The organism is Coleofasciculus sp. FACHB-1120 (genome assembly GCF_014698845.1).
GTDB lineage: Bacteria > Cyanobacteriota > Cyanobacteriia > Cyanobacteriales > FACHB-T130 > FACHB-T130.
Map to the genome: position 1 here is coordinate 57,672 of NZ_JACJTV010000013.1, position 57,338 is coordinate 115,009.

The following is a 57,338-nucleotide window of genomic DNA, read 5'->3' on the forward strand; positions in this document are numbered from 1 at the left end:
GAAGCAGATAAAGCCGCCGAAGCCATCATTCTTTCAGTCATCAATCGCCATTTTCCTCACCATCAAGTCCTGGCAGAAGAATCCGGGCAACTGGGAGATACTAACAGCGAATACCTCTGGGCAATCGATCCCCTAGATGGCACCACAAATTATGCTCATCAGTATCCCTTTTTCTCCGCCTCAATCGGGTTACTGATTGACGGAGTGCCCCAAGTCGGTGTCGTTTACGATCCATTTCATCAAGAGTTGTTTCGGGCTGCCAAAGGCCTAGGAGCCACTTGCAACCGGCGGAGCATTCGAGTTTCCAAAACAGCCGAGTTGAGCAAAAGCTTGCTCGTCACCGGCTTTGCTTACGATCGACGCGAAACAGCGGACAATAACTACGCAGAATTTTGTCACCTTACCCATCTCACCCAGGGCGTCAGGCGCAGCGGTTCCGCATCTATCGATCTAGTTTATGTTGCCTGCGGACGCCTGGATGGTTACTGGGAAAGGGGTTTACAACCTTGGGATTTGGCAGCCGGAGTGGTCATCGTGGAGGAAGCCGGGGGCAAAGTCAGCGCTTATGATGGGAGTCCTTTAGTGATTCATTCCGGACGGATTTTGGCGACCAATGGTTATCTACACCCACAGATCAGTCAAGAACTTTTGCAAATTACACCTCTAAGTAGATGGCAATAAGTAGATGGCAAAGTGCTAAAAATCAGGCTTCTCTGTAAGCAAGGTCACACATAGGTTTCGCAAGGGAAGTATATTAGAAAGAATATTCGGCTCTGACGGTGGGACAGCGGGCTATGTCATTTCGGATCGACCGTGGACTGTTCAAGTTTGATTTCACAGACCACCACGCAATTTTAGGGGTGCCAGTAGATGCAGGCGTCAATGACATCCGCAAACGGTATCTCAAAATCGCCCGGAGATTGCATCCGGATAGTTGCAAGGCTGAAAACGAAGCAGAAAAACAGCGTGCCAGCCAGATGTTGTCAAAATTGGTAAATCCTGCCTACGAGCAACTCTCGCAGGATCGCACGCGGGCAGAATACGTCGTTATGGTTGGGCGCATGGGTAAGCGCTTGGCTGGGGAAGCGGCGAACGTTCAACCCCAAGGTGAAACCGCGAAACAGTTAGCTCAGTCGGGGGGCGATTTAGACCATTCCTATAAAACGGCACTGCAAAAGCTAGCACAAACGCAATATGAATCTTTGAGCCAAGTCCTGGAAGTGACGGCTCAAATCAGCGAACTGAATATGGTTTATCTGAGGCGGAAGGGGGGTTCTGGGGTAGCAACCCCGATGATGTCCGATAAACGTCCTATCGAGGATCGTACACCACCACCACCGAAGGATGGTCCACCGCCGCCACCACCACCATCATCAGTCGCGGAACCATATTTCCGTCGCGCTGATGAGTTGATCGCGAAGAACCAGTTTGCGAAAGCGGAGATAGAGTTGCGGGAAGCCCTGAAAATGGAGCCAAACAATAGCCGTTGCCATAGCTTATTGGGAATGGTTTATTTGAAGCAAACTCCGCCTAAGGTGACAATGGCGAAGGTCCATATCACCCAAGCTTTGAAATTAAACCCTCAAGATCCAATTGGGCTAGAGGGCAAACAGACACTAGACAAGCTGACACAAAAAGTTGCGGGTGGCAAGACAACGACGCCGCCTAAGCCTGGGCAGGGCAAGCCAGCGCAGGGCAAGCCGGAGGATAAATCTGGAGGCGGTTTATTTGGTATGTTTGGTAAGAAGAAATAAGAAAGCGATGTCTTCGATTAGCGACTCGACCATTAGATGTTTGGAAGTTGTCGGTGAGAACTAGGTCAATCCGTCAACTCGCTAATCGCGAATACTTCGCTTGAAAATCGCTTGTCAACTAACAAAAAACAACGACTGAATGGTTTATCAACCCCCGGCAGGCGCGAGGGATTTACTGCCTCTCGATGTCGCTCAAAAAAGCTGGATTGAAGATCGGTTGCAGCAGGTGTATCACCGCTGGGGCTATCACCGGATTATCACCTCCACTCTAGAGCGGTTGGATACTTTGATGGCAGGCGGAGCAATCCAGCGCTCCACAGTGATTCAAATACAGGATGCTGAGGAAGGGACGCTGGGACTGCGCCCAGAACTGACAGCTTCGATCGCCCGTGCATCTGTGACGCGGATGGCTGGTGTTAGTTATCCGCAGCGCCTCTACTACAACGCTAATGTATTCCGCCGTTCGCAGGGAAGCAATTACGGGCGTCAGCAGGAATTTTACCAGGCAGGGGTAGAGCTGTTGGGTGCCGGGGGGGTCTTGGCAGATGCAGAGGTGCTGTTGTTGCTGGGAGACTGCCTGAAGTGTCTGGGGTTAAGCCAGTGGCAGGTAATTTTGGGAGAAGCGGGGTTAACGCGATCGCTTTTTTCCCCCTTTCCAGTTCATCTGCAAGAAAAAGTGCGACGGGCGATTGCGCATCTCGATCGGATTACTTTGGAAACTCTGCCCCTTTCTCCGGAATTGCGAGAACGGGCTTTATTTCTATTTGAGCTGCGGGGACACCCGGCTGATGTGCTGCAACGAGTTTCCACGCTAGATTTAGCAGAATCTGAACGCCAAACAGTCAACAATCTAAAATCCCTGATCGATCTTCTAAATGAAGGCTATTCCCATCAGCAAAGCTTCCCCGTGACGCTGGATCTCAGCTTGATCCAAACCTTTAACTATTACACCGGCATTGTGTTTGAAGTCGTTAGCGATACAGACACCCAAGCACGGGTTTTAGCCCAGGGAGGACGCTACGATCAGCTGCTGGGACTCTATCATCCCCAAGGGCAAACTTACCCCAGTATTGGGTTTGCGCTGAACATTGAAGACTTATACCAAGTCTTGCTCTCAAAGGCTGGGATGCCCCGCGAAACCCCTGCGAGTGATTGGTTAGTCGTTCCTGCATCCCCCCAAGCCTATATGGCAGCGTTTGCCCACGCCCAAACTCTGAGAGATTCGATTCATCTGGTGCGGGTGGAGATGGATTTAGGAGGGCGATCGCCTGAAGATGTGCGAGAATATGCCCGTAGCCGCCACATCCGTCGCATTGCCTGGGTGGAAGCTGAGGGTGCTACTAAAATTGAGACGCTGAGTTAGATTTTTTCAACGCAAAGGTACGCAAAGGAAAGCGCCGAGACACGCAAAGAGAGGGGCTTTTCCTGGTAAGATTTCACCTTAACTTTGCGTACCTTTGCATTTAAAAAGCCTCGTTTCAGCTATCAGTCGGAAGACTTTGGTAGGCTATAGAAGCAGCCGTCTGCCAATCCCAAGAGAGAGAACACTGTGCCGCATACGATTGTTACTAATACCTGCGAAGGCGTCGCTGATTGTGTCGATGCCTGTCCTGTTGCCTGTATTCACGAAGGACCCGGTAAAAACACGAAGGGGACTGACTGGTACTGGATTGATTTTGCAACTTGCATTGACTGCGGCATCTGCCTACAAGTCTGCCCCGTGGAAGGAGCAATTGTCCCCGAAGAACGCCCCGATTTGCAAAAGACACCTTAATTGTTGATGATTCAGAGTTCATGGTTGATGCAAAAATTGCAATCAATCATGAACCATAAATAATAAATATTAAATAATAAATAAGAACGAATGACGAATGAACCTTTATTAGAAGTTGAAGATGTTTGGGCGGGATATGTCAAAGATTTGGATATCTTGCAAGGGGTTAATTTCAAGATATATCCTGGTGAATTAGTTGCCGTTATTGGCCCCAATGGTGCCGGGAAATCAACATTAGCAAAGACTATCTTTGGGCTTTTAAACCCTCATAAAGGCAAAATTACTTTCAAAGGCGAGAATATTGCTGGCTTAAAGTCGGATCAAATTGTTCGGCGGGGAATGTGCTACGTGCCGCAAATCTCGAATGTGTTCCCATCGCTGACGGTGGAAGAGAATCTGGAGATGGGCGCGTTTATTCGCAATGTCCCTTTGCAACCGCTCAAGGATCATATCTTTGCCACGTTTCCGGTTCTGGCTCAACGGCGGCATCAGCGGGCTGGAACTCTGTCAGGGGGAGAACGACAGATGCTGGCAATGGGAAAAGCTTTGATGTTGGAACCCACTCTGTTGCTGCTGGATGAACCTTCGGCGGCGCTGTCTCCCTTATTGGTTAATAACGTTTTCGAGCAGATTCAAGCGATTAATCAAACGGGTAAAGCAATTGTGCTGGTGGAACAAAATGCCCGGAAAGCTTTAGGGATGGCACACCGGGGTTATGTTCTGGATACAGGACGCGATCGCTTCACAGGTCCCGGCTCCGAACTCTTGAATGACCCGAAGGTAGGAGAACTCTATCTGGGCGCAGGTAAAGCCCACTGAGACATTAACCTTAAAATTTAACCTTGAAATCAAGCTTACTTAGGGATTGCGAGTAGTGTCAGGGCGCTGCATGGTCTTTCCACTCCTTCCCGCGAAGCACCTGAGTTTTCTATAAATCGCATGGCATACATCTGTAGGGGCACACGGCTGTACGCCCCTACAATAATTGCAAGCAGTTAGCGGAAAAACCAAAAAGGAGAAATATTCATGCGATCGCGCTTGAGATGGCTGTTGCCAGTTATTAGCTTCATCGGTGGTTGCGCCTACAGCATCAGCGGCGCGATCCCTTCGGTACAAGCCGCTCAAACCGTCGTGGTTCGGAAAGGCTCCTCTACTGAATCCATTGCTATCGCGGATCTCCGCCAGCTTGCGGAAACGGGAACTGTCCCATCATCTCTGAGAAGTTTTGCCAGAAATCTGTCTTCTCAACAACGAAGCCAAATTTCATCAGCGCTGAGGGCAAAATTTGAGATTGATGTTCTGCAAATGAGTCGCTTACTCGATACTCAGATTGGCAGAGCGATCGCATCTTCTTTGGCTAGCACAACATCGCGTCAGGATAACGTTGGGGTGCTAGATGTACGATCGGGTTTGGTATTGGGGGCTAGGGCACCAGAAGGACTTTCTTTGCTTAGCTTTATCGAAGCTTATCCCCGTCAAACACTTTATATAGACTTAAGTCAGGCGTTTAAAGTCGCCGAAAATTTTAACAGCGCTTTTTGGCAAACTCAGTGGTTTATGGCGGAGATTTCCCCCCAACTGACTGTCAAGCGCCCCCAACTTACTTTACCTTTTGATCCCACGCTACCGGGAACTGCAACCGTGCAGTTGCTGAACTTAAAACTCAATGATACCCAGCGCCGTCGTGAAATTCCCGTTGATGTTTACTGGTCGGAAGCGGCTTCTCCCGCCAAGCCGATCGTTGTTCTATCGCATGGGTTAGGTTCGGTTCGTACTGATATGCGTTACCTGGCAGAGCATTTGGCATCCTATGGCTATGTAGTGGCAGCCTTAGAACATCCTGGGAGTAACGAAAGTCATGTAAAGCAGGTAGTCAGAGGCAAAGCTCCTTTATTGGATGCTCAGGAGTTTTTGGATCGTCCCAAGGATATCAGTTTTGCGATCGACGAACTAGAAAAGCTGAACCAAGCAGGGGAACTTCAGGGTAAACTGGCACCCGATCGTGTTATGGTAATCGGGTATTCTCTGGGGGGTAGTACGGCTTTATCTGTTGCGGGTGCCGAGTTGCAATTAGCGTCTTTAAAAGAGCGCTGTAAAGGGAACGTGATTTCCTTTAATCTTGGCGAAGCTTCCCAGTGTTTTGCTAGCGGGCTTCCAGAAGACCGCTATCAATTGCGAGATCCCAGAGTCAAAGCAGCGATCGCTTTCAACCCCACCACGTCTTTGATCTTTGGCGAAACGGGTTTGAGCGCCGTGCAAATCCCCACTTTAATTGAATCCGCTTCCGCCGATAAGACGACTCCAGCTTTAACCGAACAAATTATCGGCTTTTCTAAAATACCCGCCCCAAAATGGCTGGTTGGTGTGGTGGGCAGTACCCATTTGAGTGTCAAAGATCCCAGCACTACCCAAGATCAAGCTAGACAACCGAATACACTTTATACGGGCGGTGAAATTGTCGGCGAACAAGCGATTGCTATCCGCAGCTACATGAAAGCGATCGCGCTGGCAATGGCAGCACAACTTACCGATGATGCTGCCAAGTACGCGATTTTCCTTACCCCAGAATATGCTCAGTTGGCTTCAACAGATGCTTTCCCCATTCGCCTCGTGACTGAGATTCCGCCGGAAGCGCAAGCAGTGGTTGACAAGTTTCTTGAGAATCAAGCGAAAAGGTAATAAGTCCTCGATCGTTAGCTCGACTTTATCCATATTAAAGATGCGACAAGGTAGCAAGATCGCAAAAGTGTTGTTTGATTTCTCCTGATGAACTGACTACCGAAAAAATTTCTGCCCCGTCTCTATCGTTTGCACCCCGATCCGGGGGCTGAAACGATACCTCAGCCTGCTATAGGGAGAGCGTTGGTATAAAAGTAACATTCCACACTAATTGATTAGGGATTTACCGCTTAATATTGATGTCGCAGAGATTTCTACAACAAATGCTGTAAGAGTGCTAGGTACGCGATCGCGCGTCGCCGCCTTGCACTCTGCTTTCTTTTTCTGGACTCCTTGGCACGCTTTACAGGTTTTTAATAGTTAATCTACAGCCCCAGATGCTTTGAGCGATCGCGCGATTTCCCGGTTTCGATTCATTTGGGCGATCGCCAAAGCCGTGTAGCCACCCCGGTTTTTCAAATGCACATCCGCACCAGCTTTCAGCAATACCTGCACGGCATTCGCATGACCCCGCTGAACAGCCCACATTAAAGCAGTTGCACCCGCATCATCTTGAAGATTGATATCCGCTCCCAACGAGAGTAGCCCTTGCATCACCCCCGCGTGCCCCTGCTCAGCTGCCTTGATGAGGGCGCATTTCCCGTCGTTGACTCGTGTATTGGGCTTAGATCCACCCTCCAGCAGCACTTTCACTGTGTCAGTGTGTCCTTGCAATGCTGCTAGCGTTAACGCCGTCTCGCCCAGGTTTCCTGCGTTAGAATTCGCGCCCTTTCTTAAGAGAGCTTCCACAATCGCCCTCTGACCATGTAATGCTGCCACCATCAAAGCCGTATCGCCCAACTTATTTCGCGCCTGGACATCCGCCCCTCGGTTGAGGAGAATTTCTACAACATCAGCATGACCTTCCACAACGGCAAAGTTTAAAGCCGTCTCATCATCTTTATCTTTGGCATTGATATCCGCGCCACGATCGAGTAGCGCCGTCACCATATCAGTATTCGCGATCGCTGCCGCCGCCATCAGCGCCGTTGAGCCATCCAAATTTTGAGCATTCACATCGGCACCGCCCTCCAGCAATGCTCTCACCACATCCGGATAAACTCGATCGATTGCTAGAGTTAAAGCGGTTTCACCTTCTTTGTCTTTCGCATTCACATCAGCGCCTTTCGCTAACAAGCGCTGAATCACTTCTAAACGACCAAACTCAACAGCTTCTCTCAGGGGGCTTCTGCCGTCCTTGGTTTTGGCATTCGCATCTGCCCCTCGCTCTAACAAAACCTGCACCGTCTCAGCGTGTCCGAGTCCAGCGGCTAGAAATAAGGGAGAGACACCATCATTCTCTCTACTCCCATTCACCTCAGCACCAGCATCTAACAAGGCTTGCACCACCCTCGTTTTGCCCTCCTGGGCTGCCAACATCAAAGCCGTATCCTCAACGTTATCTTTGACATTGACTTGGGCACCCGCATCCAGCAAGATTTGCACCACATCAGCATGACCTTTCAGCGCCGCCACCATCAGCGCTGTACTGCCATCCTCGTTGGCGGCATTCACATCAGCACCTTGGGCAGCTAACATTTTAACTACGTCAATCTGATTCGCTGCCGCCGCTATCATCAAAGCCGTCAGACGATATCTTTGTCTCAGTTGGTTGACGTTTGCACCAGCCTCTAGTAGAAGTCTGACAATCTCGGTGTAGCCGTTCTGGGCGGCAAACATCAAAGCAGTGGTACCCTCCCGATCTGTCGCATTGACATCAGCGCCAGCAGTGATTAGCGCTTGTACCCGTTGAATTTCTCCCCGCTTCGCCGCCCGAATTAAGTCTTGATTTGCACTCACCGCTGTTGCCTCATCCCATCCGCAGCATTGCCAACTTAACCTCAAATTATACTTTTGAGAGGGTGGTGTCGCTTAACCCCCAAGCTTGGAAAGGACAAAGGCAACGAGGAAGCCTATCACGGTGATGAGTCCAGCAAAATCATGGGTTTGCTCGAAAGCTTCTGGAATCATGGTGTCTGATATCATTGCCAGAATTGCGCCTGCTGCCACGGTGGTAGTTGCGGCGATAATTTTTTCGGAGGCGTGACTGAAAATGGTATTCCCCAGAAATGCCGCAATACCAGAAACAATCGCGATCGCTCCCCACACGCCGAAGATATAGCCAGCTGAACGACCTGCTTTCTTCATGCCAGCAGCGCTGGAGAGTCCTTCGGGAATATTTGAGAGGAAAACGGCAGCTACCGTCACCCCGCTGACAGCACCTCCGTGGATCGTGCTGACGCCGATTACAATTGATTCCGGAATGCCATCCAGCAAGGCACCCACTGCGATCGCTAAACCGCTTCCATTCGCCTCCTCTTCTGATTGTTGTTGGTTGCCAAAGCGCTTGCGATGCTTGGCACCCTGATAATTCAGATACTAGTTTGCCCCTGTGTAAGCGATAGCACCGCTTAAGAAACCAATCGCTGTTGAATCGAAGCCACCCTGCCGATAAGCCTCATCCATTAGCTCGAACGATAGCGCCGAGATCAGCACCCCAGCACCGAAAGCCATCACGGATGCGATCGCACGCGGAGGAATTTGCACAAAATATCCCAACCCGGCTCCGAATAGTAACGCCGACCCCCCCCACCAATCCCCAGAAACCTGCCTGTAACCAGACTGGTAACATCAGATGCCCTCCTTCAGAAATTCCAGCCCTGCAATGTTTAGCAGATTTTTGACTACTCAATCATTTGAGGTTATGGCGCGGTAATGACGACTACCCAAAGGTAGACAGCCATTATGATAAGTTTTATAAAGTTCCTTAATGAGCCGAATCTTATGAGCTTGGAAATCCCCGTATCGATTAAACCCTGGCTTAATTTTATTCATCCCGCCTTGATGTGGGTGCTACTGGGCACGTCCCTCTATGCCCTATATCTGGGCATTTTAGTTCGACGCACTCGCAGTGCTGAAGGGGAAGCTAAAAAAGAGCTAATCAAAGGCAGGTTTAACGTCCGGCACTACCAAGTGGGTTCATTGCTGTTGGCGTTGATGGTGATCGGCACCCTAATTGGTATGGGCGTTACCTATATCAATAATGGAAAACTCTTTGTCGGGCCTCACCTACTGGCAGGTTTAGGCATGACGGGGATGATAGCAGTTTCTGCTGCACTCTCTCCCTATATGCAAAAGGGACACGATTGGGCGCGTTATAGCCACATTTTTTTAAATGTTGTTCTTCTAGGACTGTTTGGCTGGCAAGCTGTAAGCGGCGTGGAAATTTTGCAAAGGATCATCAGCAAGATGTAGCCTTTGGGAAGATGCTAATCGCTAATTGCTAATTGTTCAACAATCATTAGCAATTAGCGATTAGGGATTTAGCCATTAGCCCTTTTCTTCGCTTTTTTAGGCACGGGCAAACCCAGACTGGCGTGAAAGTCTTCCTGCACTTTGGGAGTGAGAGACTTAGAAACTTGTCGCACAATTTGAGCTAAGAGGCGATCGCCCGTATTTTGAATTACCGACTTAGGCAACTTGTGAATAAACTTGGGAAACTGAATGTAAACAGACAAGTCCAGATGCCACTCAACATGGGTGATTGCAGATACCTGATGTGGGGCGAATCTATCTGCCGGTACTTCCACTAATGTCATCGCCGACTCATAGTCAACTTCATAGCCTGGAGTCACATAATTCGGAACGGGTACTGTCCGAACTCGATAAACACCTTGATCCCGTGGCATCAGTTCTAAGCCAATTTTTGGCTCTACCTCATAACCAAAAGCGCCAAAACGCCCGATCACCAACGCATAACCATTCTCTCCTAGGGGTTCTACTTGCATTGGGTGAGCGCAGCGGCAGAACCAACCGTGGTGAGTATCTAGATACTTAGCAACTGTTTCAGCATCGGCATACATTTCCATACAGCTTTCAAAGTGAGTATGAAATCGAGTCGTTTCAATCGTACTCGCGGCTTCTATGGCTGCATTATCAGCGTCGATGAGATTGGACCCTGGATTCAACATTCCTGAGTGAACCTCAAACGGTACCTCAAAGGGTTGACGATCGTAGAATTGCGACTGCATCACCTGCTCTCCTGCGCTGGTTGCCGTTTTCTTGTATACAGGATTCCCACAATGGGGTGAATTGTTTCCATAAATTCTAATTCTTCAACAAAAGACGACAACGCCTTTGAGTTTCTACAATTAAAAAGTTACAGTTTACTACCAACCAAAAAAAATTCTCTGTCCACTCAGCATAGCTTGCGATTCTAAAGACTGGACATGGGTAATTTACGGAGAAATTAATGAAAGCATTTGTAGCAGGGGCAACGGGCGAGACAGGTCGTCGGATTGTACAAGAGCTGGTGCAGCGGAATATACCTGTTCGAGCGTTAGTTCGAGACATCGAGAAAGCTAGACAGATTCTACCAAATGCCGCTGAATTGGTAGTTGGCGATGTTTCACAGCCAGAGAGCCTCTCTTCTGCCCTAGGTGATAGTACGGTTTTACTATGCGCCACAGGTGCTAGCCCCGGTCTTGATCCGACTGGACCCTACAAGGTGGACTACGAAGGCACTAAAAATCTAGTGGATGCCGCCAAGGCAAAGGGAATCGAGCATTTTGTGCTGGTTTCTTCAATTGGTGCTTCTCAATTTTTGCATCCGCTGAATCTGTTCTGGCTGATTCTGGTGTGGAAGAAGCAAGCAGAGGAATATATTCACAAAAGTGGCTTAACATACACAATTGTGCGACCTGGCGGTCTCAAAAATGAAGAGAACTCAGAGCCAATCGCTATGTACAAGGCTGACACTCTGTCTTTAAGTGGCAGTATTCCCCGTACTAAGGTCGCACAGGTGTGTGTCGAAGCGCTATTTCAACCATCGGCTCGCAATAAAATTGTTGAAGTCATTACCAAGGCAGAGGCTCCGGAAAAAAGCTGGGAGCAGATGTTTGCCAGTGTGGCCTGATTATGTTCTCAGCCACCGGACGTTTTCTCGCCAAGATGTTCTCTGCGATCGCGGGTTTTCTCTTCGGGATGCTCAGCATGGCGGCGGTGCTGTGTTTGCTGTTTTATTTTAAGGATTGGGAGGGGCTGCGCGATCGCAACTTCCCTTACGGAAACTCGCCGGTGGCTCCACTAAGCGGAAATGGTACCGCTCCCTTGGTAATGCAGGGGGGCGATCCCTATATTCGTGCCTTGATGCGGACAATTTCTGCTAGTGAAGCAAATGTCGCCCAACCTTACTGGGTAATCTATGGCGGTCAGTATGCCCAAGACCTCAGCCAGCATCCCCAAATGTGCATCCCGATTGGTGTTGGCCCTAATACAGGAAAATGCTCTACTGCTGCTGGTCGCTATCAGATGCTCAATACAACGTGGCTTGAGAAGGCTCAGCGCTATCACCCGCAGCCTTCAGAGTTTCTGTTTTGGCACTCTTATAGCTTTGAGCCACAATTTCAGGACGCTGTAGTTTATGCGTGGCTGAGCGACCGGAGAGCCTGGAAAGTAGACATTTCCAAGTTGCTGCGCCAAGGGCAATTAAAAAAGGTGTTGCGGCTGCTATCTGGCACTTGGACAAGTCTGGGCTATGGGATAGAAACCAACTCCATGAGTGGGAAGCTGCCAGAGATTTATGAGCAAATGCTAAAAGAAGAGCTACAAAAACCTGGGTAAAAAACTTACGCGAGTGCGGATTTTTAAATCTAATCCGGTTCGGTTCGCTGAATCTTGTATCCAACACACTCTTCGGCTTACCCTAAAATCTCTTTCCGCTCATCGTTTGTAACGTAGCACTTCCTAAAAACTCATACGAATCAACAATGTTTTGCGGTTAGAAGATGCAACACCACCTTCTGTAGTTGACGTGTTGAAAAAAATCGGCATAGCCATCACCACCAGCCCAATTAGAAAAATATGAGCGATTAAGTCAAAGGTTGTGAAACCTTTGCTTGTACTTTTTTTAAGACCAGGTAGTAAGCACAAAGCTGGGCGGTGGAGGTGCATGACGGACTCCAAAGGAGGTGAGGTCGAACAATCTATTACTATAGATAGTTGAATCTCTATAGAGTTCCCACCGTTTTTTTAAGGAACTTTTGAGGAAGGCGATCGCTTTTCTCCGTAGAAACCCTTGCTTTTGCTCCTTTTTTTTTCGAACGTTGTTAAGTTTTTTTCTTAATAAACTTAACAACATTTGCCAAAGCTGTGATAACTTTTCTTAACCTTCAAAGCTCCTTGAAAGCCTGATGCCAGAAAAAAACCAAGTATTGATTAGCCAACATAAGTTTAAGCGTCTGCAAAGCTAATTCTCATAAATTTCTAAAGGTAATCCATCTGGATCGCTAAAGAATGTAAACCGTTTGCCGGTAATCTCATCGATTCTGATATTTTCTACCTGGACGCCTTGGTCTTTTAAATAGCAAACAGCTTCATCTATGTTTTTGACAGCAAACGCTAAATGCCTCAATCCGCAAGCTTCAGGGTGACTTAATCTTTGAGGAGGATTAGGGAATGAAAAAAGCTCAATTTGAGCGCCGATACCAACTCTTAAATCTAACTTGTACGAATTTCTTTCTTCTCTAAAAGTTTCTTGGATAATTGAGAATCCTAAAACCTCTACATAGAATTTTTTGGATTTTTCATAATTAGAGCAGATAATCGCGGTATGATGAATTCCTATTGTTTCCATAGAACGAAATTCCACACAACTGAAGCACAGAAAATACATTCCTAATATTACTTTAGTTTAGAGAATGTAAATTAGTAATTCCAATTAATTTAAAATGGAATTTATCCTGTTTTTTATAATAATATCAAATCGGTTTGAATAGCCATTGTTTAAAACCTTGCACCAGCCTTCCAACGAAAAGAGCAGACGGGGTGTTTACCATTTTATTTTTTTGTTAGTGGCAACCTATAGACTTCTTAGGCCCATTTTTTAAGCCCGATTGGGGGGAGTGGTAGGACCTTAGAACCCAAATGCTCTTGGCGTAAGTATTTCCATGCGCGATCGCGCCACTATCAGTTGCATTAAAAAATATTATCAGCCTGGTACCGGCTTAGCTAAAAACTGCCTGACTTTGTCAAAAAACACTCTTGGATTTTCCATATGAATATTATGCCCACAATTACTAATAAGATTAACCTTGGCTGCTGCACACAATCTTGCCATTTCTAAGTTAATGATTCTAAACTTATTATCATATTCACCCACTAGCAAAAGTAGAGGAGTTTGGTTCTGTGCGATCGCTTCCCATAAAGAAGGTTGACATCCAGTACTAAAATTGCGTAGAGACTTCGCTAATTCACAAGGATTATTTCGTAACCGAGACTCTATCATCTGCTCAAATTTTGGATTTTTCTTAAGAGAAACAAAAAGCGGTTGATTATACCAATTCGTTAAAAATTCTGAAAAATTAATCTTTACTAATTCCTGCGATAACTCTAGATCGCGTTGGATTCGTTTCCATCGTTCCTCTTCAGTTTCCAAACCAGGCGAAGCCGATTCTAAGACAACTTTAGGGAAACGTTCAGGGAAATGAAGGGTCAAATATAAAGCTAATCGTCCACCCATTGAATAGCCAACCAAGAAACATTTTTCAATGCTTAACTGTTCTAGCAGGTTGAGCAAAGCGTGGGCAGTGTTTGCCATTTTATAGCACTCATCCCCACCCATAACCTTAGTTTGTCCATGACCCGGAAGGTCAATGGCAAGACAACAAAATTGGTTAGACAAAAACGAGATAACTTGATTAAATTCGTTGCAGTCGCCCATAAAGCCATGTAAAAACAGAATTATAGGCTTATCTGTGCTACCGCTCAAAGAATAGTGAAATTGATAGTTATCAAACGTCATCCTCTACAACTGTTTGCTCAAAGCTGATTTGCTTAATCGTAAAGCATTTCATGATTGCGATCGCATCCTCTGTCACCAACACGACCAAAGTAGCGATCGCAATCCTGACTGGATCTGCAAGCAATGCAGCAGAATTTACACAGTTCTCTTCGTTGGCGCTCCTGACTCCGGAATTAGGCAGCTTTTGTCATCCCTCCGTGAAGGAGCGATTTAACGAGGTTAATCCGCGATCGCTTCCTCCAGCTTCCTCAACATAACTGCCACAATTTAAACATTAATATATCTTATCAATTTAATTAATTTATTAAATTATTTTATAAAAATTCGGACAAATTCTACCGTGTTTTTAAAATAAATATTATGCTAACAAAAGGGAATATTAAGATTAAAATTCCTCCATGTTCCTATTTCATTAGATTCACAGAGTTAAGACATTTTAGAAAAATAACTTTGTTTTTTATTTTATATACTAATCATTGAAATTCATAAAGCCGCATATTTTTGCTAAATTTATCTCCTAAAAATCATGTAATTCAAAATTTGTTTTTCAAAATAGCTAACATTCTTATGGCTGTCGAAAAAATATTTGTTATCAAACTAATCTAAAATTTAAATTAGTTTGACAATAGAACTAATCGTTAATGACACCCAGTTAAAAGAATGCGGAAAAGATAGTTACCTTACACTAGTATCGCTAATTTAGAATTCTATTTAATTCATTTTGGCTTGATCCCCCTAGACTTGGCAACTTAGAGAGGCTGATTTAAGCCCAATCATAGAAAATATTGTGGTAAGTGAAGGTATATGTCTGAAGCAAACTGCCAATCTATCTTATAGCCAACTATTTTTCATTTTTAAGCAACTTAGCAAGTCAATCGAAATATAGAAAACGTTTAGAGTTCTGTAGGCTTCATTCCAAAATAAATTTTAACCCTATTTTTTCAGATTAGTAGAAGGGACAGTAAAGATATCTTAATTAAAGAGAATATTATATTTTAAATATATTTATACATTTAACTTCTACTTCATAACAATAAAAACTTATTATTTTTATCATCACCAAAAATTAATCTCGAAATATTGAATTTTTAAAGCTTAAAAAGTTAGCCTTGCTACGCATTTTAGAAAAAAAAGTTGATGTAAATAGGACTCCTTTCATTGAAGGATGGGGCTACGGCTAGCTTCTTACTTGTGGTACTCTCCAAGTAGTTGAGTTGAAAGATGCGAACTTCTTAAATTCTTTGTCTTGATGACTTCGCGCCTCTTGAGCAAAGATATCAAATGGGGTCTTCCTTCCAAGTGCGTCGTAGATGTTCGCTTCTCCATTTCAGCTACAACCGCCACCCCGTCAGAATTGTCGCTGTGGTTTCAGATATCGATTTCATAAACTGCCGAGGGAATAATCATGCCAAAAATAGAATTAACAATTAGGCAGGTAATTGACTTAGTTAAACAACTGCCACAGGAGGATAAGTCCATGCTCTTGGACACCCTCGCCTCCGAAAGAAAGATGAATGGCACAGATAGGTTAACAGAGAAAGAGCAGCAGATGCGCGTCTTGAGTGCTGAACGGGGGCTGGATTGGGACAGCTTGTGTGAAGACGATCAAGACATGCTGGTTGATAGCTTGCTGCACAAGCACAAGTAAATTTCGAGATTGTTGTCTTCGATACCAATGTTTGATTCTGGCTTCCACGCAAAGGAAGCCAGTTTTGTAATCTAACTAAACTAAGGCAAAAATCGATCCAAAGCTTCTTTTAGCTTTTCAATTTCAACTTCAATATTGCCTTCTTCAGCTGCGCGGGCAATACACTCAGTTAAATGTTCATCCAAAATTATCCGTGCTACCCGATCTAGGGCACCCCGCACAGCAGCAATCTGCACGAGAACTTTGGGGCAGGATTCGCTTTCCTGCACCATGTTTTTTATGCCTCGGACGTGTCCTTCAATCCGAGACAAGCGATTAACAACCCGCCGCAGTGATTCTTCACTGTGGACATGATGATGGGGAGACTCTTCATCCCCATGCTCGTGGGTATGAGAACGACCGTGGACGGGCAAGGTTTCGTCAGTTAGCGGATTCGATCCAATCATGGAGAGTCAATAAGGCAGCATTTGTATTCCACATCGTAGCCTATTTAAGTATCTGCTCTTCTAGAGATGAATAATTGTACTACACTACACTTCGTGACACTACGCTAACGTGTCGCCTCGAAGAATGCGTCTTTATGTTTATAGAAATTTGAGATGTAGGGAAAACCGCATCAGTGCTTGAGCCTGAGTTCAGTCGCTTCACCTGTAAAAATAACTATAGGGATATTTTTTGTTACCAGATAGATCATCACAAAGCTAAAAATTTGATGCTATGCAATTTCCAAAGTTTTTTCGGTTTCTGCGTCAAGTCAGTATTTATGCAATTGCCACCTTTCTAGGAAGCGTTGTGGCGTTTGGCGCTTACCGTGTATCGCCATCTCAGGCTGCTCCTGTCCCCAAGGAAGTTGCTCTTACTCCCGGGGCATCAGAGCTAGTAGCGCAAAGCAGTATTTCTAGAATTCCCAATACGGCTGCAACTGGCAGTTTTGTCACCGCAGCGGTGAATCGGGTAGGAGCGGCAGTAGTCAGGATTGATACCGAGCGCACAGTCAACCGTAACATCGATCCGTTGTTTGACGACCCCTTCTTCCGGCGTTTTTTTGGTGAAGAGTTGCCTAGAGGGCCGATGCAAGAGCGCCTACGCGGTCAAGGCTCTGGTTTTATTATTGACAAGAGTGGGATTATTTTGACAAATTCCCATGTGGTCAATCAGGCGGATAAGGTGACTGTCACCCTCAAGGATGGACGCACCTTAGAAGGGAAGGTACAAGGTGCCGATTCGGTAACGGATTTGGCAGTGGTCAAGATCGATGGAGGCAGCGACTTACCCGTGGCACCCCTGGGAGATTCTAACGAAGTGCAAGTGGGTGACTGGGCGATCGCAGTCGGTAATCCCTTAGGATTGGATAACACCGTTACCTTGGGAATTATTAGTACCCTCAAGCGCTCCAGTGCTGCTGTGGGGATTCCTGACAAGCGGTTGGATTTCATTCAAACCGATGCAGCGATTAATCCGGGGAACTCCGGCGGACCACTGTTAAATCAACAGGGTGAAGTGATTGGTATCAACACGGCAATTCGTGCTGACGCAATGGGGATAGGCTTTGCGATTCCAATTAATCAAGCCAAAACAATCTCTATCCAGCTGGCGCGGGGGGAAAGAGTTGCTCATCCCTATCTCGGCGTTCAAATGGCAACCCTGACGCCCCAAGTCGCTGCTGAAAATAACAGTGACCCCAATGCTCCTTTACAGGTACCAGAAATCAACGGCGTCCTAGTCGTGCGAGTGTTGCCAAATACCCCAGCTGCTAAAAGTGGAATTCGCCGGGGCGATGTGATTTTGGAGATTGAGGGGCAACCCGTGAAGACTGCCGCCGAGTTGCAGAGAATTGTCGAGAATAGCCATGTTGGTCAGGTTCTACAGATGAAGGTGCAGCGTGCCAACCAATCAACATCCATCAGCGTCCGCGCTGGTGAATTGCAAGAACAGTCTTAATTAGTGCTGAGGACTGAGAGGTAAGGACTTAGGATTGAGTGAGTTAAAAGTAAAAAGGAATAGAGAAGAGAATATTCTCTTCTCTATTCCTTTGTAATGCCTGCAACTTTTTCTTGGACTCCCTTTTTAAAGAGGAGAGAAAGTTGCACACTCTCTCCTCAGTTTTCGGTACTTATGACTCTCTAGTCCTCGTCGTCCTCAAAGTCGTCAACATCGTCAACATCGTCAACAAGGTCGTCGTCATCATCGAGAACTGGAGAGACAGCGCCACCTATTCCATAAGTAGGTCGCTCTTCAAATCCGAGTCCTGGGCTGTAAGCCCGAGCGGTTCGGTCATCCAGCACCACGTCCAGCGCATCCTCCTCAACATCGAGTCCGTTACCGAAGCCAGATGCTAACAGATCAACTTCTGAGCTGATGCTGTCCTCATAGGCATTGAACCCGGTTCCTGCCGGAATCAGTCGCCCAATGATCACATTCTCCTTCAGACCGCGCAGCCAGTCAGATTTGCCTTCAATTGCAGCTTCGGTGAGAACCCGCGTCGTTTCTTGGAACGATGCCGCAGAAATAAAGCTATCTGTATTCAGCGATGCCTTGGTAATCCCCAGCAACATCGGCGTATATTGCGCCGGTGCGCCGCCAGTAATTGCCATTGCTTCATTCACTTGCTCAATCTGCCGCAGTTCCACCAACTCTCCAGGGAGCATCGTGGTATCGCCGCCATCATCGACCCGCACTTTCGAGGTCATCTGGCGCACAATCACCTCAATATGCTTATCAGAAATATCAATTCCCTGAGATTGATACACCGATTGCACTTCATTTACCAGGAAAGTTTGAACCTTCTGCAACGCCATCAGCGCCGCTTCGTAGACTCCCATCGTTTCCCGGTAATGCTCAAAGAAAATCTCTAGAATCTCATGGGGATTGGCAGGACCATCGGTTAGCGCTTCCGCAGTCTCTACAACCATGTCATCTCCCACAATGACGTTCTGTCCAGGGCCAAGGGGATAGTCAGCCACGACGCCGTCTGACTCGATGACTTTAATCTCCTCTGCGTCCTGCTGATCTCCGTAAACGACCTGAGCCGTTCCCGCACGTCGTGCCAAAATACACGCTTCTTTTGGCTTCCGTGCCTCCAGCAGTTCTTCAATACGCGGTAAACCTTGGATGATATCTCCGGTTTTCGCCCGTTCAAAGACTAGCAGCACCAAGTTATCGCCCCGTTGCACCAAGTCTCCATCATCGATATGTAGGACGGCTCCGGAAGACACGCGATAAGGACGTGCCAGACGCATCTGGATCGAATCCTCCAAGATGGCGGAAATTTGACCGGACTCTGGGGCAACGACGCCAGTGGCAATCTCAGTCCCTGCTACTAACAGCGCTCCTACTTTTACGGTGGGTTTAGCGCCTTTCGTGTCAACATTAATCCGGTCAGTATCCCGAACCAGCAGCACCCGGCGGATCGAGGCTTCTCCAGAGCGAATCCCCCGGACTTCTCCGGCATCCTTACACTGAATTTCCGTGCGAGCCACAACGGCTCCCGGCTCGATCTGCTGACCGTCAGTTACCATAATCCGCGTATGCGTACTGCCAGAAAGCGGATCTGCCGCCGTATCGCGACGAATCACCAGGGATTCCGAAACCAAGAGCTGTAAACGCATCTCTGAAGTCCGAGGCGAAAGTTCAGAAGTTACGGCTGAAAGCGCGGAGCTTTCGTCGTCGTCGTTGTCTTTTGCCTCAACTCCCTTCCCTTCAATTGGCAACAACTCGATATCTGCTGCCAGTAGCTCCAAAGCACCAAGGCTCTCGGAACTGCTTTCACCCTCGGTTCCATAGCCAATTTCTAGCACCAATTGCGTCCGCAGCAGTTCCAGCCCTCCAATGGACTTCACGCGCTCCCCATCTTTATAAGGAAGCCGCTGTACTGCTCGCAGCTCAATCTTGTAACGTCCTCTGCCCGAAATAGAAGCTTGAGATGGTACGCTCGGCTCATCCGGAACGTGAAACTCAGTTACCGGACGCAGCAACAATGCAGGACCTTCAGGGGTTTCCACAAATTCGGTATAGCGCAACTCGCTAACCGTCAGCCCTGGCATAACTTCCTGTCCCGGATAGAACAGGGACCCATCTGTTCCCATTACTGCTTCTGGGTCATCGACCAAATGCAGTTCACCGGGCTTAATCACGATTTCCCGTAGGATATCGTTTTTCTGGGTTACTTCCACTATGCCAGCCGTTTGACAGAAGATATCTTTGACGACTTCTGTCATTGCTTCTACATATTGACCATCTTCCACTTGCAGGAGTGAGATATCCTTGTTCACTTCATGGGATTCTTCTGGAATCCACAGCAAGGTGCCGCCTTTGATGACTTCGTATCCTTGTTTTGCCTTGGCTTTTTTGGCAACTTCCACACCGGCGTATTTGATAATTCCGCCGGTCTGGGTGTTATAACGATCGTCAATTAAGTCGGCTACTACCTGGTGGTTTTGCACTTTTGTCCCTGGGGTTGCCTTCAGGGAAAAGCGCTGATTCTGGGCAGTATAAATTACATAGTGGTCGCGCCCTTGAGTCGCTTCCATTCGCACCCGTGCTTGGTCTAGCAGAACGCTAGCGGTGATAATTTCAATTTCTCGTCCCCGCGAACCAGCGTCATCAGCTTTTAGCCGGACAACACCGCCATGTTCGCTCACCAACTTAGTTTCTGCGAGTACGTCGTTGCGATTCACCAGTTTACCGTTCTGCACGACGGCTTCGGCACCTGGAGGTAGGTTATAAACTTCTCCAGACAAAATCCACAACAAACCACCCCGTGCCGCAATCCGGGTGGTGTTCCCTTGGCGGTCGGTTTTTTCTTCTGGAAGCAGACCTTCAAACTTCACTTCGCCTGCCAGGTCAGTGGTAACGTCTTTGGCGGCTTTTTCTGTATGAGCGCGAGTGGAAGAAGCGATCGCGACTTCACCCAATAGCTGTTCTGCCGTTACTGTACTGCCATTGACACAGTACAGGGTGGAGTTTTGAGTCAGCGGAATCGAGATTTGCTGCTGAGTGCTGTCTACTGGATCGAGAATCAATTCCGCATTGGTCGACTCCACCAGCAAAGCATCTTCCCCGTGCCGCGTCCGCAGTCCTCGCGTCCGCATCCCTCGGCTAAAGCGCACTTTGGCGGTCATTGGGGCACGGACTTGTCGCGCGACTTCGCCGGTAAAGACGCCGCCAGTGTGGAACGTCCGCATGGTAAGCTGGGTGCCCGGTTCCCCAATCGACTGAGCGGCAATAATTCCTACCGCTTCCCCCAGATCCACGAGATGTCCGTGAGCGAGGCTCCAGCCGTAACAATGTTGACACACGGAACGGGCCGCTTCGCAGGTCAAGGGCGATCGCACGAAAACTTCTTCTATCCCAGCCTTAACAATGTTTAGCCCCATGTCTTCTGACATCGGCTGATTGCGCGGCATTACAACTTCCCCAGTGGTGGGATGAACCGCATCTTCTACTAAAACGCGACCTAGCAGGCGATCTGACAAAGGAATCAGCACCCGATCGTCCGAAGTCATGCTGCGTAAGCGAATCCCCCGCTGGGTGCCGCAGTCCACTTCCCGAACAATCACATCCTGAGACACATCGACTAGGCGGCGGGTAAGATAGCCGGAATCTGCTGTACGTAAAGCGGTATCTACTAATCCTTTCCGCGCCCCATAAGACGAGATAATGTATTCCGTGACGGTCAAACCTTCCCGGAAATTCGTCTTAATCGGCAGACCAATAATCTCGCCCTGGGGGTTTGCCATCAATCCACGCATTCCCACCAACTGACGCACCTGAGAAATATTTCCCCGCGCCCCGGAAAACGCCATCATATAGACCGAATTCAGGGGATCTTTTTGTCTAAAGTTGCGAACCACCTCATCCTTGAGGGCTTCACTGGTACTATTCCAGGTATCGATAACCTTTTGGAAGCGCTCCACCTCAGTGATTTCACCCCGCGTGTAGCGTGCTTCTGTGGAGCGAATTTCAGTTTCGGCAGCGTCCAGTAACTGCCGCTTGGAATCCGGCACCTGCAAGTCATCCACACTAATTGAGACACCCGCTTTAGTCGCGTAGTGGAAGCCCAAATCTTTCAGACGGTCTGCCATTTGGGAGGTGCGGGCACTACCAAAATTGGTAAATGCCCAGGCAACCAGTTTCTTCAGTTGCCCTTTGTCCACCATCCGATTATGAAAAATATTTTTGATTTCTGGTTGCTCTGCCATAAGTTAGGACTGAGGTATAAGGACTGTTAGCGTAGCGGCGCTCTACTCGCAGAAGAGTATTTAAAGAAGACTGAGCGATAAGGAGTCTTCGCATAGTGGCATTCAACTCGCGGACTGAGCGAACACAGAACAAGCGAACACAGAAAACCGGAGCGAGGACGTGAGTGAGTAGGAAAGTCAAAACTTTTTGCCCAGCCCTCAATCACTCAGTCCTCAGCACTGATCTATATTGCCAATGCCTCTTGAATCGTCTTATTGTAGATAATCCGACCGGGCGTCGTCCGAATGTATTGGGTCAAGACATTCCCTTCCTTGTCTTCCCGCACTCGGCGGAAGTTGTAGGTTCTCCAAACGGTGCCATCAGCTAGGGTTTCCACTTTTTCCGGCTCCGCATCCGGTTTATCATTCTCTACCAACCCGTCAAAGCGCACCCAGATGTAGGCGTGTAAATCTACCGCCGACTGCTCATAGGCTAAAAGCACATCATCCAAGCTGGCGAAATAACCTCCAGCTCCCTTAGTTGCTGCTGGGTTTTCTGCCGTTAGGTAATAGCAGCCCAATACCATATCTTGACTAGGCGTTACAATGGGTCGTCCCGTCGCTGGAGAGAGGATGTTATTAGAAGCCAGCATCAGTAACCGTGCTTCTGCCTGAGCCTCCAAAGAAAGCGGTACGTGAACCGCCATCTGATCGCCGTCGAAGTCCGCGTTGAACGCCGGACATACCAACGGGTGCAGCTGAATTGCTCGACCTTCCACCAGAATTGGTTCAAACGCTTGAATCCCCAAACGGTGAAGCGTTGGTGCTCGGTTCAGCATCACCGGATGACCGGCAATGACTTCCTCTAGCACGTCCCACACAGAGGCATCCCCGCGCTGAATCAGCTTCTTAGCTGCCTTGATATTATTGACCAGTCCGCCGCGAATCAGCCGGTGAATCACAAACGGTTGGAATAACTCAATTGCCATTTCGCGTGGTAAGCCGCATTGGTGGATTTTCAGCTTCGGTCCCACCACAATTACAGAACGTCCCGAGTAATCTACTCGCTTACCCAACAGGTTTTGCCGGAAGCGTCCTTGCTTCCCTTCAATAATGTCCGACAGAGATTTCAAGGGGCGATTATTGGCTCCTACTACTGTCCGTCCCCGACGACCATTATCAATAAGCGCATCCACTGCTTCTTGCAACATCCGCTTCTCGTTGCGGACAATGATTTCCGGTGCCAAGATTTCTTGGAGCCGTGCTAAGCGGTTGTTGCGGTTAATTACCCGGCGATACAAGTCATTCAAGTCAGAAGTGGCAAATCTGCCGCCATCCAGCTGCACCATTGGACGCAAATCTGGTGGAATTACCGGAATCACCGACAGCACCATCCACTCTGGCTTAGAACCAGTCGCGATGAAGTTGTCAATCACTCGCAGGCGCTTAATTAGTTTCGCCCGCTTCTGACCCTTAGCATTGGCAATTTCCTCTCGTTGGGACTCAGCCTCTGCTTCCAAATTAATGTCCTGCAAGAGACGTTGTAGTGCCTCAGCACCGATTCCCACCTCTACGCCTTGCAGGGTAGAATCTTCGCTATAGAGCTGCTCCTCAATCTCCAGCCACTGATCTTCCGTCAGCAACTGCTTGTAACTGAGACTCTCCACATTGCCGGGACTCAGTACTACATAGGCATTGAAATAGACAATCTGCTCCACATCCCGCAGGGGCATATCTAGCAGAATCGACATATAGCTGGGAATGCCTTTGAGATACCAGACGTGAGCCACAGGTGCCGCCAGCTTAATGTATCCCATGCGGTGACGACGCACTCGCGATTCTGTCACTTCCACGCCGCAGCGTTCGCAGACAATACCCCTGTGGCGCACCCGCTTATATTTGCCGCAGTGGCATTCCCAATCTTTTGCCGGACCAAAAATGCGTTCGCAGAAAAGGCCATCCATTTCTGGCTTGAGCGTCCGGTAATTGATCGTTTCGGGTTTTGTGACCTCACCCACCACTTGACCATTGGGCAGGTTTCTTTGCCCCCAGTCCTGAATTCGCTTTGGCGATGCCAGAGCAATTTTGACGTAGTCAAACCGCTGTTCTAGCTGATGTCTCATCTGTCGCTGCGCTCCAATTAAAAATTAAAAATGAAAAATTAAAAATTTCTAATTTTTAATTTTTCATTTTTCATTGATTAAACTTCGTCTTCTTCCAGTTCCTCGCGGCTGAGAGATTCATAGGTGGGTCGCGTCGGCGTCCGGCGATTTGACACATCCGCCATCAAGTCAACCTCTACGTGTCCCGTGGTTCCGTCCTCAGTCGTCTCCACCTTATGGACGGCAATATCTAAACACAGAGATTGCAGTTCTCGCATTAACACCTTGAATGACTCTGGTGTTCCTGGTCGTGGAATCGCCTTGCCTTTCACGATCGCATTCAGCGCTTCGTTCCGCCCCTGCATATCGTCGGATTTCACCGTCAGCAACTCCTGCAAAATGTAGGCAGCGCCAAAAGCCTCCAGCGCCCACACTTCCATTTCGCCAAATCGCTGTCCGCCCTGTTGTGCTTTGCCTCCCAAGGGTTGCTGAGTGACCAAAGAGTAGGGTCCCGTAGAACGGGCGTGGATCTTGTCGTCTACCAGGTGCACCAGCTTCAGCATGTATGCCTTGCCCACAGTAATCGGACGGTCAAAGGCTTCTCCGGTACGCCCATCAAAGACTCGGAGCTTTCCAGCTTCATCAGGGTTAAACAGCCAGTTCTTCCCGGTCTTCTTCCTCGCCTCCTCCAACTTGCCATGCACCGACTCGCGGCTTTTTTCCGCTCCGTGCATTTCGTCGAAGGGAATCACTTTGAAGCGGACATTTAAGTTCTCACCAGCCCATCCCAGCAAGCACTCAAAAACCTGCCCCACATTCATCCGTGAGGGCACTCCGAGTGGGTTCAGCACAATGTCCACGGGCGTCCCATCTGGCAGGTAAGGCATATCTTCGGCAGGCAATATCCGGGAAATAATCCCTTTATTACCGTGCCGTCCCGCCATCTTGTCGCCCACTTGGATTTTGCGCTTCTGTGCGACGTAGACACGCACCACCATGTTTGCTCCGGGGGGCAGTTCGTCGCCCTGTTCGCGGGTGAAGACGCGCACGTCTACCACGCGCCCTTTCTCTCCATTGGGCACTCGCAAGGAGTTGTCCCGCACATCCCGCGCTTTTTCACCGAAAATTGCCCGCAGCAGTTTCTCTTCCGGTGGCTGGTCGGATTCCCCTTTCGGCGTCACCTTTCCTACCAGAATATCCCCGGCTTCTACCCAGGCTCCAATTCTGATAATCCCGGTTTCATCCAGGCTTCGCAAGCTATCCTCACCGACATTAGGAATTTCCCGCGTAATTTCTTCGGGTCCTAGCTTGGTTTGTCGCGCCTCGATTTCGTACTTCTCAATGTGGATGCTGGTGTAGACATCGTCGTAAACCAGCCGTTCGCTGATTAAGATCGCGTCCTCGTAGTTGTAGCCTTCCCAGGGCATATACGCTACCAGGATATTCTGCCCCAAAGCTAGTTCGCCCCCTTCGGTAGCAGAACCATCCGCAAGTACCTGTCCGGCAACGATGCGATCGCCTTCATACACCAAGGGTCGCTGATTCAAGCAGGTATCCTGGTTTGAGCGCTGATACTTCTGCAACTCATACTCGATCTGCGGTCCGTTAGGTTCCCCGGTCTCGTCGAAACTCCGCACGGCGATCCGTGTCGCATCCACAAAGGTGACTTCCCCATCGTACTTGGCGACTACCACCATCCCGGAGTCCCGCGCTGCCTGGGCTTCCAAGCCAGTTCCCACTAAGGGTCGCTCTGGCTTCAACAACGGCACTGCCTGCCGCTGCATGTTCGATCCCATCAACGCCCGGTTGGCATCGTCGTGTTCCAAAAAAGGAATCAACGATGTGGCAACCGAAATAATCTGCACCGGCGACACCGCTACATAGTCCACCATGTCAGGTGTCGTGGTGGTGAAATCTTGGCGATATCTCACCGCCACCGATTCTCCTAAGATCCATCCATCCACATCCATCGGGATATCTCCCGGCGCGACTTGCAGATCGTCTTCCTCATCTGCCGTCATATACACCGGCGCTTGTTCCTTGAGTACCCGTCCGTTTTCTACCTTCCAGAACGGCGTCTCTACAAATCCGTAGGCATTCACCCGCGCATGCGTCGCCAAAGATCCGATCAATCCCGCGTTCGGCCCTTCTGGCGTCTCAATCGGGCAAATTCGTCCGTAGTGGCTCGGATGAATATCCCGCACGGCGAACCCTGCCCGTTCCCGCGTTAGTCCTCCCGGACCTAACGCTGAGAGTCGCCGCTTGTGGGTCAGCTCCGCTAAGGGATTTGTCTGATCCATAAACTGGGACAACTGGGACGAGCCGAAAAATTCCTTAATCGCCGCCACCAAAGGTTTCGGGTTTACCAAAGAAGCAGGTGTTAGGGTTTCGGCATCCGAAACGGTCATTCGCTCCCGGATAATCCGCTCTAAGCGGTTCAAGCCGACGCGCACTTGGTTTTGCAACAGTTCGCCTACCGAGCGCACTCTTCGGTTCCCCAAGTGGTCGATATCATCGGTAATCCCGATGTCATATTCCAAGTTGATCAGGTAGTCTACTGCTGCCAGAATATCGGTCGGGGTCAGCACCCGCACTGTATCCGGCACGGAGAGCCGCAGCTTCTTGTTCAGCTTATAGCGACCGACTCGACCCAGGTCATAACGCTTCGGATCAAAGAAGCGCGATTCCAACAACTGCTGTCCCCCAGAAACCGTCGGCGGTTCACCGGGGCGTAGTTTCCGATATAGCTCCATGAGCGCTTCTTCTTCGGAAAACTGCCCTTCTTTCTCAATGGTCTTCTGGAAATATTCTGGGTGACGCAATGCATCAAAAATCTCGGAGTCCGAAAGCCCTAAGCTCTTGAGTAATACCTGTGCCGACAGTTTGCGCGTCTTATCGATGCGTACCCACACCAAGTCGTTTTTATCGGTTTCAAACTTCAGCCACGCTCCCCGGTTGGGAATCAAGCTTGCTGAGTAGGTACGGCGTCCGTTTTTGTCGGTTTCCGATTTGTAATAAACTCCGGGGCTTCGCACGATTTGGTTAACGATCACCCGCTCGGCACCATTAATAATGAATGTGCCTCGATCGGTCATCAGGGGCAAATCGCCGATGAAGACTTCTTGCTCTTTAATCGTCCCATCTTCTTTATTAATGAGTCGCGTAGGAACGTACATTTGTACGGCATAACTTGCATCCCGACGCTTGGCTTCATCTACATCATACTTGGGTCGCTTGAGTTTGAAGTCTTTGCCTAAGAAATGCAACTCCAGCTTGCCAGTGTAATCGGTAATCGGCGAAAAGCTGTTAAGTTCCTCAATCAGACCTTCTTCCAGGAACCAGCGGAAGCTGGCTCGCTGAATTTCTACCAGGTCTGGCAACATATAAGCAACTGGAGTGGAGGTCTGATTAGTCATGCTTTTCCTCTTGCAAAAGAATTCAGGAATTACCTGTCGTAAGGGTGGGTTTAAGAAGAGTGCTAGTGGGGAGACCCAACTTCCCGATCAACCCGATCGTCTAGGACTCAAAAGTCATCCGTTAGGGGGATGAATGCTAAATTGATTCATCCCCCATCTTTGATGGTTCCGAATTCGTTCTTCATCTTTACATCCTTCCCATCTAGGGGGATGGAATTCGTGCCAAAGTAAGCAGTAGGGGCGAAGTATGCCTCACTCATCCCCAAGGACAAGCGATTCGCAAGAATAAACTGAGCCGTTTAGTCCTTACTAGGAAGGAAGGAAACGTCTCAGGGTTGTTTTTCGTTGGTTTTATAAGCGAACCAGCAGTTCGCTTTGGCTTGTTTGCTCAAAGATAATATTTAGTGCTTCTTTACCAGGTATAAGGACAGTGATTGCAGGGGTATGAAGTCTGTTTAGGGGGAGCGGGCAGCCATCCCAGTGCGATCGCAAGAATTCTGTTCATAGAGGGTCTTTTAAATATTATGTCGCAAATTGACTTTCTTTGTTGACACCTACCTCTAAAGTGGGGTAATGAAAACCAGGTCGGGAGAAAAGAGATTTTCTACCAAAATTTTTTGCTTTCTGGGTCGGGATATCTCTGTCGGGGTTCCCCCTCCCTTCCCGGTGTTTACAGCACCCAGGACAGGTACGGTACACGGGACGCGGCATGGATAAAGGCCCCGATCGTTGGGCACTAAACCGTAGCACAAAGCTGAGGTACGGAAAGTCGAAACAGATTGCAGGCATTCTGGGTGGTTTGCGTTGCTAGAGTCTCTAAAGAGACACCCCTCAGATGGGCAACGCACTCTGCGACATATCGGACGTAGGAGGGTTCGTTACGTTTGCCACGTTTGGGAACGGGTGCGAGGAAGGGGCAGTCGGTTTCAATTAGGAGGCGATCGCTGGGAATTATTCTCGCCGATTCCTGAACCTGAGTGGCGTGTTTAAACGTCACGATACCACTGATACTAATATAGAATCCCAAATCCAAGAATCCTTGCATTTCTTCCGAAGTGCCCCCCCAGCAGTGCATGACGCCCCGCACGGGACCAGTGCGCTTCCAGAAATCTTGCAACAGTTCGTGCATGGTCGCGGCAGCATCCCGGCAGTGAATAATTACAGGCAAATCAAGTTGCTGCGCGATCGCTAGCTGTGCTTCAAAAACTACTTTTTGCCGCTCCCTATCTTCAGCTTTATAAAAATCCAGACCGATTTCGCCAATTGCTACCACTCGATGGTCAGAACTAGCCAGCGAACGTATTTGTTCGGCAGTCTCTGATGTCCACTTCTCGGTATCTAGGGGATGTAACCCCACGGCGAAGTAAAGTTCTGGAAATCGGTTTGCCAGGGCTTGAATGCTTGAAAACTCCGCAGGTTCCACACACGAATGTACCAGTCGAACGACACCCGCTTTGCGCCACCGATCCTTAATCTCTTCCAGATCGGACTGGAAGAGATCGAAGTTTATATGGACATGGGTATCGAACAACTGTATCTGTTCAGTCATTGGTCATCAAGAATTAGGTAGCGGGTAACGGGTAGTGGAAGTTCTACCGATTACCGGCTCCGATAAACAACTGACTGCTGGCTAGTGACAAGCGGCTAGCCGCTAGGAAGCAGAAGCATCCGACGAAGCCGGGGATGAAGTTTCTGGCTGGGGCTGCGTGCGTTTGAGAGCCTTGGCGAGATTGGATTTTTTACGGGCACCGTTGTTGGTATGCAACACCCCCCGCTTTACCGCTTTGTCAATCTTGCTGTAAACCTCTGACATCCGCCGCTGTACTTCTTGCAGCGATTCCGCAGTGGGATTGGCTGCGTGGGTTTGGACGGCTGCAAGATAATTCTTCATCAGCGTTTTTACGGCTGATTTGTAGGTCTTGTTACGCAGCCGGTTGCGTTCGGCTACTTGGACTCGCTTTAGGGCTGACTTAGTATTGGCCACAGTCGTTGAGGAAAACTCTGTACGGTTAACAAACAGAACTAGATAGATTAATATACCATCTCTCCATAAATTATAGCGATCCCTTGAAAAATCCAGGTTAAGCTATAGAAACGAGTACAGGTAGTAGGCTGCCTCATCTCAACGGATGAGGATAGTGATATACCTGAACTCAGGCGGGTAATTCCTAGATGGTGATTCCGACTCCATGCTGCGAATCATTACTCAGGTAGCTGAGGCAAGAACTGAACTGCGGCGTATCTGCGATCGCACCCATGACGACCAGATTGTTCATAAAGAGGCAACTGTTCGGGAAGTCTTACAGGCTGTGAAGCGCCAGGGCGACAAAGCCCTGCTGCACTACACGGCTGAATTCGATCGACAAACTTTAAATTCCGAACAGCTGCGCGTTAGTGGCTCAGAACTGGATGCTGCCTATCAACAGGTGTCCAAGGAGTTACTCAACGCAATTCAACTGGCACGTCAACAAATAGAAGCATTCCACCGGCAGCGCGTCCCGAAATCTTGGGTTCAATTTGGGGACGATGAGATTGTTTTGGGGAAGCGTTACACGCCGGTAGACCGAGCAGGGCTTTACGTTCCTGGCGGTCGAGCATCCTATCCAAGTACGGTATTGATGAACGCCATCCCTGCGAAGGTGGCGGGTGTACCAAGAATTGTCATGGTGACGCCACCAGGGCAAGAAAAAACGATTAATGCAGCGGTGCTAGTAGCAGCCCAAGAAGCTGGGGTGCAGGAAATTTATCGGATTGGGGGCGCTCAAGCGATCGCGGCTTTGGCTTATGGCACCGAAACCATTCCGAAGGTAGATGTCATCACTGGTCCCGGTAATATCTACGTCACCCTGGCGAAAAAGCTCGTTTATGGCACTGTGGGGATTGACTCCCTGGCAGGACCTTCTGAGGTACTGATTATTGCCGATGAAAACGCCAATCCTGTCTATGTAGCGGCAGATATGTTGGCGCAGGCGGAACACGATCCGATGGCAGCGGCAATTCTCCTGACGACAGAAGCCGGGTTGGCAAAGAAAGTACAGCTAGAAGTAGAACGTCAGTTGGAAGATCATCCGCGACGGCTACTCACCGAGAAAGCGATCGCTCATTACGGTTTGATTGTGGTAGTTGACTCTCTGTTAGTTGCTGCCGACCTCTCCAACGAGTTCGCCCCCGAACACTTGGAACTCGAAGTCCAAGAACCCTGGGATCTGCTGGAAAAAATTCGCCACGCCGGTGCTATCTTCTTGGGTTCTTCAACGCCCGAAGCTGTGGGAGACTACTTAGCAGGACCGAATCATACGCTGCCTACCTCCGGCGCTGCCCGTTATGCTTCAGCACTGGGAGTGGAAACGTTTCTGAAACACTCCAGTCTGATTCAATACTCGCCCACAGCGCTCCAGAAGCTTGGCAATGCTATCCAGATACTTGCCCAAGCCGAGGGTTTGCCTTCCCACGCTGACTCCGTGCGGCTGCGAATCGAGAAGAGGTCTGACGAATAACGAAAATAAGGAGATTTTGGGGTGCTAAAAATTATTCTGGTGGCTCTCGACAGTTCAGAGCTTTCGGAGGCAGTGATTCATTCCCTGGAAGAACTCCAACTACAGCCAACAACCAAAATCATCCTTTCCCACGTCATTCCTTCTTCAGGGTCTGAGGTAGAAATTGCTGTTGACAAGCCCCATTCTTCTTCGGAGGATCTGCCTTATCGACAGATAGAAAAGGAGATGGAATCTTATCAGGCTGCTTTACCCTGCCACAGCGAACTAGAAATCGTCACTGGCGACCCCGCTGAAGAAATTATCCGGCTTGCGAATATTTATCAAGCTGACTTAATTGTGATTGGCAGTCGGGGTTTAACGGGTTTGAAGCGAATTATAGAGGGGTCTGTCAGCAGCCAAGTTGTTGCTGATGCCCCTTGTTCGGTGCTGGTAGTGAAGCAGGCATAAAAATTAGGATCAAACGGGATTCCAGGGAGTTAATTAAGTAGATTCTCCAACAAAGCAATTAGTCAGGCAAAGCCCTCGCTTTTTAGCATTGTGAACGAACTCAAAAAAACCTAAGTACAACGGCAGCTTTTCTTGAGAGATACTCCGATGCGATCGCCACTAGGAACGCAAGAGCCATCTCTTATGCTTCCATTGTGTTGATATATCCTATTGACATGGACTTTACAGAAGCCATCTCCATCCTCATGGCGAGTATATTTACCCCTGCAATGACACACTGTTTTGTGGGTATAGCTCCACTCAGGTAAGGGATTGTAGATGGCGTATTCATTGGTATATATCTGAGTGCCTGCTGCAATGGTTGTTTTGATGAGTGGCTCAATAGTCGTTTGCTGGACATGGCAAGCATCAAAATGGCAAGCTCCCCAACCCTCGCAGCAATTTAGGCACCGAGGTGCGGTTGTCGGTATTTCCCGATGTCAGTACAAAGCCCGTGAACCTCGCCTTGTCGTTAACCACGATATGCAGCTTGAAACTAAAGAACCAATCAACAGAAGTCTTACCGCGAGCTGCCGGATGCGGCGATTGTGGCAGTCTTATAAGACTGGTGGAATCTATGAAGCTGATGCCGCTACAGGTACACCCAGCAGGAACGTAGGTAGGCACATAATGACAGTAGAGCACTGGGTATCCCCTCAACAAACCTTCGGTAAATGACAGACCCAGAAAAGCATCCAGCCACTGAGGCTGCACCTTCTGTTGATAGTAGGCTTTAAAATTGCGGTAACCCGACTGATAAGAAGCCAATCAGAATCGTCATGGTTTTGCTCAAGCATAGACGACGTGGTCGCTTCGGTTATTGCAACCCATTACTAAGGAGTTGGGGATAAAGAAAGTGGTTCAAAGGTTTAGCAGAAGTCATCAGGCCAGCAGAACATTTGTTCTAGACCAAACAGGGGCAAGCAGAGGGATGAGAATTTAGCACTTTCAGCGTATCTGTTCTGCCCCTTTCTCATCCCGAACTGAGGTTTTTTGGCTTCTTCGCGAACCGTATTGGAAGCTGCCTCGGCAACCGCTCGTAAGTAGTCAGAACTGACTGCCCAAGAATCATCTGGGCTTAAAGATACAACACAGTTGGGAACTAAAACGAGTCTACGCTGTTCTACCTGTTTGAGGATTGCCTATGCGGTGAAAGCGGTTTAAAGCTTGTAGCTGAAAACAGCGATCGCTTTTTTGAAAAATATTGATTAATTACGGAAAATACTCATTAATTATAAAGTAACAATAAAGAAATATCACTATTTATTTAAAGCTATCAATAAGTTACGTATAAACCCTGATATTTAAATTTTGATTAAATATGAATTTCATCTATTGCTATATAAATTTATTATAAAACCTCAGTAAAAATACCTTGATTTAAATTAGAAACTAGCGAAAAACCTTGTTTTAATTAGGTAAATAAATTAAGTAAAACCCTCATCAGTAGAATTATGAAGCAGCCATAAAGAGCGCTGGCATTTTATTTAAAGATATCGAGAAATTACTGAAACCCTATTGTGGCTCAAGGGAGCCACTGATATATTGCGTACATCAGCTGAGCGTGAAGTAAGCAGAGCTAAAGAAAAAGCCTTATCTACAAACGCCAATTAAATCTTGTGTCTTACAGGGAGATTTCACCGATGAAAGTAACTTCATTTTTACCTTCTGTTTTAGCAGCAGCTGGCATTGCTATTACATCCTCTTTTCTAGTACCAACCTCTGCACAAGCCTTCGGCATATCTTTTGATTCCACCAGTCAATCTACTGAAAATACTGGCGCATCAGCTTTTGTAGAATTCGGTTTTACTCAGGAAGGAGACAACGTTCTGCTTGAGCTGGATATCACCAACACTACTGGTGAGATACCTCCTTTCGGTGCTGGAGCCGAGACGTCTAAACTGACAGGTTTTGCGTTTGATCTCCTGCCAGGTTTGTCCGTAGTTAGCAACTCCTACACAGGCAGCAGTTTCTTCCCTACACTGTTACAAAACGTTAACTTTACCCCTTTTAGTAATCAGGTCGGTAACTTTAGCGTTGCTGTTGCTGATAACAACAACTTTGAAGGTGGCAATGCTAATAATGCCCTTCCTGAGGGTGCCAGTACGCTTGTCAGCTTTTTATTGAGTGGTACAAACCTCGTTGCTGCCACACTTGAAAGCCAATTCCTGGCTGGATTTCAGAATAACACCCTTCAGGCGGCAGTTCGCTTCCAGCAGGTGGATGGTGAGGGGAGTGACAAATTGCTAGGCGGAACTATCGTCGGTGGCGGCGATGATGGCGGCGATAACGGTGGCGGCGATGATGGCGGCGATAACGGCGGCGGCGACGACGGTGGTGACAACGGCGGCGACGATGGCGGCGGTGACAACGGTGGTGACAACGGCGGCGACGATGGCGGCGGTGACAACGGTGGTGACAACGGCGGCGACAACGGCGGCGACAACGGTGGCGACAACGGCGGTGACAACGGCGGTGACAACGGTGGCGACAACGGCGGTGATAACGGCGGTGACAACGGCGGCGACAACGGTGGTTCAACAAAGGTACCAGAACCAGGCACTGTGGCAGCTCTAGCCTTAATGGTTGGAGGATTGAGAGTAGTGCGCCGTCGGAAATCTAACTAAACCACTCATTGATTAAATAGTCATTGTTTCGGTAAGCGATGGGGGTTGGAAGTTTAGTTGAACTTCCAACCCTAATTTTTGCTAACAAGGTGCTTCTGTATCGGTGGCACTGTAATTTGGATAATGAATGGCGATTTTGGCGACTTTTATACAGATTTTAGTTATAACCGAATTGTCAATTAAGGGGCTAACGTTCTATGTTCTCCAAGGAGAAAAAATTTAAAAGTGGCTTTGAGAGGAAGCTAGAAGAACTGTTTGGGTTAGACTTGCGATCGCTCGCTTTGTTTCGCATCGGTCTAGCGTTGCTGCTCCTTACCGATCTGGTTAAACGTTCCCAGGATCTCAAAGCTCACTACACGGATTTTGGAATCCTTCCTCGCGCCCCACTGATTGAACAATTCTTAAATCCTTGGTTCTGGTCAGTCCATTTACTCAGTGGTCAAGCCTTATTTCAAAGTTTTCTATTCTTATTTGCTGGATTTATTGCCTTTTCACTGTTAATCGGTTATCGAACAAGATTTGTCACCATCGTCTCCTGGGCACTCTTGGTTTCCCTTCATAGTCGAAACTCGATGGTACTCAGTGCTGGAGACATCGAATTTCGCTTGTTGCTATTTTGGGCAATGTTTTTGCCGTTAGGGGCTTGTTATTCGGTGGATAGCGCCCTTAATTCATCCTCAAAAGCTTTGCCAGAGCGCATTTTGTCCGGTGCAACGGTCGCCTTGACACTACAAATCTGTTTTGTCTACTGGTTTACATGGGCGCTGAAGTCCGATCCGATCTGGTGGAAAGAAGGCAGCGCCGTTTATTATGCCTTGAGCATCGATCAGTTTGCCACCCCTATCGGTCAATTCTTCTTAGGATTTCCGCCGCCACTGCTCGTCTTTTTAACCTACACCACGCTGGGGATTGAGTTATTAGGGCCATTTTTACTGTTCATCCCCATCCGTACTAGCTTTTTCCGCTTGTGTGCGGTGGTGACATTTATCCTGTTACATCTCGGTTTTGGACTAGGACTAACGCTGGGTCTTTTTCCGTTTATCAGTGCGATCGCTTGGCTGGTTTTCATCCCTAGCGAGTTTTGGAATAGGATTTCCCAGCGCCTGCAAACTCCGGAATGTCAGGGACTCAAAATCTACTATGACGGAGAGTGTGGTTTCTGCAAAAAGACCGTATACCTGCTCCGCACCTTCTTAGTATTACCAGGAACGCCACTACTTTTAGCTCAGGATGACCCGGAAATTTTCGCGGACATGAAAACTCACAATTCCTGGGTAGTGGTCGATTGGGAAGGATACAAACATTTCAAATTTAAAGCGATCGCCTACGTCTGTCACCTATCACCCTTACTTCGACCTCTGAGTCCCTTGCTGGAATGGCGTCCTGTCTTGTCTGCGGGTACGAAAGTCTACGAAGTTATTGCTAACAATCGCCGCGCCGCCTCTAAAGCCACGACTCTTTTAAAGTTTCGCCCCCAGGAAGTGCGTTCTTCGTGGTTAACGAATATCATCGCCTTCCTCTTATTGATTTGCGTAGCTTTGTGGAATCTCAGGACAATTGCTCCCTCTATCTTTAAGCTGCCAAGCGTAGTTAATTGGATAACTCTTGTACTGAGATTAGACCAGAAATGGAGTATGTTTGCCCCCTATCCACTTAAAGATGATGGTTGGTATGTCATTCCAGGTCAGCTTAAAGATGGTACTGAAATAGATGTTTTTAAAAATGGCACACCTATAAGTTGGGAAAAACCACGTCTTGTGTCTGCGACTTATTCAAACGAGCGTTGGCGCAAATACATGATGAATATTTGGAGCAAGGAGAATTCCAAGTATCGTCTTTACTATGGGCGATATCTTTGCCGCAACTGGAATACTCAGCACCAAGGGTCACAGCAGCTTGACACCTTTTCTATTTACTTTATGCAAGAAAATACCCTATCAAATTATCAAACCCCAACGGTAAAAAAGGTTCGTATTTGGAAGCATTCCTGCTTTAAGACATCTTCAGAAGATAACTAAGCTGATGTGCATTTCGATGCGTTTTTTTCGTCGCCTATAATATTGGCAGTATTCTACGTTTACCTGAATTTATTTAGACCTTGAAGGGTACAGCTACCAAAACGTAGCCTGAGGGAGACAAGCTAATTATTTGCCGGTCAATTAACCAAAATTGATATTAGACTGCGAAGGCGGTCTTTGTTTGTGTAACCGCAACTTTAGACGTTATTTTCTTGCCGACGTACCCAGCCATTAATAGTGAATCGACTGTCTGCAAAGGCTTTAGAAGGACAAATAACCGGCAGCACTTCATGTAAATAGCGACTTAGAAAAAACACAATGCTGTTGTTCCGAGGTTCAATTGTTTTAAACGAGTCTGACTGTACGTAAAAATTATTTTCAACCTTACTGTCGTAAATCAGTAACTCTCCACCAGAAAAGGGCTTTGGCTCACGATAAAAGTAATAAACATAAGTTAATTCTCTCGTGGCAGTTTCAGGGCTGCCATTATCGTTATGAATTTTGAAATAATTGCCGTCATTGTGGGAAGTTAACTGACTTTCAATATCGGAAACTCTAAAAGAAGGTATTCCTAGTTTTCTGAATACATTTGGGAGAATCGCTTTAATTCGATTGACTACCAATTCAGAAAATTCAGGGAAGTAATAGAGAACCATTGAACGACGATAGTCAACCTCGTTTGTTGAAGTGCTAGTAGAAACAAAGTTTGATTCTTGTTGCCAAACGTGATTAAGTAAGCGGTTCTTTTCCTCTAAGGTTAAGAAATTATCAATTTGCACATATTCAGAAGGTAAAATATTTGGTAAAAAATCTACAGCTTGAGGTGGTGTCTCTTCTATTGGCGGCAAATTTTGTTGCACGTACAGGGGTGGTTCCGTAACGATGCCAACCAAGCGATCGCTCGAAAAAGACAGAGCCGCATGACCCTCATTGATGGGAATCTGAAATAAACAAGAAAATATTGCTTCCTGTTTTTGGGATTGCGCCACAATTGTCTTCAGCAGACTGTGGAGTACGGGTGAATCTGACTTTAGATAAATTGTGTACTCATGTCCTCCGGTTAGAAGAAGCTGAACTTTTATATCCTGGACATTAGGCTGCTGTGGGGCTGATTGCATAAACGTTTCCTCTTCGATGTTGAAAAATTGAAGAAACTATCTCTGGGCTTTCTCCCCAGCTTCAGAGCAATTTTAACCAGTCGATGCGATATATGGACTGGTGCTGACACCCCACAGGATGCAAAAAGCCGAATCATCGCGATAGACAAGCGATAGACAAAAAGAGCGATCGCTTGTCTATCGCTTGCTCACCACTCAAAGTAATTTATTACTAGAGGGGGCGAAGATAACAGCATGAAATTTATGAAATTTTTTGTTCCAGGTCGCCTGTGTTTATTCGGTGAACACAGCGATTGGGCGGGAGACTATCGCCGCCTCAATCCGAATCTACAAAAAGGCTACGCACTGATCGCTGGGACTAATCAGGGACTTTATGCTGAGGTAAAGCCTCATCCAATCTACCTGATTCTTTACACTTCCCTGAGTGATGGCACCCGGAAAATGCTGACTCTGCCGATGGACGCCGAGGTTTTACTTGCCGAGGCTGAAAAAGGTGATTTCTTTAGTTATGCCGCTGGCGTTGCCTACCAGTTTGTGAGTCACTACCGAGTCCGTGGGCTGGAAATCGACAATTACCTGACAGATTTACCCATTCAAAAAGGTCTGTCCTCCAGTGCGGCGCTGTGTGTCCTCGTGGCTCGTGCCTTCAATCGCGTGTATGACTTAAAGATGACCCTCCAAGACGAAATGGAGTTTGCTTATCTGGGGGAGATTACTACGCCTTCTCGCTGCGGACGGATGGATCAAGCGTGTGCTTACGGCGATCGCCCGATCCTGATGGTTTTTGATGGCGATCGCTTTGCTTCACACACTGATGTCGTCGAATTAAAAGTACCCAAAAACCTGTTCTTTGTAATTGTCGATCTCGGTGCTGGGAAAAATACCCAAGAAATACTCAGTAACTTGAATCAGTGTTATCCTTTCGCCAGTAACGAAGTCCAAGAGAATGTCCAAAAATATCTTGGCTCCATCAGTTCTCAAATTACTCAAGAAGCAGTTGACGCCTTGCAAAAAGGAGATGCTGAACAAATCGGTATCTTAATGAAAAAGGCACAAGCCCAATTTGATAAGCATCTAATTCCCGCCTGTCCTGAGCAGTTAACGGCTCCCATCCTGCACCAAATCCTCAATTATGAACCCATTCAGCCGTATATTCTGGGAGGAAAAGGCGTTGGTTCGCAAGGCGATGGTACAGCACAATTTATCGTTAAAGACGAAGAAAGCCAGCAAAAAGTCATTGAAATTATTGAACGGGATTTTCCTCAAATGCAAGGTTTAAAGCTAACAATTCAAGCAGAACGCAAAGTTCGCAAAGCTATAATTCCAGCCGGGGGTTTCGGCACTCGCTTGTTTCCAGCTACCAAGGCGGTGAAAAAAGAATTTTTTCCGATTATCGATCGAGAGGGTCGTGCCAAGCCGGTTATTCTGGCAATTGTGGAAGAAGCCATCAGCGCTGGGATAGAAGAAGTTGGAATTGTGGTTCAAACAGGCGATCGCGCACTTTTTGAGGAGTTTTTCAAATCTCCACCGTCAGCAGAACTTTTCAACAAATTATCGCCGCAAAATCAGGAATATAGCCAGTATCTACAAGAATTAGGCAGCAGAATTACAATTCTGAATCAAGACAAGCCGGAAGGCTACGGTTATGCTGTATTCTGTGCCAAAGAATGGGTGAAAGATGAGCCATTTCTGCTGATGCTGGGCGATCATGTTTACTCGTCGGACACTGAAACTTCATGTGCAGGTCAACTTTTAGATATTTGCGAGCAAGTTAATCAAAGTGTTGTTAGTTTGACTAAGCTTCCCGCAGAAAGCCTTTATAAATCTGGCTGTGTTACAGGCATTTGGCAGGGATCAAACTCAATCCTTTCAGTAACAAAACTTGCAGAAAAGCCCACAATTGAGTATGCACGCCAGCATCTTCGTGTAGAGGGAATGGCAGAAGATCAATTCCTATGTATATTCGGTTTATATGTACTCACACCAAAAATATTTGAATTTCTCGAAAATAATATTAACAACAACTTTCGCGACGAAAAAGGCGAATTTCAGTTAACATCCTGTCTCGACCAATTGCAACAGGAAGAGGGGATGACCGGATATGTTGTCAACGGTAAGTGTTATGACACCGGATTGCCAGATCCCTATCGCCAGACAATGATTGATTTTAGAAATGCAGCGCAGTAATTAAAAGGTGAGGGATCGCACTCTAGCATCTGAACCAGGATAATTGCGATCGCTTATCAGCTGCTCCTCGCTCCCGTTAAAATACAAACTATCTCTGAGGCTAGTGCTGCTGGCGTCAACTCTTGTACTACTGAGAGTAACCGCTGTCTAAACAGTTCTAGCTCTGTCTTAGCGGCTCTTATGGCAACCTCAAGTACGGAAGGTTTGACTGTGTAACGGGTAGCGCAGATTGGTAGCGTTGATGAGCTGAAAGTTTCGTGATACTCGCTGATGCACAGATTTCCCGAAGCAAACCGAACAGAAACCCAAGGATGACCAATCCACAGTTCCTCCCACTGCTCTCTACGATAGGTCACGGCCTCTTCCCACGCTGCTATGTTCTCTAAACCACTACAGCAGGTCGGCTCTATAGCGATATTATCGTTGCAACATAGGACATAGCCTCCAGAAAAAGAACCGATACACTCTAGATCCGGACTCGAAGTAGCCATTTCTAGCTTCTCGAAATATTTTCCCACCAGATGTCTTAGGACAAATGGCTCAACCAATTGGGAAATTGGCACCAGCCAAGAACCAGGACGGATCGGTTCTAGACTTTCGAGTTCCGAATCGGCAAGGCTCTCCTTCCAGTATCGATACCAAGCGTTGGGATTTTCTACTAAGCTACCGCTAGGACAACTCCGTTCGCTCTGAGAATAGTCGCTTGGCGCGAACTCAACCACGGGTATTAGAGTAACCCGATTGCTAAGCGCAACTAATGGCATCACTTAAAAAGCCGCAAGCAATATGTAAATTTACACAACTCAGATGCTCTACATTCAACTACTTAATGCAAGAAGTGACGGATGCCTGTCAACACCATCAATAAACCAAGCTCATTGGCAGCCTTAATCGAATCTTGATCGCGCAGACTGCCTCCCGGCTGAACAATCGCTACAATTCCTGCCGCCGCTGCTGTCCGCACCGAGTCATCGAAGGGGAAGAAACCATCGCTGGCAAGCGTGGCACCTTGGGATTTTTCCCCGGCTTGTTCTAAGGCAATTTTGACTGAACCGACGCGATTCATTTGTCCGGCACCGACACCTAAAGTAGTGCGATCGCGTGTTACAACAATCGCGTTAGACTTGACGTGCTTACAAACCTTCCAGGCAAATAGTAATTCTTCAAGTTGTTCTGGCGTTGGTTGCTTGTCGGTGACGACTTGCCACTGGCTGGCGTTTTCCACCACGTCATCTGAAGCTTGGACGAGGAAACCACCGGCAATAACTTTAACTGTATTTTCTGGCCCAGCCGCCAAGTCTGGCAAAGTCAAAACCCGCACCTTAGACTTAGCCGCCAGAATTTCCTGTGCCTCTGGTTCGCATCCCGGTGCCACAACACATTCTAAAAATGTTTTGGTAAGTGCTGTCGCCGTAGCGGCGTCAATCGGCTGATTTAGCGCCACAATCCCACCGAAAGCCGAAACCGAATCAGCGTTAAAAGCTTTTTCATAAGCCTCTGACAAGCTATTGCCCAAACCTACGCCGCAGGGATTATTGTGCTTGATAATCGTCGCTGCTGGGGTATCGGGAAACTCGGCAATAATCCGCCGCGCTGCTTCCAAATCCACTAAGTTGTTATAACTCAGTTCCTTTCCTTGGAGTTTAGTTGCCGCCGCCCATCCAGAGGCACCTGCGCCAGTTTGATACCATGCAGCAGGTTGATGGGGATTTTCTCCATATCGTAAAGATTGCAACTGTTGTCCAGAAAGCTCGAATTGTGTGGGTAGGGGTGATGTATGTGCCTCTGCCTCTACAGGAGATTGATGGGTGAGATAGGTCGCGATCGCCCTGTCGTACCCCGCCGTATGCTCAAACGCCTCTCGTGCCCTAGCGAGACGGAACTCATAGGACACTTCCCCACCCTGCTGCCGCAATTCCTGCAAGTAGGCATCGTACTGGGTTGGGTTAGACAAAACTGTTAAATGCTGGAAGTTTTTTGCAGAAGCCCTTATCATCGCCGGGCCACCAATGTCAATCTGCTCAATCGCTTCCGGCAACGTTACTCCCTCTTTCGCAATCGTCTGCTCAAAAGGATAAAGATTCACCACCACTAAATCAATCGGGCGAATTTGGTTCGCCTCCAAATCTGCCAAATCTTGGGGCACATCCCGACGCGCCAAAATGCCGCCATGAATTCGGGGATGCAGTGTTTTGACTCGCCCCCCCAAAATCTCCGGAGAACCCGTGTAATCTGAAACTTTTGTCACGGGTAGCCCAGTATCTTTAAGGGCGTTAGCCGTTCCACCACTGCTGATTAAATCAAACTCAAATTCTTCAACCAACTGACGGGCAAAGTCGATTAGCCCGGTTTTATCAGATACACTCAGCAGTGCTAGACGCGCCATAACTTGTAAAGTCCCTCTTTTTCCATTACTTAGGATAAATGCGATCGCCCTCATGCACAAACAGAGAACCCTGCCCTCACGGCATGGGCAGGGTTCTTCATTCAAAGCGAAGTGAGGAGTTTAAGATAACCGCTTGCCTGGTGGCAAGAAAATCGATAGTGAGTGGGTTGCCTCAGCCATGATGCCACGCATTTCTGGTTAAACAGAGGGGTGGAGATCCTAGCGGTAAACCCGTCGTATCGAACGCTAGAACTCTGGATAACAGGTGTTTCCAAGCTAGCGATCGCTACTGCTACTACCCAATTTTGAACAGACCTTGAAGCAATTCCAAATTGGAAATCAGCAGGTAGGCGACTCCCGCACCACCAACTCCACCAATCAGAAAATTACTCGCAAACTCGTTCCAGCCTTCCTGGGTATTGAGGGCGTCTGGAGGACGGGGCGTGGTAATCGTTTTGGTGGGGTTGGGAGGATTGCTGGAAGCATAGAGGGATAGGCAAATCGTCAAAATGATGATTAAGCCAACCGTTGACAGCAAACCCGCCAGGTTTGCGACATCTGTATCGCGCAGGGGACCCAGCTTGGCGAAGGGCCCAATCAGCCAATAACCATGAGCCATGCCAATTTCTAACGCTCGGCGTCCGGGTGACAGCCCTTTGCGATAGGCTGGCAAGTTATTGATGTAAGCCTCTGTGAAACCGGAAGCATTAATCGGCGTTGCTAAATTGCCGATTTGTGGATCGCCAGCTTCGTGGACAACTTCCCGATTTCTCGGGTCGTTGCGACGATCTTTCGAGTCACTTATCGCTTGGACTTGCATAATTTTCTTCACCTTTTGATGAGCTAGTGCCACTAATTATCGTTGGGTTAAAACTGGAGATGCTTCTATCGTTTGATACAGCATTTTTTAACCAGTCTTCAAAATCCGGCGATCTTTATGGCATTGGATGGAAAAGCAGGTCGGGGAAAATGTAGAGAAAGACAGCCAAGAGACTAGCTTGAAGGGATAGCCACACAATAGCTAGAACCGGGGCTAGGGAAAGATACTTGAGAAAATACTGCATGAATCATTCTCCAAAACAGTCAATAATTCAACGTAACTAACGAATTGAGACAGGAATCTCATCTTCTTTTGCAGTCAATTCACCCGTGAGCAATTCTTTGACTGCTGCCAAAGGCCAAGTGAAGCCACTTAGCATAAAACCAACAGCCCGAGGAACATCCAGTTGGATTTCTTTATACTCTGGGTTTGGCTCTTTTTTCACCGATTGAATATATGCCCGACCAACCCAACCAATCCAGCCCGCAATATACAGGAATAGAATGCTGGGAATGATAAAGTCACCGGCACGATCCAAGCGACCATCCACAACCAAGTGGGGTAAACCCTCTGGGCCGCAGAGTGCTTGAGAATAACGTTCAAAACGCTTGCGTCCTGAATCGGGGTCGAAGTTGGTGTTACGGGCGGTTGCAGCCCGTTGCTGAAAAGCTTTGGACTGGCTGCATGGCACCAGACCCGATACGTTATTATCAGCCGATGCCGTTGGGGCAACGCTAAACCAAATACAAACGGCAAAAATCAAAGCCAACAATCGTTTCATGGGATTGTTTCCTTTTGTTACAAAACGAAAACTCTTATGTACAAAACAAGGTCATTGTTTGTACGGAAGCAATCATGTATCGATATATTAAAGTACCAGTGAATGTCAACAGTATTAGCGATTGAAACAAGTTGTGACGAAACTGCGGTAGCGATCGTAAAGAATCGTCAAATTTGCAGTAGCGTCGTCGCCTCACAAATCCCTGTTCATCGGCAGTATGGCGGAGTTGTGCCAGAAATTGCTTCGCGTCAACACGTCGAAACAATTAACAATTGTTTAGAAAAAGCGCTCCAAGATGCCCAGTTGGAATGGGCGTCAATTGATGGTATTGCAGCCACCTGCGCCCCTGGTTTAGTAGGGGCATTGTTGGTGGGGCTGACGGCTGCCAAAACTCTCGCGATTGTTCACCGAAAACCGTTTGTCGGCGTCCATCATCTAGAAGGTCACATTTATGCCACTTATTTGAGCGAACCTTCTTTACAGCCGCCTTTTTTATGTCTGCTAGTTTCCGGCGGACACACAAGCTTGATTTATGTGAAAGATTGTGGTGTTTACGAGACACTGGGAGAAACCCGCGATGATGCAGCAGGTGAAGCCTTTGATAAGGTGGCGCGGTTGTTAAATCTGGGTTATCCGGGTGGCCCGGTGATTGACCAACTCGCTCAAGTGGGGAATCCGCAAGCCTATCCGTTGCCAGAAGGGAATGTCGGGTTGCCAGGGGGCGGCTATCATCCTTATGACTCTAGTTTTAGTGGCTTAAAAACAGCCGTGCTGCGACTGGTTCAAAAGTTGCAGCAGGAATCTCAGTCGCTGCCGGTGAATGACATTGTGGCGAGTTTCCAAGAAAGCGTCGCGCGAAGTCTGACGCGCAGAGCGATCGCCTGCGCTCTGGACTACGGTCTTGACACCATTGCCATCGGTGGAGGTGTCGCTGCCAATAGTGGGCTGAGAAAACACCTACAAATTGCCGCTGAACAACGCAACCTGCGGGTGCTATTCCCCCCGCTTAAATTCTGCACCGACAACGCTGCCATGATTGCCTGTGCCGCCGCTGACCATCTGAATCGGGGTCATACTTCCCCACTGACTTTGGGCGTTCAGTCCCGGCTGCCAATTCCTGAGGTCATGCAGCTTTACCAAACTTCACAATAGGAGTTTGCATCCGGTTTTGAGGCGTGAGGATGCAATATTTGTCGGACAAAGCGATCGCGTAATTTCTGGATAGACCTTAAATCAATCGATTCTCCCGATCATTTTGATGAGTAAGGATGTAATGCTTTGGATAGCGCGATCGCCCGGTTTCTGTCTGAAAGCTGCTGCAAATTCAGCTGATTATTCTCATCTAAAAGATTTTCTTTCTGTAAAAGCTCATAAATTGTTAAAGACAGCAACATTTCTACCTGATTTGCCCGACTACTGAGCCAATGATGAGTCTCTGCATCCGAGGGAAAGCGCTCAATACACTCGTTCGTGTAACGGCGAAACTCTCTGACATCATTTAAAAGCCGAACCAAATAACTAGGGCACTCGCAAGCAATCACATCGGCTGCGTCACAGATAGCTAGCAGATGTTCGTCAGTCAACTCTGAAGAAATTTGAATAGTCTGTTTTGGATCGATCATGGTTTCAGTAAAAGTCCAGGAAAGCCGAGGATTTATCAGTATTATTGTTCTGTTGCCACTTAGACTCATTACTGCTCTTGTCGGATCGCTCATCGCGATCGCAGTCAAAATCTAAAAAGCGCAAATCAACATCGTTGTTTCGCAAGCACACCTTTAATCTTAATAAAGATTAAAGATTTATGGCGGAAACAAAACATCTACCTTAAGCAAGGTCGCTAGAATTCGGACAATTGGCTACAATCTTACGAATTTCGGTGGCAACTGCCTCTGGCTGCTCCACCATCGATAAATGTCCGCAGTCTGGAATTTCCATCACGTTCTCACCACAACCCTGAAATAACGGGTGAAAGCTTGCTAAGTGGCGCACATACTTCGGTTCCATCACCCTATCTTTAGCACCGGCAATAAAATAAACCGGCTGCTTCAGCCGTGACACCACCTGCGGTAAGCGGTTGACCTCCGCTTCCGTCGTCGAATCCAGTAAAGTTCCCAGCGCTGCTTCTGGATGAGCCGTAATAAAATCAATCAGCCGCTGACGTCCCCAGCACCGAGCAATTGGACGCGCCACTTGCGCCCGCGTAAAAGGCAAATCAATTCCCGGCACATAACACAGCCAATGGGGACGCCGTTTCAGAAGCTGCTGACCCCCAGCCCGAAACCGCTCGAAGGCTTCCTTCAGATAAATACCACCCCCAGCATTAATACAGACGACCCCCTTCACCCAATCGGGTTGCTGATCTGCTGCCCAAAGGGCAATGCTGCCACCCAACGAATGACCAATTAGCCAAGCACTAGAAATATTCAGCTTCTGTAACAAAACACCGACTTCTTTGGCATAAGCAGCGGGAGTGTAATTCGAGAAGCTCAACGCCAGAGTCTCCGGACGAAGCCACTCCTCGTGCCGATTCTCCCCGACGACTGGCTTGGTCAGCACTGGTGTTCCTTGACGGGTGAATCCATCATTATCTAGCGGCTGAGAATCACCAAATCCCCGCAAATCGTAAGACAAACACTGATAATCTGGTGCTAACCGCTCAATCAAGGGCTGCCAGTACCGACGGCTGAGGAGCCAGCCGTGGATAAAGACCAAAACAGGGGTAGATGATGCAATGGGAGGCGTCAAATCGTAGGTGTGCCGAACTCCCAGGATTTCGATGGTTGCCATATTTTGATCCTATCCCGAAGTTCTACCAGATTGCTCAAGAAGTCATTGCTCAAGAAGTCATTATGATGGGTCATCAGTTAACGCTACCTGCGAGACGTCTGCCCGTAGGCGCGATCGCTTCGAGAAGCGTAAAGTAGGACTATCAGACAAACGACTAATCGCACAACATTAAAATCTGCGCCCTAGCAACCGCTGACGCACGCTTTCAGCAATTTTTTGACCTAAATATTCCGGAATCACACTTTCGTTCGGCCCTAACAAGTAAAGAATCAGGCGGGTGCGCCCTCGCCAGACGAGCAAATTGGCATTGACCACCAGTAAATCCTCTTGCCAAATCGCGTACATCACCTTATAAAACAGACCCGGTTGGTTGTCCGCCTCAATTAACAGCGCCGGAAGATGAAAGACGGGGTCTACATAAAATTCCGTTTCTACCTGCTCCAAACCGGCATCCAGATTAAATTCCACTGCCAGCATCTCTTCTACTTCAAAGCGCCCAGCCAAAGCTTCCCGAATGGCGCGACAGACATTTTCCGAAGTTTTGTCTGTCAGTGCTTTGCTACCACGAGACACCACCAGTTTGATGAAAACCAGCATCGGAGGAGCGATTTGACCATACAGACTGAGACTGTGGATGGTCAGCCCGTATGCAGCCAGAACCCCAAAAATATCACTCAGCAGAAAAGATTGGTTGCGGTAAGCAAAATGCAGGGCACTTTTATTACCTTCGGGTTTCAGCTCAATAACTGCTCTGGTAGTTTTATAGAGCCGATAGGCAAGCCTCAAGTTTTGTAGCTGAATCTCGCTGCTGACAAACTGCTCATAGAACTGAGGAAACGCCCGATTAAAGCGCTTCAGAAGTTCTAGTGTGGATGATTTCAAACCCGTGGCCATATATAGGGCTAAGACTCGCTTGCCAGGTTAAAAGCATTTTGGGAGATAGAGCCAAGTGCCCTTCGCCAAAGAACTTTCTCTTATGGTTAATCTCTCACAAATTTTCCTAAAAAAATTATCCCCTCGATACCAACTCCCGGTGGAGTTGAGTAGATGGGTGCAAATAAGCTGCAAATAATAAAGATTACTGGTGCAAGCTCTCCCTTGCCCCTTAGTGAAATCACTTAACATTCGTCGGATCATGACTAGCCGCCCGTACATGATTTTCTTTGTTTTTGCTCACCTGTGCCAACGCGATGTGACACCCAGTAAGTAACCCGTCAAAAGCTGCCTCTGTTTCTTTGTTCCTCTCTACCTCTCCAGTCATGGGTCAAAAACTTGTGCCGAGCTGTACTAGGATTTAGCAAGACGGTGGCTTCACCTGCTCGGCAATATCAAGGAGATCGAGATTGCTTTGGAGCTGCGAATTAATTAACCCGGAGAATTCAGTCTAAGAATTCAGTCTAACTAATGTATTGCCACTATTGCCTGCTGCGCCCTAAACCACACAAAGCCTCACCCGCTCCAGCTCGGGGAGTGCGCATGGTAGTTTAAAAGGCAGCGCAATTGTGTTATCATCTGTTTCGTGATGTTTGGGCTAGATTCGCTGAAATAAGAGGGATCGGAGATACTGAGACTGTATCGCTCTCCAAGAGTGTACTTAACTCCCCCGCGTCAATTGATTGCATGAGATTGATTCGTTCCTCACAATTACTTCGTTTCTCGCCACCGGACACGGAAATTTAATCCTGTAGAGGTTAGATATTTGGCACTTACAGGGAAACCTGAGAGAGTTGGATCTGGTCTCTTCGAGCAGGAAATCTCAGATCGCGTGTTAGCACGCGCGGTGCGAAGCACGGTAGGGAATTCCCCAGACTGCTGGGAACTGGAGAATGTAAATACCTTAACCACACCTGCATGGGTTTTTGGAAAAGCTTGTTTAGCGGTTCTGATGGAAGCACTGCGTCGAAGCCGACGCTGGGGGAGGGGGATGTTGTAGAAGGGACAGGCGATCGCACGGGCAACGGCTCTCGGATCTTTTTCAGCACCGAACGCGACATTGACCTTTATGAACTCGAAGAACTCTGCGATGCGGTCGGGTGGTCCCGGCGTCCGCTACGCAAGGTCAAGAAAGCAATCGAACATAGTTTTTTAGTAGTTTCGATGTGGGAAGTGAGAGGAACCCAGCGACGGCTGGTTGGCTTTTCCCGCGCTACTTCTGACCATGCCTTCAATGCCACTATTTGGGATGTGGTAGTTCACCCGGATTTCCAAGGCAAAGGACTGGGAAAGGCGTTGATGAAGTACGCGATCAAGAAGCTACGCAGTGAAGACATTAGCAATATTACGCTGTTCGCTGACCCCCAGGTGGTGGATTTTTACCGGGGACTGAATTTTATTGCTGACCCGGAAGGAATTAAAGGGATGTTTTGGTATCCAGATTAGTTTGTAAATTCTTTAGCCAAAGTATCGACAAATAAGCTATAATAACCAGAGGTCGCTGACATCCGTTGTCAGGGGAATGAAACACCCAAGACTCGATCGGCTAATAGCCAATCGCTGAATTTCACCGGGATGTAGCGCAGCTTGGTAGCGCGCCTGCTTTGGGAGCAGGATGCCGCAGGTTCAAATCCTGTCATCCCGATTTTTAGTAGTAAAAAGAGTTAGCCCCCAACCCAGCAAGGTTAGAGGGCATCTCGATAATTTTCAGGTGTTGATGTCTGACACGCTGCCGAAACTCCTTCGAGCCTTTAAAGAAGTGAGCCATCCAGATTTTTCCCTGGTAAATCGGGAAATAAGTTGGCTGACGATTGCCTGGAACTCATCCTAATCTTACATAGTCATAGAGGGTTACAATTCGCGATTCATTCCCTCAGTAATTTGGGAATTCCATTTCCGAGTACGCAGTATTGAGAATGAATAAATAGCGAGTTCAGGCATCAAATTGACCCTTGGTGCCAGGAATTAGGGCATGAGGAGTTAAACAGTGCAAAAATGACAGTCGCAACAAAACAGTAGAATCGATAAAGTTTAGTTGGAAATAAACTTAGACCCGTTCATTCGGGTACTGCTAGAGCGAAGAAACATTATCGCCTTGTCTGGACTCTATTATTGGTAAGGCGGGGTATTCAACGAAAAATTTTGAGGGAATTGTGATGAGATCATTAGTTCGATTGAGCGCAACACTGGGTTTAGTGGGAAGTGTTGTACTGGGAGCGCTGCCAGGTTTGGAAACGCTGCGGGCGCTGGCATTGCCAGAACAACAGGTTCTAGAAAAGTTGCAAGCTGTGCCCGTGTTTACGATCACAGATCCTCAAGGTTCTCCATTAGTTGCTTCAGTAAATGAGGGGCAAAAGAAGACCGCAGTGGCAGGTGTTTTTATCAGCCAGCAAGATGCTCAAACATTTATCGAACGGTTAAAGAAGCAAAATGCTCAACTAGCAAGCACGGTGAAGGTGGTACCTGTATCGCTGGGAGACGTTTACAAACTGGATCAAGCAAATGCAAGCAAGCCAGATGGGCTAGATTTTGCTTTCGTACCCGTCCAGCAGCAGGTGGATTCAGCAAAGGCAATCCTGAGCCAGAGCGGCAAACCCGTTCAAAATTTTGATGGAGTTCCTTTGTTTGTGGCGAGAGGCGGAAAGGATAAAGGGTATTTGACCCTACAACGAGACAATAAACCAATCATTCCTTTCTTCTTTAGCAAAGAAGAATTACAGAGTATGCTGGATCGATTCAAACAGCAACAGCCAGCTCTGGCATCTACAGTGGAAATTCAAGTGGTGAATCTGGAGGGTGTAATTGAAACTTTACGTACCAGCAATAATCAGCAGCTGAACAACATTGTACTGGTTCCACCCAAAGCGTCAGTAGACTTTGTGCGATCGCGTGGTCCTGCTCCCGCAAATACTCAGCAACGTCGGTAAATCGGTAAATCGACAAAAGAATCAAGCATGAACGATAAAGTATGAAGGATGAACTTCATACTTTATCTTTTCGCTTTTTTTCTTGATTCTGGCGTTTTGCTTGTCTATGGTTTCAGGTATAGAACTTTGGAAGTGGCGCAACTGGGCGCGGGATGCTGCCAAATCAGCGGACGTTGACCCAACAGAAGTGGACTGGTTGCTGCGAGAAGTCGCCGGTCTAGATCGGTTGGCGCTGCGGTTAGAGTTTTTCAAAGACAGAACCCAGATAAAATTACCGATGCCGTTGCCGGAGTTAACCCAGATGTGGCAACGGCGTCTGGATGAGCGGTTGCCAGTTCAGTACCTGGCTGGTGTTGCTCCCTGGCGTCATTTTTCTCTGTGTGTTTCACCAGCAGTATTGATTCCCCGACCGGAAACAGAGTATTTGATTGATTTGGCGGTTGCCGCTGCTGCTCAGGGTGGAGCCTCCCCACCATTACAGCAAGGACATTGGGCAGATTTAGGAACTGGCAGTGGTGCGATCGCTTTCGGACTCGCAGAGGCCTTTCCATCTGCCACTCTCCACGCGGTTGATTACAGTCCGGCTGCCCTAGCGATCGCCCGACAAAATGCCCAGCAGCTAGGTTTAGCGGCTCACATTCAGTTTTACCAAGGTTCTTGGTGGCAGCCCTTGTGCGCCCTAAAAGGTCAGCTCAGCGGCATGGTATCAAACCCTCCCTATATTCCCAGTCATTTGCTGCCTTCCCTGCAACCGGAAGTGGCGATACACGAACCTCATCTCGCCCTCGACGGTGGTACGGATGGCTTAGATTGCATCCGCAATTTGGTAGAAACAGCGCCAGACTATCTGCGACCGGGGGGTCTTTGGCTGATTGAAATGATGGCGGGACAAGCCGATGCAGTTGCTCAACTATTACAAGATAGAGGCAGTTACTGCCAAATTCAAATTCACGCCGATTTAGCTGGGATTGAACGCTTTGCCTTAGCCTATCGGAAACCCGATGAGTGATGAATTTGAGGAGATTTATTCAAAACTCAAAACTCTAGAAATATGACACAAGTTTCAATGGCAGCCTTAATAGAAGGCGCTCGTTCTGGGAGTTTGGTTAGCTTTCCCACCGATACGGTACCGGCATTCGCAGTACAACCGGATCGGTCGGAGCTAATTTTTGCAGCAAAGCAGCGGCGGCAAGATAAACCGCTGATTTTAATGGGCGCAAACGCCTCAGATTTGTGGGATTTTGTCCAAGGAAGTCCGGCTGAATGGCAGATTTGGCAACAAGTTGCTGACCAATATTGGCCGGGTGCTTTGACTTTAGTATTACCTGCCTCAGCGTGCGTTCCCAAAGCGATGAATCCATCTGACCCGACCACAATTGGGTTGCGTGTGCCGAATTCTGGCATCGCGCTCTCAATTTTGTCGCAAACTGGCCCCTTAGCAACCACCAGCGCCAATCGTTCCGGGGAACCACCTCTGCAAACAATGGCAGAAATTGCAGCGCAGTTTCCCGATGTCCTGACCCTATTGCCCTCGGAGTTAGAAACAACACCGATGGCTTGCGTTCCTTCCACCGTCGCCAAATGGACGGGCAGCGACTGGGAAATCTTGCGACAAGGAGCGGTTAAATTGGTAGTTTAATCGACTCAGCTAATCAGCAAAACTGGTAATTACATTTATGTCCCAAGACGCGAATCCGGACGTGACAGCCATCCTGGAAGAACTCAAGCAAACCCAGATGGCATACCACATGGCAACAGAAATGAGCCAGTTTAAAGCTGGGTTTTTGGCGCGGACTTCCCATGAATTGCGATCGCCCCTCAACAGTTTGATTGGCTTGCATCAGTTGATTTTGTCCGATTTGTGTGACAACCCAGAAGAAGAACGAGAATTTATTGCTCAGGCTCACGCCTCCGCACTGAAGCTGATGCAACTCATCGACGAAATTATCGCTGTTGCCAAAACTCAACACGGCACCAGTCGGATAGAGATTCAACCGATCGAGCTTACGAAGGTTTTGGAGGAAGTCTACAACTTGACTCACCTGCAAGCAGCGAATCGGAGTATCCGCCTTGAGGTATCGCCACCGGATCGAGAGATTTACGTTCTGGCAGATCCGCGACGATTGCAGCAGGTGCTGCTCAATCTAGTCGATACCGCGATCGCTCGCATGGATGAAGGCAACATTCGGGTTTGGGTTCCCCCCTCCCCCGCATCTGAGTACATCCACATCTGGATTGATGCTGAGTGCCCGGTCAGCGTCTGGAGCGAACCAGTAGATTTGCTCAAAGATCAAAAGACACCGGAACTGGGAGGGGCGCACAGAAAAGGAGCGCCCCTGCAAATGCCACGACTATCCGAGGGGATGAATTTACTGATTGCTCAAACCCTCATCGAAGTAATGCAGGGACACCTGGAAGTGGTTGCAGCCCAACCTACAGACGCCTCTATTCCTTCAGCCGCCGATAATTTCACCCGGCTTCAGTTTTCTCTTCCCCTAGTGCCTATTGAGACGACATAACCTGGGTAGGCAAAGGCTCGGTCAGTGGCTGGTTGTTATACAGCACCATCGTCGTACTGGGACTGCTACATTCAAATCCGATGCGCGTATAAAAGCCCTGTTGATAAGTCGTCATCAGGTAGACGCGCTCTACCCGACTGACACGAGGATGGCTCAAGACTGTTTCCACCAACTTGCGTCCGAGTCCTGCGCCTTGATATGCCGGATGTACGATCACATCCCAGATAGTGGCACGGTAGACGCCATCGGAAGTAGCTCTGGCAAATCCAATCAGCTTGTTTTCATCCCAGACGCTAATCACTGGATCGCTATTGGCGATCGCAATTTCTAAATCTTCAATTCGCCGGTTCTGTGCCCAGAAGGCAGCCAAGTGAAACAGCTCTTGCAGTTGTTGAAAGTCGATTTGTGATTTACGGTCACAAAATTGAATATGACTGCAATCCATCGTCATCAATAATTTAGAATCTCGTACTGGCTCATTCTACTCATCAACAAGCTGGGGATTGGTGTTCAATTGCACCGAATTCCCATAATTTACAGCTTTTTTAGCGAAATCTACCGTTTAGCTTACTCACACCCAAGTACAAATCTGTACCAGCAGACAGATTTCTTTTGAATATAAGTATCAAACTAATGATGCTTTATAAAGCCTGAAGGATGAAAATGCCTAACTCTAGGCGAATCTATTGGTTTTTTCATCCTTCATCCTGACTTTTACCTACAGCCAACGGGCGGCATCTTTGGCGTGGTAGGTGAGAATCAAATCGGCTCCAGCCCGCTTGAAGCTGGTTAAAGTTTCCATCACGACTCGCTGTTCGTCAATCCAGCCATTCAGGGCAGCAGCTTTCACCATCGCGTATTCGCCAGAGACATTGTAGGCGGCTACCGGCAAGTTGCTGGCTTCTTTCACCCGCCAAATGATGTCCATATAGGCAAGTGCCGGTTTCACCATCAGCATATCCGCCCCTTCTGCAATATCGAGTTCGATTTCTTTGAGGGCTTCGCGAGCATTGCCGGGGTCCATCTGGTAAGTTCTGCGATCGCCAAACTGCGGTGTTGAATCAGCCGCATCGCGGAAAGGTCCATAATAAGCCGAAGCATATTTGGCAGCGTAAGAAAGAATCGGTGTATCTTGGAATCCTGCTGCATCCAATCCTTCCCGAATCGCCTGCACAAAACCGTCCATCATCCCAGACGGAGCGATAATATCAGCGCCAGCCTTGGCTTGAGAAACTGCTGTTTTCTTGAGCAATTCCAGCGTTGGGTCATTCAACACCCGCCCCGTCAAGTCCCCCACTTCCAAATAACCACAGTGACCGTGACTGGTATATTCGCACAAGCAAGTATCGGCAATGACCACTAAATCCGGCACCGCTTCTTTCACTGCGGTAGCAGCTTTTTGGACAATTCCGCAATCGTGCCACGCACCCGTCGCATCTACATCCTTATCTGCGGGAATCCCAAAAAGAATGATCGCGGGAATGCCGAGGTCATAGACTTCTTTTGCCTCTTCCACAATTTTGTCTACCGACAGCTGGTAGACCCCTGGCATCGATTTCACTTCCTTAGCAATGCCCTCTCCCGGTACAGCAAACAGAGGGTAGATTAAGTCACTCGTGGCAAGAACCGTTTCACGCACCATCCGGCGCAGCTGGGTTGAGGTACGAAGGCGGCGAGGGCGATGAATGGGAAACATGGCGTTAGTGTAGTGAATAGTTGTTAGTAACTAAAGCGGTCTAAAAAAGTAACAATTTGTCACATTGAGCCAAGCAAAATATTGAGATGAAATTTTTCGCTGTCACTCAGAATCACATATTACGTTTATTTTGACCAACCAGCGCGATCGCTTATAAAAAAATGCCGAATAAAAGGAGGGGCAATTTATAAATTGCCCCTCCTTTCTTAATCTATCCAACTACTAAGTCTGGATACTTATACCTGAGCCGCTACGGGTGCATTCTCAGGGGATGCTTCCGCCGCCGCTGGCACCGCGTAAACGCTTACCTTCTTGCGGCTTCTGTCCTTCCGTTCAAAGGTGACGATGCCATCAATGAGGGCAAACAAGGTATAGTCTCTGCCCACACCGACATTATTGCCAGCGTGAAAGGAAGTTCCACGCTGACGTACCAAAATACTACCGGCTGTCACGGTCTGACCGCCGAAACGCTTGACGCCTAAGCGTTGAGCATTAGAATCACGACCGTTGCGAGTACTACCTGTACCTTTCTTATGAGCCATAATTTCCTCACTTGTCCTTACTACTTACTATTCTGCTGTAGTCTCAGCGATTTACTCGGTCGCAGCGCTCTCGGTATCTGTCTCATCAACAACCACTGTTGCCACAGCTTCTTGAGCTTCTGCTGATTCGTTAGCGGCGGGGGTTTGGGAAGCCTGTTGTTCGGAAGCCACCACTGAGCCATTGATGCTGATGGAGTTGATCATCAGCTGGGTGATTTCCTGGCGATGCCCTTTCTTGCGGCGGGTTTTCTTTTTGGGCTTCATCTTGTAGACGATGACCTTCTTACCGCGCCGGTGTCTCATCACCGTGCATTCTACCGTCGCCCCTTCAATGAAAGGTTGACCGATGGTCACATCGCCGTCGTTCTGAACAAACAAAACCTTATCAATGGTAACTTGGGTGTCTGGTTCCGAGGGAAGCAGTTCGATGTCGTAAAAGCGACCTGGTTCGACTCTCAGCTGTTTGCCGCCAGTTTCAATAATTGCGTAACTCATGGGATAGTCCTAGGGGTTGCCGTACAGGTAGCTGAATTAGGTGATTGTTTAGTTGTCCTTAGTCTTTAGATTCGCTGCTATTGAGCCATGACTAATGACTTCTTGACCAATGACCAACCAGCTTTTGGAATGTCTCAACCTGATCCGAGCAGGAATAGACAGACAATCTTTCATCATCCATGATTACCTAGAACTGTGTCAAGTTAGCGATCGCTCTTTCTCCAAAAAATATGAGAAATACCCGACTGAGGGCAGATGCTTAATCGTTGAGTTATCTTCGACTCATCAGCACGGAGAATAGCGATCGCATGAAGAAGCTCAAGCAGGTTTGGGAGTTTTTAAACACTGATATTCGGGAACTAGGGAAACCCGGAGATGTCGCTGAGACTGGGACAGAGATTACTAAATTCGCGCTGGAATTCGGGCTGGCTTTAGGTTTGTTCTCTGCAATTGCTGGTTCTGCGGGAATTCCTATTGCTATAGCAGGGCTATCAGGGACGAAACTAGCGATTCAAGGCGTGAGGCTGTACCGCAAAAAGACGAATCAAGAGCCATCCCTAGAAGAATGGGTAGCGATCGCATCTCCCTTGGCGTATCTAGAAAGCTTTAATGAATTGGTGCAAAGTAATGACTTATTACAGCGAGTCAATTTACAGCCAGCAAGCGCAACGCCTCCCACAAATATCGCTCAACAGCTAAGCGCAAAACTGGGAGAATTTCAACTAGAGGAACATCTTGCTAGAAATGTTCTCACCTGCTTCCACGAATCGGGATTAGCCCAAGTTTTAAATCAGGTTTTGTCGAACCAACTGCAACAAGCAGGAATAAATAAGTATGACGCTGAGATTTTAACAAGTTGGGTAGCTTCTAAGACTCATCAATACCTGAAAAAAGCCTTAGAAGATGCTGATAGTTCTGTTAAACAACGGGCTGAATTCTATTTGGCTAGCAAGCGGCAAGAATCGGACAAATACTACAGTCTTAATACTTATTTAGATGAGCAAATTGCTACTAAGCCCCTAGAGCCAGTATTTTATGAGACCTTCACTTTCAAAGATATTTACGTGCCGTTGAAAGTACAACCAGTGAATCCGAAGAAGGGAGAGATTGATCAGGATGCAGAACCAATTGAGATCGAAAGCTGGGCAAAGGCAATGCTAGCAGATGCCCAGAAACAAGACAAAGTGATGTTTATCCAAGGGGGGCCGGGAAGAGGAAAAAGTGTTTTTTGTCGGATGTTTGCCGACTGGGCGCGGCAGCATTTGCATCCAGTTTGGACACCAATCTTGATTCGGTTGCGGGATATCAGGACATTTGAAAATAGTTTTGAAAAAACTTTGCAAGCAGCAGTAGATTATAGTTTTGCCATAGACGATGCTGGCTGGTTAACCGATAGAAATACTCGATTTTTGTTTTTGCTGGATGGATTTGATGAATTAGTGATGGAAAGAAGAACCAAGCCAGGAATTAAGGGATTTTCTATCTCAAGTAGAGGGGTTTCAAGGTAGCTGCCAGCAAAATTCTGAAAAAGGGCATCGGGTTATTATTACAGGCAGACTCTTGGCACTACAAGGTATTGAAGGAAGAATACCTCCCAACATGGAACGAGTGGAACTGCTGCCGATGGATGACGAACTCCAACAGCAGTGGTTTAGTAAATGGGAAACTCAAGTTGGAGGTGATAAAACTTCCGCATTTCAGCAATTTTTGCAAGATAAACGCTGTCCAGATAGAGTGAGGGAATTAGCCAAAGAGCCGCTATTGCTTTATCTATTGGCAATGATGCACCGGGATAACAAGTTGACGGTAGAGATGTTTGAGGGTGCCAGCGGTGTCGGGGCAAAAATTCTGATTTACGAGAAATCTTTGGAGTGGGTACTGACAGAACAACGTAAGCTAACCGAACAGGAAACGGCAGGACTGCGACGCATCTTGGCGGAGGCGGGGTTGTGCGTCGTGCAGTCGGGCGGGGAATATGCCGCGATGAAAACAATCGAGTCGCGTTTAATTGGGGATGACAGTGCAATTGAGTTAATTCGCCAAGCTAGAGAACGACACGGAGAGGATGCGCTGAAAAATGCTTTGGCGGCTTTTTATCTTCAGCCTGCGGCGGGTGACAAAGGCGGT

General features: G+C 47.9%; 55 protein-coding genes, 1 tRNA gene and 2 pseudogenes (2 of these 58 cut by a window edge). 30 read left to right on the top strand and 28 right to left on the bottom strand.

Annotation, left to right across the window (positions count from 1 at the left end; all coding sequences use genetic code 11):
• The 7 genes from H6H02_RS14075 to H6H02_RS26885 form a co-directional block, all read left to right on the top strand.
• On the top strand, positions 1-681 hold the 3' portion of the coding sequence (locus H6H02_RS14075) for an inositol monophosphatase family protein (protein WP_190818716.1). The gene continues 144 nt to the left of window position 1, outside the view; 681 of the gene's 825 nt are visible here — the last part of the coding sequence; its start codon lies beyond the left edge, outside the window; it ends in the stop codon at positions 679-681.
• A 113-nt stretch (positions 682-794) separates the two neighbouring features.
• Complete coding sequence (locus tag H6H02_RS14080) at positions 795-1,754, top strand: J domain-containing protein (RefSeq protein ID WP_190818717.1); 960 nt, start codon at positions 795-797, stop codon at positions 1,752-1,754.
• A 139-nt stretch (positions 1,755-1,893) separates the two neighbouring features.
• The gene (locus H6H02_RS14085) at positions 1,894-3,117 is read left to right on the top strand and encodes an ATP phosphoribosyltransferase regulatory subunit (protein WP_190818719.1); all 1,224 of its coding nucleotides are present in this window, start codon (positions 1,894-1,896) and stop codon (positions 3,115-3,117) included.
• A 186-nt stretch (positions 3,118-3,303) separates the two neighbouring features.
• Positions 3,304-3,528, top strand: coding sequence for a 4Fe-4S dicluster domain-containing protein (locus H6H02_RS14090; protein ID WP_190527451.1), 225 nt, complete (start codon positions 3,304-3,306; stop codon positions 3,526-3,528).
• A gap of 90 nt (positions 3,529-3,618) precedes the next feature.
• Positions 3,619-4,347 carry an ABC transporter ATP-binding protein gene (locus H6H02_RS14095; RefSeq protein WP_190534160.1) on the top strand — a complete coding sequence of 243 codons (729 nt, stop codon included), beginning with the start codon at positions 3,619-3,621 and terminating at the stop codon, positions 4,345-4,347.
• Between the two features lie 207 nt (positions 4,348-4,554).
• Positions 4,555-6,207: an alpha/beta hydrolase gene (locus tag H6H02_RS14100; protein ID WP_190818721.1), complete on the top strand. Its 1,653-nt coding sequence runs from the start codon at positions 4,555-4,557 to the stop codon at positions 6,205-6,207.
• A gap of 211 nt (positions 6,208-6,418) precedes the next feature.
• The gene (locus tag H6H02_RS26885) at positions 6,419-6,571 is read left to right on the top strand and encodes a hypothetical protein (RefSeq protein WP_206757283.1); all 153 of its coding nucleotides are present in this window, start codon (positions 6,419-6,421) and stop codon (positions 6,569-6,571) included.
• On the opposite strand, the gene H6H02_RS14105 is transcribed toward H6H02_RS26885, so the two are convergent.
• Together H6H02_RS14105 and H6H02_RS27900 are read right to left on the bottom strand one after the other, a co-directional pair.
• Positions 6,568-8,046, bottom strand: coding sequence for an ankyrin repeat domain-containing protein (locus tag H6H02_RS14105; RefSeq protein ID WP_190818723.1), 1,479 nt, complete (start codon positions 8,044-8,046; stop codon positions 6,568-6,570). The genes H6H02_RS26885 and H6H02_RS14105 overlap by 4 nt on opposite strands.
• A 72-nt stretch (positions 8,047-8,118) precedes the next feature.
• A pseudogene (locus H6H02_RS27900) lies at positions 8,119-8,878 on the bottom strand (ZIP family zinc transporter).
• Between the two features lie 152 nt (positions 8,879-9,030).
• Between H6H02_RS27900 and H6H02_RS14115 the strand changes: the two are divergent.
• Positions 9,031-9,501 (top strand): DUF4079 domain-containing protein, encoded by a 471-nt coding sequence (locus H6H02_RS14115; RefSeq protein ID WP_190818725.1) that lies wholly within the window; start codon positions 9,031-9,033, stop codon positions 9,499-9,501.
• A gap of 68 nt (positions 9,502-9,569) precedes the next feature.
• On the opposite strand, the gene H6H02_RS14120 is transcribed toward H6H02_RS14115, so the two are convergent.
• Complete coding sequence (locus tag H6H02_RS14120; protein WP_190818727.1) at positions 9,570-10,277, bottom strand: DUF1997 domain-containing protein; 708 nt, start codon at positions 10,275-10,277, stop codon at positions 9,570-9,572.
• A 221-nt stretch (positions 10,278-10,498) separates the two neighbouring features.
• Here H6H02_RS14120 and H6H02_RS14125 point away from each other — a divergent pair, with 221 nt between their 5' ends.
• Both H6H02_RS14125 and H6H02_RS14130 read left to right on the top strand, forming a co-directional pair.
• Positions 10,499-11,161: an NAD(P)H-binding protein gene (locus H6H02_RS14125; protein WP_190818729.1), complete on the top strand. Its 663-nt coding sequence runs from the start codon at positions 10,499-10,501 to the stop codon at positions 11,159-11,161.
• 2 nt (positions 11,162-11,163) lie between these two features.
• The gene (locus H6H02_RS14130) at positions 11,164-11,868 is read left to right on the top strand and encodes a glycoside hydrolase family protein (protein ID WP_242040701.1); all 705 of its coding nucleotides are present in this window, start codon (positions 11,164-11,166) and stop codon (positions 11,866-11,868) included.
• Between the two features lie 123 nt (positions 11,869-11,991).
• On the opposite strand, the gene H6H02_RS14135 is transcribed toward H6H02_RS14130, so the two are convergent.
• The 3 genes from H6H02_RS14135 to menH form a co-directional block, all read right to left on the bottom strand.
• The gene (locus tag H6H02_RS14135) at positions 11,992-12,198 is read right to left on the bottom strand and encodes a hypothetical protein (RefSeq protein ID WP_190818732.1); all 207 of its coding nucleotides are present in this window, start codon (positions 12,196-12,198) and stop codon (positions 11,992-11,994) included.
• Between the two features lie 295 nt (positions 12,199-12,493).
• Positions 12,494-12,880, bottom strand: a complete 387-nt coding sequence (locus H6H02_RS14140) for a VOC family protein (RefSeq protein ID WP_190818734.1) — start codon at positions 12,878-12,880, stop codon at positions 12,494-12,496.
• A gap of 354 nt (positions 12,881-13,234) precedes the next feature.
• A complete protein-coding gene (gene menH / locus H6H02_RS14145; protein WP_190818736.1) occupies positions 13,235-14,047 on the bottom strand; it encodes a 2-succinyl-6-hydroxy-2,4-cyclohexadiene-1-carboxylate synthase in 813 nt (270 codons plus the stop codon).
• Positions 14,048-14,097: 50 nt separating this feature from the next.
• Here menH and H6H02_RS14150 point away from each other — a divergent pair, with 50 nt between their 5' ends.
• Complete coding sequence (locus H6H02_RS14150) at positions 14,098-14,304, top strand: hypothetical protein (RefSeq protein WP_190818738.1); 207 nt, start codon at positions 14,098-14,100, stop codon at positions 14,302-14,304.
• A 1,148-nt stretch (positions 14,305-15,452) separates the two neighbouring features.
• Positions 15,453-15,695: a hypothetical protein gene (locus tag H6H02_RS14155; protein ID WP_190818740.1), complete on the top strand. Its 243-nt coding sequence runs from the start codon at positions 15,453-15,455 to the stop codon at positions 15,693-15,695.
• Positions 15,696-15,775: 80 nt separating this feature from the next.
• Here H6H02_RS14155 and H6H02_RS14160 read toward each other — a convergent pair whose 3' ends face one another.
• Positions 15,776-16,141, bottom strand: a complete 366-nt coding sequence (locus H6H02_RS14160) for a metal-sensitive transcriptional regulator (RefSeq protein ID WP_190413957.1) — start codon at positions 16,139-16,141, stop codon at positions 15,776-15,778.
• 271 nt (positions 16,142-16,412) lie between these two features.
• Between H6H02_RS14160 and H6H02_RS14165 the strand changes: the two genes are divergently transcribed.
• A complete protein-coding gene (locus H6H02_RS14165; RefSeq protein ID WP_190818742.1) occupies positions 16,413-17,636 on the top strand; it encodes an HhoA/HhoB/HtrA family serine endopeptidase in 1,224 nt (407 codons plus the stop codon).
• Positions 17,637-17,818: 182 nt separating this feature from the next.
• Here the strand turns inward: H6H02_RS14165 and H6H02_RS14170 are convergent, their stop codons facing one another.
• The 5 genes from H6H02_RS14170 to rpsT form a co-directional block, all read right to left on the bottom strand.
• Complete coding sequence (locus H6H02_RS14170; RefSeq protein WP_190818744.1) at positions 17,819-21,895, bottom strand: DNA-directed RNA polymerase subunit beta'; 4,077 nt, start codon at positions 21,893-21,895, stop codon at positions 17,819-17,821.
• 224 nt (positions 21,896-22,119) lie between these two features.
• Positions 22,120-23,997 (bottom strand): DNA-directed RNA polymerase subunit gamma, encoded by a 1,878-nt coding sequence (locus H6H02_RS14175; RefSeq protein ID WP_190818746.1) that lies wholly within the window; start codon positions 23,995-23,997, stop codon positions 22,120-22,122.
• A gap of 77 nt (positions 23,998-24,074) precedes the next feature.
• Positions 24,075-27,392, bottom strand: coding sequence for a DNA-directed RNA polymerase subunit beta (gene rpoB / locus H6H02_RS14180; RefSeq protein WP_190818748.1), 3,318 nt, complete (start codon positions 27,390-27,392; stop codon positions 24,075-24,077).
• Between the two features lie 736 nt (positions 27,393-28,128).
• Positions 28,129-28,929: a YchF/TatD family DNA exonuclease gene (locus H6H02_RS14185; RefSeq protein WP_190818872.1), complete on the bottom strand. Its 801-nt coding sequence runs from the start codon at positions 28,927-28,929 to the stop codon at positions 28,129-28,131.
• Between the two features lie 114 nt (positions 28,930-29,043).
• Positions 29,044-29,376 (bottom strand): 30S ribosomal protein S20, encoded by a 333-nt coding sequence (gene rpsT / locus H6H02_RS14190; RefSeq protein WP_190818750.1) that lies wholly within the window; start codon positions 29,374-29,376, stop codon positions 29,044-29,046.
• A gap of 205 nt (positions 29,377-29,581) precedes the next feature.
• Here rpsT and hisD point away from each other — a divergent pair, with 205 nt between their 5' ends.
• Both hisD and H6H02_RS14200 read left to right on the top strand, forming a co-directional pair.
• Positions 29,582-30,889, top strand: coding sequence for a histidinol dehydrogenase (gene hisD / locus H6H02_RS14195; RefSeq protein ID WP_190818752.1), 1,308 nt, complete (start codon positions 29,582-29,584; stop codon positions 30,887-30,889).
• Between the two features lie 21 nt (positions 30,890-30,910).
• Positions 30,911-31,336: a universal stress protein gene (locus H6H02_RS14200; protein ID WP_190818754.1), complete on the top strand. Its 426-nt coding sequence runs from the start codon at positions 30,911-30,913 to the stop codon at positions 31,334-31,336.
• Between the two features lie 33 nt (positions 31,337-31,369).
• Here H6H02_RS14200 and H6H02_RS27905 read toward each other — a convergent pair.
• Both H6H02_RS27905 and H6H02_RS14210 read right to left on the bottom strand, forming a co-directional pair.
• Positions 31,370-31,769 (bottom strand): annotated as a pseudogene (locus tag H6H02_RS27905) (transposase); the annotation flags it as partial.
• The gene (locus H6H02_RS14210) at positions 31,745-32,089 is read right to left on the bottom strand and encodes a transposase (RefSeq protein WP_347342610.1); all 345 of its coding nucleotides are present in this window, start codon (positions 32,087-32,089) and stop codon (positions 31,745-31,747) included. The pseudogene H6H02_RS27905 and the gene H6H02_RS14210, both read right to left, overlap by 25 nt.
• A gap of 929 nt (positions 32,090-33,018) precedes the next feature.
• Here H6H02_RS14210 and H6H02_RS14215 point away from each other — a divergent pair.
• Positions 33,019-34,002, top strand: a complete 984-nt coding sequence (locus tag H6H02_RS14215) for a PEP-CTERM sorting domain-containing protein (RefSeq protein WP_190818763.1) — start codon at positions 33,019-33,021, stop codon at positions 34,000-34,002.
• A 197-nt stretch (positions 34,003-34,199) separates the two neighbouring features.
• Positions 34,200-36,020 (top strand): HTTM domain-containing protein, encoded by a 1,821-nt coding sequence (locus tag H6H02_RS14220; protein WP_190818764.1) that lies wholly within the window; start codon positions 34,200-34,202, stop codon positions 36,018-36,020.
• A 197-nt stretch (positions 36,021-36,217) separates the two neighbouring features.
• On the opposite strand, the gene H6H02_RS14225 is transcribed toward H6H02_RS14220, so the two are convergent.
• A complete protein-coding gene (locus tag H6H02_RS14225) occupies positions 36,218-37,138 on the bottom strand; it encodes a 2OG-Fe(II) oxygenase (RefSeq protein WP_190818766.1) in 921 nt (306 codons plus the stop codon).
• A gap of 243 nt (positions 37,139-37,381) precedes the next feature.
• Here H6H02_RS14225 and H6H02_RS27910 point away from each other — a divergent pair, with 243 nt between their 5' ends.
• A complete protein-coding gene (locus H6H02_RS27910) occupies positions 37,382-39,325 on the top strand; it encodes a sugar phosphate nucleotidyltransferase (protein ID WP_190818769.1) in 1,944 nt (647 codons plus the stop codon).
• Between the two features lie 56 nt (positions 39,326-39,381).
• On the opposite strand, the gene H6H02_RS14235 is transcribed toward H6H02_RS27910, so the two are convergent.
• The 5 genes from H6H02_RS14235 to H6H02_RS14255 form a co-directional block, all read right to left on the bottom strand.
• A complete protein-coding gene (locus tag H6H02_RS14235) occupies positions 39,382-40,089 on the bottom strand; it encodes a hypothetical protein (RefSeq protein ID WP_190818771.1) in 708 nt (235 codons plus the stop codon).
• A 62-nt stretch (positions 40,090-40,151) separates the two neighbouring features.
• Complete coding sequence (purH, locus tag H6H02_RS14240) at positions 40,152-41,711, bottom strand: bifunctional phosphoribosylaminoimidazolecarboxamide formyltransferase/IMP cyclohydrolase (RefSeq protein ID WP_190818773.1); 1,560 nt, start codon at positions 41,709-41,711, stop codon at positions 40,152-40,154.
• A 295-nt stretch (positions 41,712-42,006) separates the two neighbouring features.
• The gene (locus H6H02_RS14245; protein WP_190818775.1) at positions 42,007-42,531 is read right to left on the bottom strand and encodes a photosystem I reaction center subunit XI; all 525 of its coding nucleotides are present in this window, start codon (positions 42,529-42,531) and stop codon (positions 42,007-42,009) included.
• 115 nt (positions 42,532-42,646) lie between these two features.
• Positions 42,647-42,775: a photosystem I reaction center subunit IX gene (locus tag H6H02_RS14250; protein WP_190818778.1), complete on the bottom strand. Its 129-nt coding sequence runs from the start codon at positions 42,773-42,775 to the stop codon at positions 42,647-42,649.
• A 36-nt stretch (positions 42,776-42,811) separates the two neighbouring features.
• Positions 42,812-43,312, bottom strand: a complete 501-nt coding sequence (locus H6H02_RS14255) for a Photosystem I reaction center subunit III (protein WP_190818780.1) — start codon at positions 43,310-43,312, stop codon at positions 42,812-42,814.
• Positions 43,313-43,414: 102 nt separating this feature from the next.
• Between H6H02_RS14255 and tsaD the strand changes: the two genes are divergently transcribed.
• Positions 43,415-44,464, top strand: coding sequence for a tRNA (adenosine(37)-N6)-threonylcarbamoyltransferase complex transferase subunit TsaD (gene tsaD, locus H6H02_RS14260; protein WP_190818787.1), 1,050 nt, complete (start codon positions 43,415-43,417; stop codon positions 44,462-44,464).
• Between the two features lie 98 nt (positions 44,465-44,562).
• Here tsaD and H6H02_RS14265 read toward each other — a convergent pair whose 3' ends face one another.
• Both H6H02_RS14265 and H6H02_RS14270 read right to left on the bottom strand, forming a co-directional pair.
• Positions 44,563-44,934, bottom strand: a complete 372-nt coding sequence (locus H6H02_RS14265) for a hypothetical protein (protein WP_190818789.1) — start codon at positions 44,932-44,934, stop codon at positions 44,563-44,565.
• A 202-nt stretch (positions 44,935-45,136) separates the two neighbouring features.
• Positions 45,137-46,099 (bottom strand): alpha/beta hydrolase, encoded by a 963-nt coding sequence (locus H6H02_RS14270; protein WP_190818791.1) that lies wholly within the window; start codon positions 46,097-46,099, stop codon positions 45,137-45,139.
• Here H6H02_RS14270 and H6H02_RS14275 point away from each other — a divergent pair.
• Complete coding sequence (locus H6H02_RS14275; protein WP_190818793.1) at positions 46,093-46,236, top strand: hypothetical protein; 144 nt, start codon at positions 46,093-46,095, stop codon at positions 46,234-46,236. The two genes, H6H02_RS14270 and H6H02_RS14275, sit on opposite strands and share 7 nt — an antisense overlap.
• A gap of 31 nt (positions 46,237-46,267) precedes the next feature.
• On the opposite strand, the gene H6H02_RS14280 is transcribed toward H6H02_RS14275, so the two are convergent.
• Both H6H02_RS14280 and H6H02_RS14285 read right to left on the bottom strand, forming a co-directional pair.
• Positions 46,268-46,993: a hypothetical protein gene (locus H6H02_RS14280; RefSeq protein ID WP_190414000.1), complete on the bottom strand. Its 726-nt coding sequence runs from the start codon at positions 46,991-46,993 to the stop codon at positions 46,268-46,270.
• Positions 46,994-47,213: 220 nt separating this feature from the next.
• On the bottom strand, positions 47,214-47,360 hold the full coding sequence (locus H6H02_RS14285) for a hypothetical protein (protein ID WP_190818795.1): 147 nt from the start codon (positions 47,358-47,360) through the stop codon (positions 47,214-47,216).
• 590 nt (positions 47,361-47,950) lie between these two features.
• Between H6H02_RS14285 and H6H02_RS14290 the strand changes: the two genes are divergently transcribed.
• The 7 genes from H6H02_RS14290 (at position 47,951) to H6H02_RS14320 (ending at position 52,478) form a co-directional block, all read left to right on the top strand.
• Positions 47,951-48,478 carry a GNAT family N-acetyltransferase gene (locus H6H02_RS14290; RefSeq protein ID WP_190818802.1) on the top strand — a complete coding sequence of 176 codons (528 nt, stop codon included), beginning with the start codon at positions 47,951-47,953 and terminating at the stop codon, positions 48,476-48,478.
• Positions 48,479-48,603: 125 nt separating this feature from the next.
• Positions 48,604-48,677: transfer RNA gene (locus H6H02_RS14295), tRNA-Pro, on the top strand.
• Positions 48,648-48,863, top strand: coding sequence for a hypothetical protein (locus H6H02_RS14300; RefSeq protein WP_190818804.1), 216 nt, complete (start codon positions 48,648-48,650; stop codon positions 48,861-48,863). The genes H6H02_RS14295 and H6H02_RS14300 overlap by 30 nt, the downstream gene beginning before the upstream one ends.
• A 325-nt stretch (positions 48,864-49,188) precedes the next feature.
• On the top strand, positions 49,189-49,959 hold the full coding sequence (locus H6H02_RS14305) for a Tic22 family protein (protein WP_190818806.1): 771 nt from the start codon (positions 49,189-49,191) through the stop codon (positions 49,957-49,959).
• Between the two features lie 106 nt (positions 49,960-50,065).
• Positions 50,066-50,968 carry a peptide chain release factor N(5)-glutamine methyltransferase gene (prmC, locus tag H6H02_RS14310; protein WP_190818813.1) on the top strand — a complete coding sequence of 301 codons (903 nt, stop codon included), beginning with the start codon at positions 50,066-50,068 and terminating at the stop codon, positions 50,966-50,968.
• Between the two features lie 42 nt (positions 50,969-51,010).
• Entirely contained in the window at positions 51,011-51,598 is a 588-nt protein-coding gene (locus H6H02_RS14315; protein WP_190818815.1) for an L-threonylcarbamoyladenylate synthase, read from the top strand.
• A 37-nt stretch (positions 51,599-51,635) separates the two neighbouring features.
• Complete coding sequence (locus tag H6H02_RS14320) at positions 51,636-52,478, top strand: sensor histidine kinase (RefSeq protein WP_190818818.1); 843 nt, start codon at positions 51,636-51,638, stop codon at positions 52,476-52,478.
• Here H6H02_RS14320 and H6H02_RS14325 read toward each other — a convergent pair.
• The 4 genes from H6H02_RS14325 to rplU all read right to left on the bottom strand — a co-directional run bounded on the left by H6H02_RS14325 (position 52,462) and on the right by rplU (position 55,211).
• Positions 52,462-52,923 (bottom strand): GNAT family N-acetyltransferase, encoded by a 462-nt coding sequence (locus H6H02_RS14325; RefSeq protein ID WP_190818876.1) that lies wholly within the window; start codon positions 52,921-52,923, stop codon positions 52,462-52,464. The two genes, H6H02_RS14320 and H6H02_RS14325, sit on opposite strands and share 17 nt — an antisense overlap.
• A gap of 273 nt (positions 52,924-53,196) precedes the next feature.
• A complete protein-coding gene (gene hemB, locus H6H02_RS14330; protein WP_190414016.1) occupies positions 53,197-54,174 on the bottom strand; it encodes a porphobilinogen synthase in 978 nt (325 codons plus the stop codon).
• A 236-nt stretch (positions 54,175-54,410) separates the two neighbouring features.
• Positions 54,411-54,716 carry a 50S ribosomal protein L27 gene (gene rpmA, locus H6H02_RS14335; protein ID WP_190683442.1) on the bottom strand — a complete coding sequence of 102 codons (306 nt, stop codon included), beginning with the start codon at positions 54,714-54,716 and terminating at the stop codon, positions 54,411-54,413.
• A gap of 51 nt (positions 54,717-54,767) precedes the next feature.
• Positions 54,768-55,211 carry a 50S ribosomal protein L21 gene (gene rplU / locus H6H02_RS14340; protein WP_190818820.1) on the bottom strand — a complete coding sequence of 148 codons (444 nt, stop codon included), beginning with the start codon at positions 55,209-55,211 and terminating at the stop codon, positions 54,768-54,770.
• Between the two features lie 109 nt (positions 55,212-55,320).
• Here rplU and H6H02_RS14345 point away from each other — a divergent pair, with 109 nt between their 5' ends.
• The 3 genes in view from H6H02_RS14345 to H6H02_RS27175 are tightly spaced (at most 52 nt apart) and all read left to right on the top strand, a layout consistent with a single transcriptional unit that may run on beyond the window.
• Entirely contained in the window at positions 55,321-55,512 is a 192-nt protein-coding gene (locus tag H6H02_RS14345) for a hypothetical protein (protein ID WP_190818822.1), read from the top strand.
• Positions 55,478-56,719, top strand: a complete 1,242-nt coding sequence (locus tag H6H02_RS26675; protein ID WP_199329172.1) for an NACHT domain-containing protein — start codon at positions 55,478-55,480, stop codon at positions 56,717-56,719. The genes H6H02_RS14345 and H6H02_RS26675 overlap by 35 nt, the downstream gene beginning before the upstream one ends.
• 52 nt (positions 56,720-56,771) lie before the next feature.
• Positions 56,772-57,338, top strand: the beginning of a protein-coding gene (locus H6H02_RS27175) for a pentapeptide repeat-containing protein (protein ID WP_242040703.1). Its footprint extends 1,116 nt past the window's final position; the window shows 567 of its 1,683 coding nt (coding positions 1-567); the start codon lies at positions 56,772-56,774; the stop codon falls past the right edge of the window.

Coding starts and splice junctions, on each gene's coding strand:
- H6H02_RS14080 (WP_190818717.1), top strand. CDS start 795: ATGTCATTTCGGATCGACCGTGGACTGTTCAAGTTTGATTTCACAGAC.
- H6H02_RS14085 (WP_190818719.1), top strand. CDS start 1,894: ATGGTTTATCAACCCCCGGCAGGCGCGAGGGATTTACTGCCTCTCGAT.
- H6H02_RS14095 (WP_190534160.1), top strand. CDS start 3,619: ATGACGAATGAACCTTTATTAGAAGTTGAAGATGTTTGGGCGGGATAT.
- H6H02_RS14100 (WP_190818721.1), top strand. CDS start 4,555: ATGCGATCGCGCTTGAGATGGCTGTTGCCAGTTATTAGCTTCATCGGT.
- H6H02_RS14115 (WP_190818725.1), top strand. CDS start 9,031: ATGAGCTTGGAAATCCCCGTATCGATTAAACCCTGGCTTAATTTTATT.
- H6H02_RS14120 (WP_190818727.1), bottom strand. CDS start 10,277: ATGCAGTCGCAATTCTACGATCGTCAACCCTTTGAGGTACCGTTTGAG.
- H6H02_RS14125 (WP_190818729.1), top strand. CDS start 10,499: ATGAAAGCATTTGTAGCAGGGGCAACGGGCGAGACAGGTCGTCGGATT.
- H6H02_RS14130 (WP_242040701.1), top strand. CDS start 11,164: ATGTTCTCAGCCACCGGACGTTTTCTCGCCAAGATGTTCTCTGCGATC.
- H6H02_RS14135 (WP_190818732.1), bottom strand. CDS start 12,198: ATGCACCTCCACCGCCCAGCTTTGTGCTTACTACCTGGTCTTAAAAAA.
- H6H02_RS14140 (WP_190818734.1), bottom strand. CDS start 12,880: ATGGAAACAATAGGAATTCATCATACCGCGATTATCTGCTCTAATTAT.
- menH (WP_190818736.1), bottom strand. CDS start 14,047: ATGACGTTTGATAACTATCAATTTCACTATTCTTTGAGCGGTAGCACA.
- H6H02_RS14150 (WP_190818738.1), top strand. CDS start 14,098: ATGATTGCGATCGCATCCTCTGTCACCAACACGACCAAAGTAGCGATC.
- H6H02_RS14155 (WP_190818740.1), top strand. CDS start 15,453: ATGCCAAAAATAGAATTAACAATTAGGCAGGTAATTGACTTAGTTAAA.
- H6H02_RS14160 (WP_190413957.1), bottom strand. CDS start 16,141: ATGATTGGATCGAATCCGCTAACTGACGAAACCTTGCCCGTCCACGGT.
- H6H02_RS14165 (WP_190818742.1), top strand. CDS start 16,413: ATGCAATTTCCAAAGTTTTTTCGGTTTCTGCGTCAAGTCAGTATTTAT.
- H6H02_RS14170 (WP_190818744.1), bottom strand. CDS start 21,895: ATGGCAGAGCAACCAGAAATCAAAAATATTTTTCATAATCGGATGGTG.
- H6H02_RS14175 (WP_190818746.1), bottom strand. CDS start 23,997: ATGAGACATCAGCTAGAACAGCGGTTTGACTACGTCAAAATTGCTCTG.
- rpoB (WP_190818748.1), bottom strand. CDS start 27,392: ATGACTAATCAGACCTCCACTCCAGTTGCTTATATGTTGCCAGACCTG.
- hisD (WP_190818752.1), top strand. CDS start 29,582: ATGCTGCGAATCATTACTCAGGTAGCTGAGGCAAGAACTGAACTGCGG.
- H6H02_RS14215 (WP_190818763.1), top strand. CDS start 33,019: ATGAAAGTAACTTCATTTTTACCTTCTGTTTTAGCAGCAGCTGGCATT.
- H6H02_RS14220 (WP_190818764.1), top strand. CDS start 34,200: ATGTTCTCCAAGGAGAAAAAATTTAAAAGTGGCTTTGAGAGGAAGCTA.
- H6H02_RS14225 (WP_190818766.1), bottom strand. CDS start 37,138: ATGCAATCAGCCCCACAGCAGCCTAATGTCCAGGATATAAAAGTTCAG.
- H6H02_RS27910 (WP_190818769.1), top strand. CDS start 37,382: ATGAAATTTTTTGTTCCAGGTCGCCTGTGTTTATTCGGTGAACACAGC.
- H6H02_RS14235 (WP_190818771.1), bottom strand. CDS start 40,089: ATGCCATTAGTTGCGCTTAGCAATCGGGTTACTCTAATACCCGTGGTT.
- purH (WP_190818773.1), bottom strand. CDS start 41,711: ATGGCGCGTCTAGCACTGCTGAGTGTATCTGATAAAACCGGGCTAATC.
- H6H02_RS14245 (WP_190818775.1), bottom strand. CDS start 42,531: ATGCAAGTCCAAGCGATAAGTGACTCGAAAGATCGTCGCAACGACCCG.
- H6H02_RS14250 (WP_190818778.1), bottom strand. CDS start 42,775: ATGCAGTATTTTCTCAAGTATCTTTCCCTAGCCCCGGTTCTAGCTATT.
- H6H02_RS14255 (WP_190818780.1), bottom strand. CDS start 43,312: ATGAAACGATTGTTGGCTTTGATTTTTGCCGTTTGTATTTGGTTTAGC.
- tsaD (WP_190818787.1), top strand. CDS start 43,415: ATGTCAACAGTATTAGCGATTGAAACAAGTTGTGACGAAACTGCGGTA.
- H6H02_RS14265 (WP_190818789.1), bottom strand. CDS start 44,934: ATGATCGATCCAAAACAGACTATTCAAATTTCTTCAGAGTTGACTGAC.
- H6H02_RS14270 (WP_190818791.1), bottom strand. CDS start 46,099: ATGGCAACCATCGAAATCCTGGGAGTTCGGCACACCTACGATTTGACG.
- H6H02_RS14280 (WP_190414000.1), bottom strand. CDS start 46,993: ATGGCCACGGGTTTGAAATCATCCACACTAGAACTTCTGAAGCGCTTT.
- H6H02_RS14285 (WP_190818795.1), bottom strand. CDS start 47,360: ATGACTGGAGAGGTAGAGAGGAACAAAGAAACAGAGGCAGCTTTTGAC.
- H6H02_RS14290 (WP_190818802.1), top strand. CDS start 47,951: ATGGGTTTTTGGAAAAGCTTGTTTAGCGGTTCTGATGGAAGCACTGCG.
- H6H02_RS14300 (WP_190818804.1), top strand. CDS start 48,648: ATGCCGCAGGTTCAAATCCTGTCATCCCGATTTTTAGTAGTAAAAAGA.
- H6H02_RS14305 (WP_190818806.1), top strand. CDS start 49,189: ATGAGATCATTAGTTCGATTGAGCGCAACACTGGGTTTAGTGGGAAGT.
- prmC (WP_190818813.1), top strand. CDS start 50,066: ATGGTTTCAGGTATAGAACTTTGGAAGTGGCGCAACTGGGCGCGGGAT.
- H6H02_RS14315 (WP_190818815.1), top strand. CDS start 51,011: ATGACACAAGTTTCAATGGCAGCCTTAATAGAAGGCGCTCGTTCTGGG.
- H6H02_RS14320 (WP_190818818.1), top strand. CDS start 51,636: ATGTCCCAAGACGCGAATCCGGACGTGACAGCCATCCTGGAAGAACTC.
- H6H02_RS14325 (WP_190818876.1), bottom strand. CDS start 52,923: ATGGATTGCAGTCATATTCAATTTTGTGACCGTAAATCACAAATCGAC.
- hemB (WP_190414016.1), bottom strand. CDS start 54,174: ATGTTTCCCATTCATCGCCCTCGCCGCCTTCGTACCTCAACCCAGCTG.
- rpmA (WP_190683442.1), bottom strand. CDS start 54,716: ATGGCTCATAAGAAAGGTACAGGTAGTACTCGCAACGGTCGTGATTCT.
- rplU (WP_190818820.1), bottom strand. CDS start 55,211: ATGAGTTACGCAATTATTGAAACTGGCGGCAAACAGCTGAGAGTCGAA.
- H6H02_RS14345 (WP_190818822.1), top strand. CDS start 55,321: ATGACCAACCAGCTTTTGGAATGTCTCAACCTGATCCGAGCAGGAATA.